54 protein-coding genes, 1 pseudogene and 2 riboswitches (1 of these 57 only partly in view) are annotated in these 55,428 nt (G+C 68.0%); of the genes and pseudogenes, 19 read left to right on the top strand and 36 right to left on the bottom strand.

Going from position 1 to position 55,428, the window contains the following annotated elements:
* On the bottom strand, positions 1–36 hold the 5' portion of the coding sequence (locus tag IEY21_RS04705) for a CynX/NimT family MFS transporter (protein WP_188901889.1). The gene continues 1,158 nt to the left of window position 1, outside the view; only the first 36 of its 1,194 coding nucleotides appear in the window; its start codon is at positions 34–36; its stop codon lies off the left edge, out of view.
* 114 nt (positions 37–150) lie between these two features.
* A riboswitch (TPP riboswitch) is annotated at positions 151–249 on the top strand.
* Positions 250–326: 77 nt separating this feature from the next.
* Between IEY21_RS04705 and IEY21_RS04700 the strand changes: the two genes are divergently transcribed.
* Entirely contained in the window at positions 327–1,337 is a 1,011-nt protein-coding gene (locus IEY21_RS04700) for a thiamine ABC transporter substrate-binding protein (protein ID WP_229752885.1), read from the top strand.
* Positions 1,338–1,467: 130 nt separating this feature from the next.
* Here the strand turns inward: IEY21_RS04700 and IEY21_RS04695 are convergent, their stop codons facing one another.
* From IEY21_RS04695 to gltX, 6 genes are all read right to left on the bottom strand, one after another.
* Complete coding sequence (locus tag IEY21_RS04695; protein ID WP_229752884.1) at positions 1,468–1,875, bottom strand: YbaN family protein; 408 nt, start codon at positions 1,873–1,875, stop codon at positions 1,468–1,470.
* 68 nt (positions 1,876–1,943) lie between these two features.
* Positions 1,944–2,417: a ribonuclease E activity regulator RraA gene (rraA, locus tag IEY21_RS04690; protein ID WP_188901885.1), complete on the bottom strand. Its 474-nt coding sequence runs from the start codon at positions 2,415–2,417 to the stop codon at positions 1,944–1,946.
* A gap of 35 nt (positions 2,418–2,452) precedes the next feature.
* The gene (locus tag IEY21_RS04685; RefSeq protein ID WP_188901883.1) at positions 2,453–3,586 is read right to left on the bottom strand and encodes an XdhC family protein; all 1,134 of its coding nucleotides are present in this window, start codon (positions 3,584–3,586) and stop codon (positions 2,453–2,455) included.
* The gene (locus IEY21_RS04680; protein ID WP_188901881.1) at positions 3,583–4,779 is read right to left on the bottom strand and encodes an MFS transporter; all 1,197 of its coding nucleotides are present in this window, start codon (positions 4,777–4,779) and stop codon (positions 3,583–3,585) included. Before IEY21_RS04680 ends, IEY21_RS04685 begins: the two co-directional genes overlap by 4 nt.
* A gap of 76 nt (positions 4,780–4,855) precedes the next feature.
* Complete coding sequence (locus tag IEY21_RS04675; RefSeq protein ID WP_188901879.1) at positions 4,856–5,278, bottom strand: cobalamin B12-binding domain-containing protein; 423 nt, start codon at positions 5,276–5,278, stop codon at positions 4,856–4,858.
* 117 nt (positions 5,279–5,395) lie between these two features.
* Positions 5,396–6,817 (bottom strand): glutamate--tRNA ligase, encoded by a 1,422-nt coding sequence (gene gltX / locus IEY21_RS04670; RefSeq protein WP_188901877.1) that lies wholly within the window; start codon positions 6,815–6,817, stop codon positions 5,396–5,398.
* A gap of 91 nt (positions 6,818–6,908) precedes the next feature.
* On the opposite strand from gltX, the gene IEY21_RS04665 reads away from it, so the two are divergent.
* A complete protein-coding gene (locus IEY21_RS04665) occupies positions 6,909–7,505 on the top strand; it encodes a flavin reductase family protein (protein ID WP_188901875.1) in 597 nt (198 codons plus the stop codon).
* A gap of 6 nt (positions 7,506–7,511) precedes the next feature.
* Here the strand turns inward: IEY21_RS04665 and IEY21_RS04660 are convergent, their stop codons facing one another.
* The 5 genes from IEY21_RS04660 to IEY21_RS04640 form a co-directional block, all read right to left on the bottom strand.
* Positions 7,512–8,600, bottom strand: a complete 1,089-nt coding sequence (locus IEY21_RS04660; protein WP_188901873.1) for a glycosyltransferase family 4 protein — start codon at positions 8,598–8,600, stop codon at positions 7,512–7,514.
* A 69-nt stretch (positions 8,601–8,669) separates the two neighbouring features.
* On the bottom strand, positions 8,670–9,557 hold the full coding sequence (locus IEY21_RS04655; protein ID WP_188901871.1) for a bifunctional 5,10-methylenetetrahydrofolate dehydrogenase/5,10-methenyltetrahydrofolate cyclohydrolase: 888 nt from the start codon (positions 9,555–9,557) through the stop codon (positions 8,670–8,672).
* 10 nt (positions 9,558–9,567) lie between these two features.
* Positions 9,568–11,100 carry a bifunctional phosphoribosylaminoimidazolecarboxamide formyltransferase/IMP cyclohydrolase gene (gene purH / locus IEY21_RS04650; protein ID WP_188901869.1) on the bottom strand — a complete coding sequence of 511 codons (1,533 nt, stop codon included), beginning with the start codon at positions 11,098–11,100 and terminating at the stop codon, positions 9,568–9,570.
* Positions 11,101–11,149: 49 nt separating this feature from the next.
* A riboswitch (ZMP/ZTP riboswitch) is annotated at positions 11,150–11,238 on the bottom strand.
* 116 nt (positions 11,239–11,354) lie between these two features.
* Positions 11,355–11,930: a hypothetical protein gene (locus IEY21_RS04645; protein ID WP_188901868.1), complete on the bottom strand. Its 576-nt coding sequence runs from the start codon at positions 11,928–11,930 to the stop codon at positions 11,355–11,357.
* Between the two features lie 71 nt (positions 11,931–12,001).
* A complete protein-coding gene (locus IEY21_RS04640) occupies positions 12,002–12,364 on the bottom strand; it encodes a winged helix-turn-helix transcriptional regulator (protein WP_188901866.1) in 363 nt (120 codons plus the stop codon).
* A gap of 88 nt (positions 12,365–12,452) precedes the next feature.
* Between IEY21_RS04640 and IEY21_RS04635 the strand changes: the two genes are divergently transcribed.
* The 3 genes from IEY21_RS04635 to IEY21_RS04625 all read left to right on the top strand — a co-directional run bounded on the left by IEY21_RS04635 (position 12,453) and on the right by IEY21_RS04625 (position 14,817).
* Positions 12,453–13,073, top strand: coding sequence for a nitroreductase family protein (locus IEY21_RS04635; RefSeq protein WP_188901864.1), 621 nt, complete (start codon positions 12,453–12,455; stop codon positions 13,071–13,073).
* 236 nt (positions 13,074–13,309) lie between these two features.
* On the top strand, positions 13,310–14,548 hold the full coding sequence (locus IEY21_RS04630; RefSeq protein WP_188901862.1) for a TCR/Tet family MFS transporter: 1,239 nt from the start codon (positions 13,310–13,312) through the stop codon (positions 14,546–14,548).
* A 59-nt stretch (positions 14,549–14,607) separates the two neighbouring features.
* Positions 14,608–14,817, top strand: coding sequence for an HNH endonuclease (locus IEY21_RS04625; protein WP_188901860.1), 210 nt, complete (start codon positions 14,608–14,610; stop codon positions 14,815–14,817).
* Between the two features lie 3 nt (positions 14,818–14,820).
* Here IEY21_RS04625 and IEY21_RS04620 read toward each other — a convergent pair whose 3' ends face one another.
* The 3 genes from IEY21_RS04620 to mntA form a co-directional block, all read right to left on the bottom strand.
* The gene (locus IEY21_RS04620) at positions 14,821–16,431 is read right to left on the bottom strand and encodes an ABC-F family ATP-binding cassette domain-containing protein (protein WP_229752882.1); all 1,611 of its coding nucleotides are present in this window, start codon (positions 16,429–16,431) and stop codon (positions 14,821–14,823) included.
* 293 nt (positions 16,432–16,724) lie between these two features.
* Positions 16,725–17,534, bottom strand: a complete 810-nt coding sequence (mntB, locus tag IEY21_RS04615) for a manganese ABC transporter permease MntB (protein WP_188901859.1) — start codon at positions 17,532–17,534, stop codon at positions 16,725–16,727.
* 75 nt (positions 17,535–17,609) lie between these two features.
* On the bottom strand, positions 17,610–18,332 hold the full coding sequence (mntA, locus tag IEY21_RS04610; RefSeq protein WP_188901857.1) for a manganese ABC transporter ATP-binding protein MntA: 723 nt from the start codon (positions 18,330–18,332) through the stop codon (positions 17,610–17,612).
* 81 nt (positions 18,333–18,413) lie between these two features.
* On the opposite strand from mntA, the gene IEY21_RS04605 reads away from it, so the two are divergent.
* Positions 18,414–19,226 carry a GNAT family N-acetyltransferase gene (locus IEY21_RS04605; protein ID WP_188901855.1) on the top strand — a complete coding sequence of 271 codons (813 nt, stop codon included), beginning with the start codon at positions 18,414–18,416 and terminating at the stop codon, positions 19,224–19,226.
* 27 nt (positions 19,227–19,253) lie between these two features.
* Here the strand turns inward: IEY21_RS04605 and mntC are convergent, their stop codons facing one another.
* A complete protein-coding gene (gene mntC, locus IEY21_RS04600) occupies positions 19,254–20,111 on the bottom strand; it encodes a manganese ABC transporter substrate-binding protein MntC (protein ID WP_188901853.1) in 858 nt (285 codons plus the stop codon).
* A gap of 129 nt (positions 20,112–20,240) precedes the next feature.
* On the opposite strand from mntC, the gene trxB reads away from it, so the two are divergent.
* Positions 20,241–21,215, top strand: a complete 975-nt coding sequence (gene trxB / locus IEY21_RS04595; RefSeq protein ID WP_188901851.1) for a thioredoxin-disulfide reductase — start codon at positions 20,241–20,243, stop codon at positions 21,213–21,215.
* Positions 21,216–21,452: 237 nt separating this feature from the next.
* On the opposite strand, the gene IEY21_RS04590 is transcribed toward trxB, so the two are convergent.
* Complete coding sequence (locus tag IEY21_RS04590; RefSeq protein WP_188901849.1) at positions 21,453–21,686, bottom strand: WGxxGxxG family protein; 234 nt, start codon at positions 21,684–21,686, stop codon at positions 21,453–21,455.
* A gap of 279 nt (positions 21,687–21,965) precedes the next feature.
* Between IEY21_RS04590 and IEY21_RS04585 the strand changes: the two genes are divergently transcribed.
* Entirely contained in the window at positions 21,966–22,481 is a 516-nt protein-coding gene (locus IEY21_RS04585; RefSeq protein ID WP_188901847.1) for an HD domain-containing protein, read from the top strand.
* 94 nt (positions 22,482–22,575) lie between these two features.
* Here IEY21_RS04585 and IEY21_RS04580 read toward each other — a convergent pair whose 3' ends face one another.
* Complete coding sequence (locus IEY21_RS04580) at positions 22,576–23,049, bottom strand: hypothetical protein (RefSeq protein WP_229752880.1); 474 nt, start codon at positions 23,047–23,049, stop codon at positions 22,576–22,578.
* A 143-nt stretch (positions 23,050–23,192) separates the two neighbouring features.
* Positions 23,193–25,172: a hypothetical protein gene (locus tag IEY21_RS04575; RefSeq protein ID WP_188901845.1), complete on the bottom strand. Its 1,980-nt coding sequence runs from the start codon at positions 25,170–25,172 to the stop codon at positions 23,193–23,195.
* 85 nt (positions 25,173–25,257) lie between these two features.
* On the opposite strand from IEY21_RS04575, the gene alr reads away from it, so the two are divergent.
* Entirely contained in the window at positions 25,258–26,319 is a 1,062-nt protein-coding gene (gene alr / locus IEY21_RS04570) for an alanine racemase (protein ID WP_373290475.1), read from the top strand.
* 260 nt (positions 26,320–26,579) lie between these two features.
* On the top strand, positions 26,580–28,160 hold the full coding sequence (locus tag IEY21_RS04565; RefSeq protein ID WP_188901841.1) for a DEAD/DEAH box helicase: 1,581 nt from the start codon (positions 26,580–26,582) through the stop codon (positions 28,158–28,160).
* Positions 28,161–28,320: 160 nt separating this feature from the next.
* Here IEY21_RS04565 and IEY21_RS04560 read toward each other — a convergent pair whose 3' ends face one another.
* The 5 genes from IEY21_RS04560 to IEY21_RS04540 form a co-directional block, all read right to left on the bottom strand.
* Positions 28,321–28,908: a YcjF family protein gene (locus IEY21_RS04560; RefSeq protein WP_188901839.1), complete on the bottom strand. Its 588-nt coding sequence runs from the start codon at positions 28,906–28,908 to the stop codon at positions 28,321–28,323.
* A 120-nt stretch (positions 28,909–29,028) separates the two neighbouring features.
* A complete protein-coding gene (cysS, locus tag IEY21_RS04555) occupies positions 29,029–30,510 on the bottom strand; it encodes a cysteine--tRNA ligase (RefSeq protein ID WP_268237775.1) in 1,482 nt (493 codons plus the stop codon).
* A 343-nt stretch (positions 30,511–30,853) separates the two neighbouring features.
* On the bottom strand, positions 30,854–31,513 hold the full coding sequence (locus IEY21_RS04550) for an HD-GYP domain-containing protein (protein ID WP_188901838.1): 660 nt from the start codon (positions 31,511–31,513) through the stop codon (positions 30,854–30,856).
* An 8-nt stretch (positions 31,514–31,521) separates the two neighbouring features.
* Positions 31,522–31,707: a hypothetical protein gene (locus IEY21_RS04545; protein ID WP_188901836.1), complete on the bottom strand. Its 186-nt coding sequence runs from the start codon at positions 31,705–31,707 to the stop codon at positions 31,522–31,524.
* A gap of 10 nt (positions 31,708–31,717) precedes the next feature.
* Entirely contained in the window at positions 31,718–31,858 is a 141-nt protein-coding gene (locus IEY21_RS04540) for a hypothetical protein (protein WP_188901834.1), read from the bottom strand.
* 23 nt (positions 31,859–31,881) lie between these two features.
* On the opposite strand from IEY21_RS04540, the gene IEY21_RS04535 reads away from it, so the two are divergent.
* Positions 31,882–33,792 carry an AfsR/SARP family transcriptional regulator gene (locus IEY21_RS04535; protein ID WP_188901832.1) on the top strand — a complete coding sequence of 637 codons (1,911 nt, stop codon included), beginning with the start codon at positions 31,882–31,884 and terminating at the stop codon, positions 33,790–33,792.
* 68 nt (positions 33,793–33,860) lie between these two features.
* Here IEY21_RS04535 and IEY21_RS04530 read toward each other — a convergent pair whose 3' ends face one another.
* The 3 genes from IEY21_RS04530 to IEY21_RS04520 form a co-directional block, all read right to left on the bottom strand.
* The gene (locus tag IEY21_RS04530; RefSeq protein WP_188901830.1) at positions 33,861–34,700 is read right to left on the bottom strand and encodes a metallophosphoesterase; all 840 of its coding nucleotides are present in this window, start codon (positions 34,698–34,700) and stop codon (positions 33,861–33,863) included.
* A gap of 66 nt (positions 34,701–34,766) precedes the next feature.
* The gene (gene hspR, locus IEY21_RS04525) at positions 34,767–35,471 is read right to left on the bottom strand and encodes a heat shock protein transcriptional repressor HspR, fused homodimer type (protein WP_188901828.1); all 705 of its coding nucleotides are present in this window, start codon (positions 35,469–35,471) and stop codon (positions 34,767–34,769) included.
* A gap of 159 nt (positions 35,472–35,630) precedes the next feature.
* Complete coding sequence (locus IEY21_RS04520; RefSeq protein ID WP_188901826.1) at positions 35,631–36,803, bottom strand: S-layer homology domain-containing protein; 1,173 nt, start codon at positions 36,801–36,803, stop codon at positions 35,631–35,633.
* Positions 36,804–37,366: 563 nt separating this feature from the next.
* Between IEY21_RS04520 and IEY21_RS04515 the strand changes: the two genes are divergently transcribed.
* Positions 37,367–38,164: an enoyl-CoA hydratase-related protein gene (locus IEY21_RS04515; protein ID WP_188901824.1), complete on the top strand. Its 798-nt coding sequence runs from the start codon at positions 37,367–37,369 to the stop codon at positions 38,162–38,164.
* Positions 38,165–38,166: 2 nt separating this feature from the next.
* Positions 38,167–39,303: a phosphohydrolase gene (locus IEY21_RS04510; RefSeq protein WP_188901822.1), complete on the top strand. Its 1,137-nt coding sequence runs from the start codon at positions 38,167–38,169 to the stop codon at positions 39,301–39,303.
* A gap of 52 nt (positions 39,304–39,355) precedes the next feature.
* On the opposite strand, the gene IEY21_RS04505 is transcribed toward IEY21_RS04510, so the two are convergent.
* Positions 39,356–39,679, bottom strand: coding sequence for a hypothetical protein (locus tag IEY21_RS04505; protein ID WP_188901820.1), 324 nt, complete (start codon positions 39,677–39,679; stop codon positions 39,356–39,358).
* A 138-nt stretch (positions 39,680–39,817) separates the two neighbouring features.
* Between IEY21_RS04505 and IEY21_RS04500 the strand changes: the two genes are divergently transcribed.
* Complete coding sequence (locus IEY21_RS04500) at positions 39,818–40,288, top strand: transcription elongation factor GreA (protein ID WP_188901818.1); 471 nt, start codon at positions 39,818–39,820, stop codon at positions 40,286–40,288.
* 34 nt (positions 40,289–40,322) lie between these two features.
* Here IEY21_RS04500 and IEY21_RS04495 read toward each other — a convergent pair whose 3' ends face one another.
* Genes IEY21_RS04495 through prfA form a run of 3 tightly spaced genes read right to left on the bottom strand, consistent with a single transcriptional unit; the run spans position 40,323 to position 42,608 of the window.
* Positions 40,323–40,997 carry a Dph6-related ATP pyrophosphatase gene (locus tag IEY21_RS04495; RefSeq protein WP_188901816.1) on the bottom strand — a complete coding sequence of 225 codons (675 nt, stop codon included), beginning with the start codon at positions 40,995–40,997 and terminating at the stop codon, positions 40,323–40,325.
* On the bottom strand, positions 40,994–41,488 hold the full coding sequence (locus IEY21_RS04490) for an NUDIX hydrolase (RefSeq protein WP_188901814.1): 495 nt from the start codon (positions 41,486–41,488) through the stop codon (positions 40,994–40,996). The genes IEY21_RS04495 and IEY21_RS04490 overlap by 4 nt, the downstream gene beginning before the upstream one ends.
* Positions 41,475–42,608: a peptide chain release factor 1 gene (prfA, locus tag IEY21_RS04485; protein WP_188901812.1), complete on the bottom strand. Its 1,134-nt coding sequence runs from the start codon at positions 42,606–42,608 to the stop codon at positions 41,475–41,477. The genes IEY21_RS04490 and prfA overlap by 14 nt, the downstream gene beginning before the upstream one ends.
* A 208-nt stretch (positions 42,609–42,816) precedes the next feature.
* Here prfA and IEY21_RS04480 point away from each other — a divergent pair, with 208 nt between their 5' ends.
* Positions 42,817–43,779: a homoserine dehydrogenase gene (locus IEY21_RS04480; protein WP_188901810.1), complete on the top strand. Its 963-nt coding sequence runs from the start codon at positions 42,817–42,819 to the stop codon at positions 43,777–43,779.
* Between the two features lie 65 nt (positions 43,780–43,844).
* Positions 43,845–45,380 (top strand): TniQ family protein, encoded by a 1,536-nt coding sequence (locus IEY21_RS04475; RefSeq protein WP_188901808.1) that lies wholly within the window; start codon positions 43,845–43,847, stop codon positions 45,378–45,380.
* On the opposite strand, the gene IEY21_RS04470 is transcribed toward IEY21_RS04475, so the two are convergent.
* The 3 genes from IEY21_RS04470 to IEY21_RS04460 form a co-directional block, all read right to left on the bottom strand.
* Positions 45,304–45,696 (bottom strand): hypothetical protein, encoded by a 393-nt coding sequence (locus IEY21_RS04470; RefSeq protein ID WP_188901806.1) that lies wholly within the window; start codon positions 45,694–45,696, stop codon positions 45,304–45,306. The two genes, IEY21_RS04475 and IEY21_RS04470, sit on opposite strands and share 77 nt — an antisense overlap.
* A 105-nt stretch (positions 45,697–45,801) precedes the next feature.
* Positions 45,802–47,778 (bottom strand): AIPR family protein, encoded by a 1,977-nt coding sequence (locus tag IEY21_RS04465; protein ID WP_188901804.1) that lies wholly within the window; start codon positions 47,776–47,778, stop codon positions 45,802–45,804.
* Positions 47,775–48,767 (bottom strand): PD-(D/E)XK motif protein, encoded by a 993-nt coding sequence (locus tag IEY21_RS04460; RefSeq protein ID WP_188901802.1) that lies wholly within the window; start codon positions 48,765–48,767, stop codon positions 47,775–47,777. Before IEY21_RS04460 ends, IEY21_RS04465 begins: the two co-directional genes overlap by 4 nt.
* 44 nt (positions 48,768–48,811) lie before the next feature.
* Here IEY21_RS04460 and IEY21_RS04455 point away from each other — a divergent pair, with 44 nt between their 5' ends.
* The 3 genes and pseudogenes from IEY21_RS04455 to IEY21_RS04445 form a co-directional block, all read left to right on the top strand.
* Complete coding sequence (locus tag IEY21_RS04455) at positions 48,812–49,234, top strand: DNA cytosine methyltransferase (protein ID WP_229752879.1); 423 nt, start codon at positions 48,812–48,814, stop codon at positions 49,232–49,234.
* A complete protein-coding gene (locus IEY21_RS04450; protein WP_188901800.1) occupies positions 49,218–50,378 on the top strand; it encodes an ATP-binding protein in 1,161 nt (386 codons plus the stop codon). Before IEY21_RS04455 ends, IEY21_RS04450 begins: the two co-directional genes overlap by 17 nt.
* Positions 50,371–52,269, top strand: a pseudogene (locus tag IEY21_RS04445) (Z1 domain-containing protein); the annotation flags it as partial. The gene IEY21_RS04450 and the pseudogene IEY21_RS04445, both read left to right, overlap by 8 nt.
* Positions 52,270–52,537: 268 nt before the next feature.
* On the opposite strand, the gene dcm reads toward IEY21_RS04445, so the two are convergent.
* The gene (gene dcm / locus IEY21_RS17085; RefSeq protein ID WP_308424817.1) at positions 52,538–54,202 is read right to left on the bottom strand and encodes a DNA (cytosine-5-)-methyltransferase; all 1,665 of its coding nucleotides are present in this window, start codon (positions 54,200–54,202) and stop codon (positions 52,538–52,540) included.
* Positions 54,203–54,305: 103 nt separating this feature from the next.
* Positions 54,306–54,989: an endonuclease III domain-containing protein gene (locus IEY21_RS04440; RefSeq protein WP_188901796.1), complete on the bottom strand. Its 684-nt coding sequence runs from the start codon at positions 54,987–54,989 to the stop codon at positions 54,306–54,308.
* Positions 54,990–55,428 lie beyond the last annotated feature (439 nt).

Below are 55,428 nucleotides of genomic sequence, written 5' to 3'. Positions count from 1 at the left end.
TGGTCGCGGGGCGCTCTGGGCTTCAGGAAGGCTCACCCATCCACGCTACTGCGGCCACCCACCCGCCGGGCTGGTTGTTCTGATCCGCCGGACACCCGCGAAACGGGCGCGCGGCACGCTTCTGCGGCCGCCGGCTTTGCTATCCTGCGGCCGCGTCACCGGGGGTGCCTGCTTACGGGCGGGCTGAGAGATACCCCAACGAACCTGATCCGGGTCATACCGGCGGAGGGAGCGTGACCGGCAACCCGGAAGCCGTGCTTCCAGCGTTGCCCCCGCTTCCCCTCGTGACGCGAGGGGGCTTTTTTATGCGTAGATCCGTAGTTTTCATGGCATTTCTTCTGACCGGGCTGGCGGGGGCCCAGACCACCCTGACCGTGATCACCCACGACTCCTTCGACGTGGACAAGAAACTGGTGGCCGGCTTCGAGGCGGCCAACAACGCCCGGGTGCGCTTTGTGAAGGGCGGCGACGCCGGGGAACTCCTGAACCGCCTGATTCTGACCCGCCGCGCCCCGGTCGCCGACGTGGTGTACGGCCTGGACAACAGCCTGCTGGCCCGCGCCCGCAGCGCCGACCTGCTGTTGCCGTACAAATCGCCCGCCCTGGCCGGGGTGCCGGCCACTTACCGTTTGGACGACGCGGGCCTGCTGAACACGGTGGACTACGGCCACGTCGCGCTCAACTACGACCGCGCGTGGTTTCAGAAAGCGGGCCTGGCCCTGCCCAGAACGCTCGACGACCTGAAATCCCCCACCTACGCCCGGTTGACCGTGGTGGAAAGTCCGGCCACGAGCAGCCCCGGCCTGGCCTTCTTGCTTGCCACCGTGAACCATTACGGCGAGGCGGACGCCTGGAGCTGGTGGAAGACGGCCCGGCAGAACGGCCTGAAGGTCACGCGCGGCTGGAACGACGCGTATTACAAGGAGTTCTCCCGCAACGGAGGCCGCTACCCCATCGTGCTGTCGTATGCCAGCAGCCCGGCGGCCGAGGTCTACTACGCCGACGGCTACGATCCGAAAAAGCTGCCCGCCCAGGCCCCCACCGCCAACCTGTTCCTGCCGGGCAGCACGTGGCTGCAACTCGAAGGCGTGGGCATTCTGAAGGGAACCAAACAGCCCGTCCTGGCCCGCAAGTTCGTGGATTTCATGCTGGGCCGGGACGTGCAGGCCGACATCCCCACACGCATGTGGATCTATCCCGCCGTGGGCGGCACGCCGCTGGACGCGGTGTTCAAGTTCGCGGCCCAGCCGGAGCTGTCTCCGGTCAAGCCCGGCCTGAGTGCCAACCCCCAGCGGCTGGTGGACGCCTGGGTAACGAACGTGTTGCGGGCGCGCTAAGCACCCTCCCCACCGATCTTGCCGAACCTCTCTCCACACGGGGAGAGGTCTTTCTTCTGGCTTCCGCCGTGACTCTGGCTTCCCCCGTGACAGGGCGTCCTGGCCCCGCGCTCAGAGGTGGGTGGTCAGGTCAGCGGTCGGCCGGAAGGCCCTGGCGTTTGGTGGGGACCCGCAGGGTGATGTACAGAATGCCCACCAGACCGGCCGCCACCCAGCCCACCTGACCCACCAGCACGGGAATGCGCCCCAGGCTGAGGGCCACGGCGGCCACGATGCACGCGCAGGCGATCCACTTGGCGCGCAGCGGCATTCCCTGTCCGGTGCGGTAATCCCGCACCAGACCGCCGACCACGGGCCGCGACAGCAGCCACGCTTCCCAGCGCGGATCGCCCCGCGAAAAGCAGGCGGCGGCGAGCACGAACCACACCGTTCCCGGAAAGCCCGGCAGGATCAGGCCCACCACCCCCATGCCGCACAGCACAACCCCCAGCGCCACCCACAGCGGTTTGACGGGACGGGAGGGGGGCGGCGGGGTCACGGGGTCCAGGGTAATGCACACTGACCCCGAACACGGAGAACACAGAGACGGCCCGCCCTCCGGGTCCTTTATAAGAGCAGAACACCATCCTCGTCGGCATGAACGGTATCGCCGGGCCGCACGGTCACGCCCGCGAAGGTCAGCGGCACGTCGCGCTCGCCGTCCTGGGCCTTGCCGCTGCGCCGGGGGTGGGCAGCGAGCGCCCGGATGCCGATGGGCATGGTGGCAATCTGCGCCGTGTCGCGCACACAGCCGTAGACGATGATGCCGGCCCAGCCGTTTTGCACGCCCAGCCCCGCCAGCTGGTCGCCCACCAGGGCGCAGCTCAGGCTGCCGCCGCCGTCCACCACGAGCACGCGGCCCTCTCCGGGTGTTTCCAGGGTGGAGCGCACCAGGGCGTTGTTCTCAAAGACCCGCAGGGTCACGGCGGGCCCAGAAAACCGCGCCCGTCCTCCGAAGTCGCGGAAGACGGGCGCGAAGACCTGGGCCTGGGGATGCGCGTCGCTGAGGTCGCTGGTGGGCGTGAAGTGGAGGGCGCTCATGCCCCATTGAACAGGCTGGGCCGCCCGGCGGGGGGTTACTGGTCCGGGGACGGTGCGTGCGGCAGGGGGCTGGCCGCGTGCGTCTGGGCGTCGTGGATGCGCCCGGCGTGCCCGCTGAGAAAGCTGCCGTCGTAGCCGCGCCGCCACGCCATCAGTTCGGCGAGGATGCTCAGGGCCACCTCCTCGGGAGCCTCGGCGCCCAGACGCAGGCCCACCGGCGCGCGCAGGCGGCCCAGTTCGGCGGCGCTGAAGGTCACGCCGCCGGCCACCAGTTCTTCCAGCAGGCCCTGGGCGCGGCTCAGCGGTCCCAGCACGCCCACGTAGGCGGCCCCGGACTTCAGCGCGTGGTGCAGGCAGGTGCGGTCGCGGTCCAGGTGGTGGTTCATGATCATGAGGTGCGCCCGCGCGGGCGGCGTGAAGCGGTCCAGTTCCTCGGGGGCGAGGTCGTGCAGTGTCGCCCCCGGAAAGCGTCCCGGCGTGAGGTAGGCGGCGCGCGGATCAATCACGTGAACCTCGTAACCCAGGTCGTGCGCGCCCCGGGCCAGCGGCAGGGCGTCGTGCCCGGCGCCGTACAGGACGAGCACGGGCGGGGGCGTGTTCACGTCGATAAAGACCGGCGTTCCATCGGGCGCGGTCACGGTCACGGCGCGCGGCTCCAGGCTGGTCAGCCGCTCGCGGGCGACCGTTACGGCAAACTCCTGAAGCGCGGCGGGGGAGAGCCCGCCCGTTACCGCTCCGCCGGGTGGGATGAACATCCGGCCCTCTCCGGTCAGCGGCACGGCCAGGGCAGCCGGTTCGCCGCCGCGCAGCGCCGAGAGCCACGCCGCCGTGACCGGGTCTTGCGGGTTCACCCGCTCCACGCGCACGTCCACGCTGCCGCCGCAGCCGATGCCCAGGCCCCAGGTGGCGTCCTCCGAGAGGTCGTAGTGGGTCACGGTGGGCGTGCCGGTGCGGATGACCTCCAGCGCGACCTCCACCACCTCGGCCTCCAGGCAGCCGCCCGAGAGCATGCACACCTGCGCGCCGTCGTCCAGGACCAGCATGCGGGTGCCCTCGCGGCGGTAGGCGCTGCCCTGCACGCCCACCACGGTGGCGAAGGCGGCGCGCTGCCCCCGGTCCAGGGCCGCGTTCAGGGCCGTGAGCAGCGCGCGCGTCTCGGCGGCGTTCATGGGGCCCCTGCCGGCCGTCCGGCCCGCCACGCGCTCAGCAGCGGCAGCAGCGCAACGGCGGCGCAGACGTGCGCGAGCAGCGGAAAGCCGGCGCGGGCGATCACAAAGCCGCCGGCCAGCGTGCCCACGCCCGCCGCCACATACCCCAGGCCATCGGTCACGCCCTGCGCCGCCGGAAAGCGGGTCAGGGACTTGCTGCCGCTCACGAAGGCCAGGTTCCACCCCAGACCCAGCAGAAACATGCTGATGCCCAGCGCCGCCGTGCCGGGCAGCGGAGCGCTCAGGGCCGCCGCCGCGAGCAGTGCGGCCCCGCCCACATAACCCACGCGCACGCCCAGCCGGTCAATCAGCGGGCCGGTCAGCCAGCCGAAGCCGAACATGCCCAGCACGTGTCCGCTGATCAGCGCGGCGATGCCCGTGTGGTCTATGCCCATGTGGTGCGCCCGCAGCGGCGTGAGGCTCATCAGCGTGACCATCAGGCCCTGGGCGGTCGCGAGCGCCAGCGCGGTGCTGCGCACGCCGGGAATCTGGAAGGTCTGGGCAAAGCTCAGACTTCGGCGCACGGTGGCTTTGGCCGCCACGGGATCACGCAGCGGGGTCCAGACCAGCATCAGCAGCGCGGCCACCCCCAGCAGTCCGCCGCCGACCAGCCAGCCGACGACCTCGGGTGTGGTGCCCAGGGTCACGGCCAGCCGCTCGATGGGCCGGGAGGCCCCGGTCATCAGGAACGAGCCCAGCACGCTCATCAGCATCAGGGCGCCCAGGGCCGTGCCCCGGCGCGCCTCGGGCACGCTCTCGGCGACCGCGTAGCGGGCCTGCTGGTAGCCGCCCTGCGCCGCGCCCATCATGCACGCCCCCAGCAGAAACACGGACGTCAGGCCCGTCTTTCCACCCACAAAGCCCAGCACCGCGCCCAGTGCCCCCAGCGAGAAGGCCAGCCCCAGCCCCAGCCGGCGTCCCGAGCGCAGCATCAGTGCCCCGAAGGCCCCGGCCGATACCGCTGCCGACGCGCTGATCAGCGTGCTGGGCAACCCGGAGAGGCTCTCGCGGCCCAGGCTGCCCATGATGATGCTGGCGAGCACGGTGCTGACCGTGGTCGCCCCGGTGGCGAGCGCCTGCGCCGAGTACAGCGGCAATAGCCGCCCCGGCTCCAGCCGGGGGGCGGCGGCGGGAGCCGGGGCGGCCTCACTCATGGCTCATGTGAAAGGGAACGGACGTCGGGGACCGGGCCGCCCACCAAAGCACACCTCCAGACGCCGGGGGAAATCTTCACCCCTCGCCCTGCGCCTGCCAGCGCTGGGTGACCGCTTCGCGCAGGTAACCGGCGGCGTCCTCGGTGCTCGCTCCCGGCGTGAATACCCGGCCCACACCCAGTTCCTCGAGCTGGGGCAGGTCCTGATCGGGAATGATGCCGCCGCCGAACACGATGATGTCCTGCGCTCCCTTGTCCTTGAGCAGCGCCATCACCTCGCGGAAGTAGTGCATGTGCGCGCCCGACAGCACGCTCAGGCCGATGGCGTCCACGTCCTCCTGCACGGCGGCGTTCACGATCATCTCGGCGGTCTGACGCAGCCCGGTGTACACCACTTCCATGCCTGCGTCGCGCAGTGCCCGCGCCACCACCTTCGCGCCCCGGTCGTGTCCATCCATTCCGGGTTTGGCGATCAGGACCCTGATCCGACGGTCTTCCATAGCCATTCTTCCTCCTAACGAGCGTTTGGCTGCATTCTACCCACTGGCCAGCCCTGCTGTCCGGGACTGGCCGTGCAGCGGGGCCACGGAACAGGTGCCGTTCCGCAATTCCGGCCCTCAGCCGGCGGCCCGCGATACCCGCGCCACCACCCGGTCCCGGCCCAGCGCTTCAAGCATCTGTGGCAGGTCGGGACTTTCCAGCGTTCCGGCAACGGCGGCGCGCACCGGGGGCATCACCTTGCCCAGCTTCAGGCCCTTTTCCTCGGCAAAGGCGTGGAACATCGCGCTCAGGCCCGCGGCGTCGAAGGTGGGGAGGTTCTTGAGGCGGTCGGCGAGTTCGGGCAGCAGGTCCCGGGCGCCGTCCATGGCCTTCTGCGCCTTCTCGTTCACCGGGTAGTCCTCGGACCAGAAGTAGGGGGTTTTGTCCAGAAATTCGCTGAAGACCTCGATGCGCGGAATCATCAGTCGGGTCACGGCGCGGAAGTACCCGTCCAGCGGAAGTTCGGATTTGTGGGCCTGCAGGAAGTCATGCAGCTTCCGGACCACCTCTTCCTCACTCAGCACCTCGCGCAGGTACTTGCCGTTGTACCAGCGCAGCTTGTCCTGATCGAAGACCGGACCGCCCAGCGTGACGTCCTCCAGCCGGAAGACCCGCTGGAACTCGGCCAGATCGAAGATCTCCTGCCCGTCCGGATGGGTCCAGCCCATGGTTGCCAGGAAGTTCAGCATGGCCTCGGGCAGGTAGCCCTGGTTCATGTACCACTCGACGCTGGTGGGGTTCTTGCGCTTGCTGATCTTGGATTTGTCGGCGTTGCGCAGCAGCGGCATGTGGGCAAAGACCGGCTCCGGCCAGCCAAAAGCGCGGTACAGCAGCACGTGAATGGGCGTGCTGGTAATCCATTCCTCGGCGCGCACCACATGGGTCACCCCCATCAGGCGGTCGTCCACCACGTTGGCGAGGTGGTAGGTGGGATACCCGTCGGCCTTGAGCAGCACCTTGTCGTCGATCTCGGCGTTCTGGAAATGAATCGGGTCGCGCAGCCGGTCATGCACGACCGTCTCGCCCTCGCGCGGCACCTTCAGGCGCACCACGGCGGCCTCTCCGGCCTCCACGCGCCGCCGCGCCTCTGCCGGGTCCAGATCGCGGCTGGGCACGGCGATCACGCCGCCGCCCGCTTGCGCCCGCTCGCGCAGCGCGCTGAGTTCCTCGGCCGTCTCGAAGGCGTAGTAGGCGTGGCCGCTCTCCACGAGTTGCCGGGCGTACTCGCCGTACAGGTCAAAGCGTTCGCTCTGGCGGTACGGGCCGTTCTCTCCGCCCTGCAGGGGCGATTCGTCGGGGGTCAGGTTCAGCCACTGCATCATCTGAAAGATGCGTTTCTCGCTGTCGGGCACGTAGCGGTTGCGGTCGGTGTCCTCGATGCGCAGGATGAACCTGCCGCCGCCCTGCCGCGCGAGCACGAGGTTGAACAGGCCGATATAGGCGGTTCCCACGTGGGGGTCGCCGGTGGGGCTGGGAGCAATCCGGGTCACGGTAGACATGGGGCACAGGATATGGGGAAGCCGGATGGGCAAGTCGTGTGGCGGCGCCCCAGGGCAGCCGGCCACGGTGCCCACCCCGTATGCTGCCGCCATGTTGAGCGAAGTAAGCACGCAGTTCTTCGGGTACTACCCCGGCACCGTGGCGCTGGTCACCGCCGAACACGCCGGGGTGCGCAACGTGATGGCGGCGGGCTGGCATACAGCCCTGAGCGCCCAGCCACCGCTGTACGGCGTGCTGATCGGACGGGAACGGGCGACCCACCCGCTGGTGGTGGGTTCGGGCACCTTTGGCATCAACTTTCTGCCCGCCGCGCAGGCCCGCGCGGTGCAGGGCACGGGCGCACTGTCCCTGCACGACCGGCCGCCCGGAGAGGCAGACAAGTTTGCCCGCCTGGGCCTGGACACCCTGCCGGACGCCCCGCTCGCCGTGGCGGGTGCCTACCTGCATTACCTGTGCCGGGTCACCCAGACCGTTCCCACCGGGGACCATGATCTGTTCGTGGGCGAGGTGCTGGAGGTGCGGCACGATCCCGAGGCCTATGACCGTCAGCGGCTGTTTACCGGTGAGGCCGCCGTGTACCTGGGCCGCAGTTCCTATGTCACGACCACGCAGGACCGGGCGCAGTTTCCTCCCGAGGACTACCGCTGGCCTGCCGCCGTGGGCACGCCCCCCCGCTCCGGGGTCTGAGGGAACTCAGCGGAAAAGGTCGGCGGTGTCCTGAAGCATGCGGGCCACCCCGGCGGCGGTGTGCTCCAGCGTGTGGTGGGCCAGCACGTGCTGGCGGCCAGCTTCGCCCAGAACGCGGGTACGCTCTGGATGCCGCGCCAGGGCGTTCAGGGCCAGGGCGAGCAGGGCCGGACGCGGCGGCACCAGCAGGCCGCCCCGCCCGTCCTGAATCAGCTCGGCCTGCGCAGGAATGGGCGTGGTGACCACCGGCAGCGCCGAGGCCATGGCCTCCAGCGTGACCAGCGACTGGTTCTCGGACCGGGTGGGCTGCAGCAGCGCGTCCGCCGCGCGGTACAGCTCGGGCATGTCCCAGCGGCGGCCCAGAAAGCGCACGTTGTTCAGCTGCAGCGTCTGGGCCAGGCGCCGCGCGAGCGTGCCCGTCCCGGAGTCCATATCGCCGACAAACACGAAGTCCAGCTTCCGGGCGTGCCGTGCGGCGAGGACCGCCGCCAGCTGGTTCTTTTCAGGAGCGAAGCGGCCCGGCACGAGCGCCGTAAAGCGGTCAAAGCCCAGTTCCGAGCGCAGGCGCAGGCGCTCCTCAGCGGTCGCCGGATGAAAACGCTGGGGGTCCACACCGTTGCGCAGCCCCACCACCTCACCTCCGCCCAGCCGCTGCAAAAAGTCGCGGGCCCAGTCCGACACCGTGACGATCCGCTCGGCATTGCGTTGCGGATGGGCCTTGGTGTAGCGGTAGATCTCGCGGTACAGGGCGCGCAAACCCAGGGGGTAGTGGTAATCCGGCTGGTCATGGACGATGACCACGCGCGGCGCAGCCAGGGCGGGCAGCAGCTTCGTGTACGTGCCTGGAGACCACGCCTGCACCACGCGCACGTCAAAGCCCGCGGTCTGAGCGGGCAACGTGCTGGGATGCGTGAACCGGTTCACGACCACGCCCGCCGCGGTCAGTCGGGCCGCCATTTCGTTCAGCGCCTCCGCATTCGGGAGGAAGACGCTGGACTGGATTCCGTAATGGGCCAGCCGGGGCAGCACTTCCAGCAGCCAGACCTCGCTGCCCGCCACACGCGGCGCGTCGGTCAGGAAAGCGGCCCTCAGCATGAACCGCGCCTGGATTCAACAGTCATTCGTTCCTGAGTGGTTCAGATGGCTGGAAGCGGGCATAGAGCCCTATTCTACCGCCTCGCCGCGTTGCAGCTTCACGGCCCGCACCAGATTCTGGTACATCAGGGCGCTGGTCAGCGGACCCACGCCGCCGGGCACCGGAGTCTGGGCGCGCACAGGCAGCCCCGCCTGGGCGTCGCCCACCACGGTGCCGTCCGCCTGAACATTGATCCCGGCGTCAATCACCACGTGATGGGCCTGGAGGTGTCCGGCATGCAGCAGTCCGGTGTGGCCCACGGCGACCACCACGGCGTCCTGGGGGGCAAGGGCCCCGGTCAGGTCACGGGTATGTTCGTTGCACAGCGTGACGGTCACGCCCCGGTTGTTCAGCATGAAGGTCAGCGGGCGGCCCACCGTGCGGCCCGGTCCGATCACCGCCACCCGCCGGCCACGCAGGTCGTCGCCCAGCGCGCGCCGCAGCAGAAAGCGCACGCTGCGTGGCGTGGGGGGCAGCAGGGCCTCGGTCTCCCGGCCTGCGGCGATCAGGGCAAGGTTGGCGGGCGTCAGCCCCTCGACGTCCTTGCGCGGGGCCACGCACAGCAGCGCCGCGTCTGCGTCCAGGCCGGCGGCCAGCGGCAGCTCCAGCACGACGCCGTGTACCGCCTCGTCCTGTGAGAGTTCCCGCAGGGCCGCTTCCAGCTGTTCCTGCGAGGTGGTGGCCCCCAGGTCCCGCACGCTGAAGTCCACGCCCAGCCGCCGCGCCCGCCGCGCCTTGCTGTCCACGTAGACCCGGGAGGCGTCGTCGTCGGAGGCCAGCACGCTGACGAGATGGGGCCGGAAGGGAGGCTCCATGCCGCTCCACTGTGTGAGCGCTTCGCGCACCCCCTGAAGCACCCCGTCGGCCAGGGGTTTGCCCAGCAGCGGCGAACCGGCGGAGGGGTGGGCGTCGGACATCGCTTCCACCCTAGTGCCGGAAGTGCCGTGAGCCGGTAAAGACCATGCTCAGGCCCAGTTCGTCGGCGGCGGCAACCACTTCGGGGTCACGCTTGGCGCCGCCGGGTTGCAGGATGGCCGTGACCCCCGCGCCCGCGGCCAGCCGCACCACATCATCGAAGGGAAAGAAGGCCTCCGAGGCCAGCGACGCGCCGTGTGCGCGCCCGCCCGCGTTCGCCACGGCGCGTTCGGCGGCCCAGATGCGGCTGACCGCCCCCGCACCCAGGCCCACCGTCACGCCGCCGCGGGCCAGCACCACCGCGTTGCTGCGGGCATGCTTGACCACGCCCCACGCGAAGCGCAGATCGTTCCATTCTTCCTCGCGCGGCTGACGCCGGGTGACCACCTCGGGACACAGGTCATCCCAGGGCCGGGCGTCGCGCTCCTGCACGGCGAACCCACCGGCCAGCGGGCGCAGGTCCAGCACGCTGATCCGGGCCGAGGGTCCGGCGATCAGAACGCGCAGGTCCGGCTTCTTGGCGGCGAACCACCCGACCGCCTCGGGCGTCACGTCGGGCGCGATCAGAACTTCCAGAAAGGTGCCGCGCATCGCCTGGGCCGCCGTGAGGTCCACCGTGCCGTTCAGGGCCACGACCCCGCCGAAGACGCTCAGGGTGTCGGCGTCGCGCGCCAGTTCCCACGCGGCCCGCGCGTCGTCGGCCCGCGCCACACCGCAGGGATTGCCGTGCTTGACCGCCACACACACGACTCCTTCTTCCTGTGCGCCCAGTTCCTGGCACAGGGCCCAGGCCGCGTCGGCGTCGGCGTAATTGTTGAAGCTCATGGGCTTGCCCGCCACCACGCGGGCGTCGAGCACCGGACCGCTCGCTCCGCCCCAGCGGTAGACCGCGCCCGGCTGGTGCGGGTTCTCGCCGTAGCGTACCTCGGCAACCCGCGACAGGTGCAGGTCCAGCGTGGGCGGCAGCTGTGTGGGCAATTCGTCCGACTCTCCTGCCAGGTACGCGGTGATGGCCGCGTCGTACTCGGAGGTGTGGCGGTAGGCCTTGGCGGCCAGGCGGCGGCGCTCGCTGGCGGGCACCTCCTCCTGCAGGGCCACGCCGTAGTCGGCCGGGTCCACGAGCACCAGCACGCCCGCATGGTTCTTGGCCGCCGAGCGGATCATGGCCGGGCCGCCAATATCGATGTTCTCGATGGCCTCGGCATCGGGGGCGCCGCGCGCCACCGTCTCGCGGAAGGGGTACAGGTTGACACACACCAGGTCAATGGTGTCCAGCCCCTGCGCCTCCAGCTCGGCGAGGTGTCCGGCCTCGCGCCGGGCCAGAATGCCGCCGTGGATCGCCGGATGCAGCGTCTTGACCCGGCCGCCCAGCATCTCGGGAAAGCCGGTCACGTCGCTGACCGCCGTGACCGGCACCCCGGCCTGCGAGAGCGCCGTGAAGGTGCCGCCGGTGCTGAGCAGTTCCCAGCCCCGCTGCGAAAGGGACCGCGCGAACTCCACCACGCCGGTCTTGTCACTCACTGAAATCAAAGCCCGTCTGCTCATGCCCCGCCTCCTGTCATAGAGAACTGCGGACGCGCCGCGTGTGCGGCGGCCGTCCGACCCAGGCGCGCGATCCATCTTGGTGTTCCGAACGGCTCCCCCGTGGTGGTCCCACGTTCAGCGCCAGTTGCCGTCCGCCGTGGAAGCAGCATAGCAGGCGGCCCAGCGGCGGAGTACGGGACTGCGGGCTGTGGGCACACAGAAAGAACCCTCCCCGGGACAGGGGAGGGGAATGGCCGGCGGGCCTCTGGTACGCCTCAGTTGCTGTTGCCCGAACCGTCGGGGGCGGGTTCGGGAAGCGTCTCCGGGGGTGTTTCGTGGGTCACCACCGCCCGCCTGGGCTCCTGCTCCGGGCCGCCGATCACCGAACGGAGTTCGTCCAGAACGGCGCGTTCCCTGTCATTGACCCGCTCACCGCCGAAGCCCAGAAAGCCGCCTTCCTTGGCCGCCTCGGCGGTGCGCTGGGCCACGCTCAGGAGCATGTCCCGGTACGCGGCGGCGTCCTGTGCGCTGGTCTTGGCATCCACCAGCCACATCGCCTGCCGCACCGCTTCCAGGCTCTGGGCGCGGACCTCATCGAGGTTGCGGGCGGGGTCGGCCTCGGGCGCTTTGGCAGCGGGCTGTCCCAGCAGGTCGGCGGCCATGGCCTCCATGAGGGGGGTACGTCCCTCGCGGCTCACGCTCTCGCGCACGGCAGCCGCAATGGCCTGGGCCTCGGCGAGCAGGCCGGTCAGGCCGCTGGGACTGGCAGCCACCACTGCCGCGCCTGCCCGTCCGGGGCCGGCCATGATCTTGAACCATTCGTCGGGCGTGAAGTTGTCCTTGAGACTCATGCCCCAGCGTAAACCGGCCGGGTCGGGGCCGGGCTTGCGGGTTCATTCACGCCGGGCCACAGGGTCCAAGTTCAGGCCGGCTGGAGCTGGGGCTTCTCCTCTTGCAGGTTGGCACGCCCCCAGGTGTCGATGGCGTCGATCACGCCCTGCAACTCACGGCCGGCGGAGGTCAGGGTATACACGCTGCGGGCAAGCTTGCCGTGGGTGTCCTCGGTGCGCTTGCTGATGATTCTGAGCGCTTCCAGGTGTTCCAGGCGCTGGGTCAGCGTGGCGCTGTTGCACCCGCCCACCGCACGCGCCAGCTCGTTAAAGCCCTTCTCGCCGTCCAGCAGAGAGCGGACGATGTGCAACACCCACTTCTCCTGCAACACGCCGATGGCCCGGTAGACCGGGCAGAAGTTGCCATGTCCAGAGGCGGTGTGTTCGGGATTCATGTCCGGATTCTACACCTAAACGCCAACTAAACTGGGGTGAACGTTACACCGCTTGACATTTCAAAGTGGTGAGGGTAGCGTTGCGGACATGACCGCGACCACTTCCCGTCCCCTGAGTGTCACCGAAGCCATCGAGAGCCGCCGCAGCATTCGCAAGTATCTGCCCGAGCCCATGAACCAGGATGACCTGCGCGAAATCCTGCGCCTGGCCAGCCTGGCCCCCAGCGCCTGGAATGCCCAGACGTGGCGCTTTGCCGTGATCCAGAACCCTGAACTCCAGGCCGAGCTGCAGGCCGCCGCCTATGGCCAGGGCCAGGTCACAAACGCGCCCGCCGTGATCGTCGTTTACAGCGATATGGAAGACACCCTGAACACGGTGGAGGAAACCGCGCACCCCGGCATGGGTGAAGAGGGCCGCAGCGGCCAGCGCAAGACTTTTGAAGGTGCCTTTGGAGCCCAGGACGTGGCCCAGCGCGGTCAGTGGGGCCTGAGCCAGGCGAACATCGCCTTCGGCTTCCTGATGGTGGCCGCGCGCAGCCTGGGCTATGACACCGTTCCCATGCTGGGCTTCCAGCCCGACAAGGTGCGCGGGCTGCTGGGCCTGCCCGAGCACGTTCAGTTCGCCGGCATGCTGCCCATCGGCAAGCGCGCCGAGGACGGCTTTCCCCACCATCGCCACAGCGTGGAGCGCATCACCACCTTTTACTGAGCCCCCAGCCCACTGAGCCCTTCGGCCCGGTTTTTGCGGCAGGCCGCTTCCCCCAGGAGGCGGCCTGCCGTGGTCACGGCCTTCCCGCCGGGCCCGCAACACACCCCAGAAACGTTTAGGCCAGTTCAGTTATTGACGGAATTCGTGCGGGTAATTACATTACGGCGCGGTGTGCCAGCGGTCTGGCGTCGTGCTGTTTCCTCACCTGTTTTCCCCTTCTCGCGCCCGAGGTTGCCATGTCACGACGCCCCGCCGCCCTGATCTTCATTCTGATCACTGCCCTGATCGACATCATGGGCATCGGACTGATCATTCCGGTGCTGCCGGGGCTGGTCAAGGACCTTGCCGGCTCGGAGGTGGCGGGCGCGCGCGACATCGGGCTGCTCACCGCCGCCTACGCGGTGATGCAGTTTGTTTTCGCGCCGATTCTGGGTACCCTCAGCGACCGCTACGGCCGGCGGCCGGTGCTGCTGCTGAGCCTGCTGGGGGTCACGCTGGACTACCTGCTGCTGTACTTTGCGCCCAGCCTGTGGTGGCTGCTCGTGGGCCGCCTGATCGCCGGGATCACCGGGGCCAGCCTGACGGTGGCGAACGCCTACATCGCAGACGTGACCGCGCCGCAGGACCGCGCAAAGAACTTTGGCCTGCTCGGCGCGACCTTCGGGGTGGGCTTTATCCTGGGTCCGGCGCTGGGCGGGGTGCTGGGCGAATATGGCCTGCGGGTGCCGTTCCTGGCGGCGGCGGCCCTGAGCGGCCTGAATCTGCTGTATGGCTTTTTCGTGCTGCCCGAATCGCTGCCGGCCTCTGCCCGCGGCAAGCGGCTGCAGCGGCGCAACCTCAATCCGTTCACGCCGCTGCGGGCGCTTACCGAGTACCCGCTGCTGCGCAACCTGGCCCTGACCTTCGTGCTGCTGGGCCTGGCCGGGCAGGTCATTTTCAGCACCTGGGTGCTGTACACCGAGGGGGTGCTGCGCTGGACCCCGCTGCAAAACGGCGCGGCCCTGGCCGTCTTCGGCCTGCTGACGGCGGTGGTGCAGGGCGGTCTGATCGGCCCGGCGATCCGCGCCCTGGGCGAGCGGCGCACCATTCTGCTCGGGCTGATCCTGTCCACCGCCGAGTTTCTGGTGCTCAGCGTGGCGCGCAGCGCGCCGGTGCTGTACGCCTCGCTGGTCGTGGGGGCGGGCGGCGGCCTCGCCAATCCGGCCATCCAGGGCCTGATCAGCCGTCAGGTGGACGAAACCGAGCAGGGGCGGGTGCAGGGCGCGATCACCAGCTTGAACAGCCTGGTCGGGGTGGTCGGGCCGCTGATCGCCACCGCCGTGTTCGCGTACTTCAACGGTGGGGGAGCGGAGGTGCGCGTGCCGGGCGCGGCCTTCCTGATGGGCGCGGCCTTCTCGGTGGCGGGCACGCTGCTGATCTGGTCGGTGTTGCGCCGCACGCCGCCGGCCGTGGCCGTGCAGGGAGCCACCGACTGAGTTTATCCAGCGCCGACGGGACCGTGCTTTTCTGCGAGGGGCACGACGCCCCGCGCGACATGACCGCAAGACGGTGGACCATTCCCGCCCACGTCAAGGTGGAGGTCTGGAAGTGCGACGGCGGGGCGTGCGTACAGTGCGGGGCCACCGACGAGCTGCACTTTGACCATATCCTGCCGTACGCCTGGGGAGGCACGTCGCTCACGGCACACAACGTTCAGCTGCTGTGTGCGCGCCACAATCTGGCCAAGAGCGACCGCCTCCAGTAACCCTCACACCTCCTGAACCTCGCCCCTGCCCACCTCCCAGATGCGTGTCGCCACCCGCCCGGTCAGTGCGCGGTCGTGGCTGGCCAGCAGCACGGTGCCGGGAAAGCCCAGCAGCAACGTTTCCAGGGCCTCGATCGCGCGGAGGTCCAGGTGGTTGGTCGGCTCGTCCAGCACGAGCACCTGCGCCCGGGTCACGCTCAGGCGGGCCAGACTCAGGCGGGTGCGCTGCCCGCCCGACAGATCCGCGAGCGCAAAGGCCGGGCCACCGGGCAGTTCCAGCCCCGCCGCGACCTCGTGCAGCTGGTGTGGGGTGAGGTCCGGGTTGGCGTCCAGCAGCGCGTCCGCCACGGTCCGTAGGCCGGATAGCTCCTCGGCGTGCTGGCCCGCCGCGTACACGCTCAGGCCCGGTCCCCAGCGCACGGCGCCGCTGCACGGCAGGGTGCCGAGCACAGCGCCCAGCAGCGTGGACTTGCCGCCGCCGTTCGGCCCGGTCAGGGCGATGCGTTCTCCCCGCCGCACGCCGAGCCGCACGCCGCACAGCACGGGCCGGTCGCCGCGCCGGACCCCGAGATCACGAACGGTGAGCACCTCGGCGGGGCCGGGTGGGGCCGGCGGCAGGTTCAGGCGCACCGTGCGGCGATCTTGGTGTGGCCGGGCGGTGGCCTGGGCGTCCAGCCGCTCGATCTGTCTTTGCATGGCCCGGGCCCGGGCCGAGAAGATCTGCTGCGCGCGCCCGGCCTTGTGGCTCGACAGGAACTTGTCGTTGTCGCGGGCCCGGCGCCGGTTTTCTTCCACGGCCCCCTTGCTTGCCTGCCGCCGCTGGTCCTCGTCGAGCGCCGCCCGTTTGCGCTGGTACGCCGCGTGGTCCCGCGTCTGCGCCTCCCGCAACGACGCCTTGAGGGTCATGGCCGCCGTGTACGCGCCGGGATAAATGCTCAGCGTGCCGCGTTGCAGCTCGGCCGTGCGGGTGGCCACGGTGTCCAGAAACGCGCGGTCGTGGCTCGCGAGCACAAAGGCCGCGTCCGACGCCTGAATCCAGCCCTCCAGCCACGCCGCGCCGTCGGCGTCGAGGTGGTTGGTCGGCTCGTCGAGCAGGTACACGTCGGCGGGCGCAAGCAGCAGCCGCGCGAGCATCACCCGCCGCAGCTGTCCGCCCGACAGCGCTCCTCCATCCGCGTCCGGGCACAGGGGCAGGCCCAGACCGCTCAGGACGCCCGCCGCCCGCGCCTCAAAGTCGTAACCGCCCGCCTGCCGGTACGTTTCCTCGGCCTCCGCGAAGGCGTGCAGGGCCGGCTCGTCGGCGCGGGCCAGACCACCGGACGCCACCGCAAAGGCCCGCCGCGCCTCCCGCAGTTCCGGGGGGGTCACGGCGTCCAGCAAGGTGCACGCCTCCACGTCGGCGTGCTGGGTCAGCAGGGCCACCCGGCCCGTGCGCGTCAGCGTGCCCGCGTCCGGCGCGTCCAGCCCGGCGAGCAGCCGCAGCAGCGTGCTCTTGCCGCTGCCGTTTTCTCCGATGAGGGCGAGGCGTTCTCCTGCCCCCACCTCCAGATGGATGCCTGCAAAGATGGTCTGGTCGCCGTAGATCCGGGCGACTTCTGTAGCGCGCAACAGCACGTTGTACCCCCTGCGGGCGAGGCCCCGTCCCGACACATGTGGGCGGAAGCAGCTTCAAGCCCTGGTTACAGGGAGGTGCGGCGCAATGGAGAACAATCCTTTGAATGGACGGAGGGCGAACGTTTCCAGAATCCGGGGAACGTTACTCGCAGTGTACGGCGGTCCGGCGCCGTTAGGCCGGAGTGCTTACCCGCTTGACCCTGACGCGGCGTGAGGTTCTGCGGTGTGGTCCACTTGAAAACCCATGCGGCGGGGCCGGGCTGTTCCACGGTTCGCCCCGCCCTCTGCGCCCCTCACTCCCGGCGGCGCAAAGCGAGCACCAGCAGAAAGACCGCCGTGTTGACCAGCACGATGGTCGCGCCCGGCGCCGTGTTCAGGTAATAGCTGAGGTACAGGCCCACCACGCCGCCCACGCTGCCCAGGGCGGCGGCCAGCGCGATCATGCGCGGCAAGCTGCGCGCGAGCAGCCGGGCGGCGGCGCTGGAGGTGATCAGCAGGCTCACGCTCAGGGTCGTGCCCACCAGCTGCACGGTCAGGACCACCACCAGCCCGATCAGGATCAACAGCAGGCTTTCCAGCCGGCGCACCGGCAGGCCCACCGCCCGCGCCTCGGTGGGGTCGAAGGAGGCGAGCAGCAGTTCCTTCTGGACCGCGCCCAGCACGGCCCCCACCACCGCCGTTACCGCCAGCGCGCCCCACAGGTCCCCTACCGTCACGCCCAGCGGATTGCCGATCAGGAAGTGGCTGAGGTCCGAGGTGAAGGTGGGCACGCGCGACAGCATCACGATGCCCAGCGCGAACATGCCCACGAACACGATGCCGATGGCGCTGTCCTGTTTCAGGCCGCTGCGCTGGCCGACCGCGCCGATGCCCAGCGCGGTGAGGATGGCGGCCACCAGCGCCCCGAGCAGCAGGTTTCCGCCCGACAGAAAGGCGCCCACGATGCCCGGCAGGACGGCGTGGCTCATGGCGTCGCCGATGTAGCTCAGGCCGCGCAGCACCACCCACGCCCCCACCAGCGCACACAGCACGCTGACGAGCACCACGGCGAGCAGGGCGCGCACGAAGAAATCAAACTGCAGGGGATCGGTCAGGAAGTCCATGGGGTCCGGGGGCGGCGCTCAGGCGTGCATGAAACCACACAACACCGGGAACGGAGGGGCGAGGGCCGCGCTGTTTCACGCCTCGGCATGTGTATGCCCCAGGTGGGAGGTGCTGAAGGTCGCCTCAATGTTGTGGGGGGTGTAGATCTCCTCGGGCGTGCCGTCGGCAACGATCCGTTTGTTGATCAGAATCAGGTGGTCGCACCAGCGCCGGGCCTGTTCCAGATCGTGGGTGACCATCACCACCGCGCGGCCCCGGTCGGCCTGGGCGCGCAGCAGCGCCATCAGCTGTTCCTGGGTGGTCGCGTCCACGCCGGTCAGCGGTTCGTCGAGCAGCAGCAGGTGGCCGTCGCGGGCGAGCATGCGGGCGAGCAGCACGCGCTGGCGCTGGCCTCCGCTCAGCGCTCCGATGTGGCGGTGGCGCAAGTCATAGACGCCGGTTTCTTTCAGGGCGGCCGTGACCCGCTCGCGATCGGCGCGGCCCGGCCAGCGCAGCCAGCCCAGGCGACCGGTGCGGCCCATCATCGCCACGTCCCACACGGTCACCGGAAAGCCCCAGTCCAGCGTCTGCTGCTGCGGCACGTACGAGATGCAGTTCTGCGCGGTGTGGCCCGCATCAAAGCGCACGGCGTCCCCATGGTCGGGCAGCAGGCCCACCAGCGTCCGCAGCAGCGTGGACTTGCCCGCTCCGTTTGGCCCGATGATCGCTGAGAACGTCCCGGCCTCGAACCGGACGGTGGCGTCTTCCAGGGCCACCTGGGACCCGTAACGCACGGTGAGATGTTCTACGCCCAGCACCGCGTCAGCTTACTCCAGTCGGAGAGTTGTTGCGAGAGCCGTATCAAGAAGGTCGGGCAGCCTGTCGGATACGCTGAGCGCATGTCCACCGCTTCTCTGTCCCCCGAGATCCAGACCCTGCGGGCCGTTTACGACGCCCAGTTGCGTGAGGAGGCCGAGATGATGTCGGCCGATGCCTTTGACCGGGCAGGTCCATTGTGGCGCGGCACATTCGGCAACCGGGGCTTCGTGTCCTACCGTTCGCTGGACGGGCTGGCAGGCCAGGCCCTGGAGGGTCTGATTGCGCAGACCATTGCCCACTACGCGGCCGATCCGCAGATCGCGTTCTTCGAGTGGAAGACACGCGGACATGACGCACCCGCTGATCTGACCCAGCGTCTGCGCGCCCACGGCCTGCACGCGGACGACCCCGAAACGGTCATGCTGGGCGAGGCCCGGCGGCTGGACCAGCCGGTTCACCTTCCGGCCGGGGTGACGCTGCGCCGCATTGATGATCAGGCCCAGCCCTATCCGGATGTGGTCCGTGCGGTGAGGGCGCAGGAACTGGCGTTCGGACGGCCCTTTGAGGCGGACAACTTTATGCGTCACATGGAACAGAGCGCCGGTCGGGCAGAATTGTGGGTGGCCGAAACCTCCGAGGAGGTGGTCTGCGTGGGCCGCCTGGAAGTCATTCCGAACACCGAATGTGCGGGCCTGTGGGGGGGCGGCACCCTGCCCGGATGGCGTGGCCGCGGCATTTACCGCGCCTTGACGGCGGCCCGCGCCCGGTCGGCCCTGCAGCGGGGGGTGCGCTACCTGCACAGCGACTGTACCGAGTTCTCCCGCCCCATCCTGGAGCGCAGCGGTCTGATCCCGGTCACGACGAGCACTCCCTACCTGTGGCGGCGTGCGTAACCGGCCTGGGCCGGGGCAGCACAGGCGTCAGCGCAGGGCCTTCACCATGGTGTCCACATTGGTCCGGAACGCTTTGAGAAAGGTTTCGCCCGCGCTGCCCTTTGGCCCCAGCGCGTCGGTGTACAGCGGCGGCGCGATGCGGATGCCCGTTTCCTGGGCCAGGGTTTTGGCGAGGCGGATGTCCAGCGTGTCCTCGGTGAAGATGACCCGCGCGCCACTTTTCTTGACCGCCACGATCAGGGTGGCCAGTTCCCGAGCACTCGGCTCACGCTCGGTGCTGAGGCCAGGAATGACCGCGCCGATCACCTTCAGGCCGTAACGGTTGGCCAGGTAGTTCAGGGCATCGTGGTTGGTCACGATCTGACGCTTGCGCGCCGGCAGCGCGGCAAATTGCTTTCGGGCGTCGGCGTCGGCGGCGCTCAACTGCTTCAGATAAGCCGCCGTGTTCCGGGCGTAGGTCGCCTTTCCCGCCGGGTCCAGCGCCGTCAGGCCCGCCTGGACGTTCTTCACGTACCCGGCCGCCAGCCCCAGATCCCACCATGCGTGCGGGTCGGTGCCGCCGTCGGCGGCCGTCAGCTTCAGGCCCGCCGTCAGCGCCCTGACCGGTACGCCCGGCGCGGACTTCTGAAGCTGGGGCAGCCACGGCTCCAGGCCCGCGCCGTTGGCGAACAGCACGCGGCTGCCGGCCAGTCCCCGGATCACGGCCGTGGTGGGCTGAAAGGTGTGCGCGTCGGTTCCGGCAGGAACGATGGTGGTGACGGCCACCCGCGTTCCCCCCACGTTCTTCACGAGGTCGGCGATGATGGAGGTGGTGGCGCTGACGGGAAGGGCAGACGCCCCGGCCATTCCGGCACACAGGACAGCGGACAGAACGAGAAACCTCATAACCGAAAATGATAGAGCTTTATCAATAAAGATGCAAGGAGGCGTGGGCAGCGGTGGACATCCATGCTTTAGAAAATAAACTGTGCGTGCTTAACCAACACTGCGGGTGGGCGGTGGTACGCTTTTTTCATGACAGCCACCCCTCCGCAAATCCAGGACTACGACGTTGTAATTGTCGGCGGCGGCCCCGCCGGACTGACCGCCGCCATTTACACGGGCCGCGCCAGCCTCAGCACGCTGATTCTGGAAAAGGGGCTGCCCGGCGGCCAGATTGCCCAGACCGAGGAAGTCGAGAATTACCCGGGCTTTCCCGAGCCCATCAGCGGCATGGAACTGGCGGGGCGGATGCAGCAGCAGGCCGAGAAATTTGGCGGCAAGATCGAGATGGACGAGGTAGAGGCCATTGAACAGACCGGCGACCCCCACCATCCCTTCCTGGTGCGGGGCTACGGCGGCCAGTACCGTGCCCGCAGCGTCATCTTGGCGACCGGCGCGAACCCCAAGCGGCTGAACGTGCCCGGCGAGGAAGAATTCTGGGGCCGGGGCGTGAGCACCTGCGCCACCTGTGACGGCTTTTTCTACCGTGGCAAGAAGGTCGTCGTGGTGGGCGGGGGAGACGCCGCCGTCGAGGAGGGCCTGTTCCTGACCAAGTTCGCCGACGAGGTCACCCTGATTCACCGCCGCGACGCCCTGCGCGCCAACAAGGTGGCCCAGGCCCGCGCCTTTGCCAACCCCAAGATGAAGTTCGTCTGGGACACCGCCGTGGAACGGATCACGGGCGACGGCTCGGTGGGCAGCGTGAGCCTGAAGAACCTCAAGACCGGCGAGACCAGCGAGATGGCAACCGACGGCGTATTTATCTTTATCGGCCACGTGCCCAACACGGAATTCGTCAAGGACACGGTGAACCTGCGTGAGGACGGCTACGTGGACGTGACGGATGAGATCTACACCAGCGTGCCCCTGCTGTTCGCGGCCGGAGACGTCAGCGATTACATCTACCGTCAGCTGGGCACCAGCGTCGGGGCAGGAACGCGGGCGGCCATGAGCGCCGAGCGTGCGCTGGCTGCGCTGGAAGTGGCCGGGGAAGTCGCCGCCGACTGAGGCCGGACATCCCGTTCGATACGGGCACAGCCGGGGGCATGTCGCAGGACGTGCCCCCCTTCCTGGATGGAATCCCCGGTCCATGGTGAGACAGGGCAACAGCCCACCAGAGCTGAAGTTGCCGGAAGGTGTAGGCACGCTGCGCACTGTGGGTCGATAAAAAGCCTTGAGTCGAAAAAAAAGGAAAAAGCAAAAGGGGCAGCGTGAAGCTGCCCCATCCACCACGGCAAGACCTGCTCAGCGGGGGGTGGTTCCGGTGGTGTTGGTGTAGGGCCGGTCGTCGCGGCGGCGCAGGCCAGCCAGACCCGCCAGCCCGAGGAGGCCCAGCCAGCCCCAGTCGAACCCGTCGTTGTCGTCAATCATGGGGGCGGTGGTGGTCGTGTTGGTCGTGGTCGTGTCGGTCTGGGCCAGGGCCGAGAAAGGGGCGCACAGGACAGAGAACAGCACGGCGGTCTTGATCGTATTTTTCATGGTGGATCCTCCTGGTCGTGGTCGCCTGGAACATGTGTTCCGTGGGGCGACTGAAGATTGACATGCCGGCCCGCCGGTGTGCCTATACCTGACATTGGGTGAAGTTGCACACAATCTTTAACTTTGGCGCGGGGGCCATGCAGCGTGTGCGGCGCTGTGGGGCCATGTGATTCAGGACAAGACGGGACGCGGCCTTGTCCTGTGCTGGACCCTCATGGCGGCAGCAAATCCGGGCCTGACAACCCCTCTCCTCAGGTCCCTTTCCCGTATGCTCAGGGGGTGAATACCCTGCGCCTCTCCGACCGCATCGGGCGCAAGGTCCTGGGGTACGCGGCCAAGGGCAGGCGGCTGGCCCGCAGCGTGAAACCGGACCACGCCCACCCGGACGACGCCTGGGCGCTGGCGCACCTGACTGCCGGAGAGGCCCGCGTGTACCGGGGCATGGACCCGCGCGACCGCGAACATGCCTGCCGCGTCACGCTGCATCTGCTGCGCGACCACCCGGCGGCGGCCCCGGAACTGGTGGCGGCCGCCCTGCTGCACGACTGCGGCAAGAGCGTTCGCCCGTACCGCGTGACCGAGCGCGTGCTCGTCGGGCTGATTCCCAACCGGCTGGCGCGGCTGCTGCCCCCCATCGGAGCACTCGGCATCCGGGCGCATCATCCCGAACTGGGCGCACGGCTGCTCGCCCACGCCGGGGCCAGACCGCGCGTGGCCCGGCTGGTGGCCCGCCACCACCACCCGGACGGCGACCCCGAAGCCGCCCTGCTGCACCACTACGACGATCAGGAATAGCCGGGACCAGAAGTCACCGGGGAGAAGCAGGGGCGCGGCCCACACCGGGTCGGTGGGCCGCGCCCCTGCCGGAGTGCTGGCCTTCGCCGCCGGGCTACTTCACGGCCCGGGTCCGGGCGTCGCGCAGCCAGTAGGTGCGGCCGTGGCTGTCCTGCAGCTCGGTGACGATCTGGGTGCGTTCTCCGGACTGCAGGTCGCCCGCACCGCCGCTGCCGCGTGCGCACAGCTGGGCGGCGCAGCCTGAGGTCAGCGCTGTCATCCGCGGCGCTTTCCAGACCCCCGAATCGGTGATCGCGTACATGCCCATGACCTTCAGGGAGGACACGTTGGGCGCGGCGCTTCCGGCGGCAACGCGCACGCGGACGCTGAATACGGCCCCGCTGAGCTGGGGCTGGGCCGCCACCTTCAGCACCTGACCGTTCAGGTTCAGGGTGGTGGGAGCGCTCAGCAGGTCACCGGCCAGCGGAGCGGGCGCGGCGTTCAGCGATCCGCACCCGGCCAAGCCCAGGGCCGCCGCGGCCAGCACGATACGGACCGGCAGCGAACGGGGAAAGGGCATGGACTTCATGAAGACAGCATACCTCAGGGATGTTGAGGGGCGCTGCGACACAGCCTCCAAACTCCTGGATGAACCGTGCTGGTCGGCCTTGACGGTTGTGGTGTCCTTCTCATGTGGCTCAGGGGCCGCCCGACTTGGGCCGGTCGGGGCGCTTACCAGCCCAGGTCGGGCGACGTGACCACCCGGTCGGCCGGCTGGTCGCTGAACAGCGCATAGGTCAGCGTGTAGGTGCCGGGAATCACCCGGCTCAGGACAATGGCGTCTCCGTCGACACGCGGCTGGACGTTCGCGAGGCTGGACCCCTGCAGCTGCAGCGGACCGCGGACGGCGGGCGGATTCCCGGCAGGCAGGGGGTCGATCAGACGCACGTTTTCCAGGGTGCTGTCCACCGTGAAGACCAGTGTGACGGTGTAGCCCTGCGCGGCGGCCTCCACGCTCTTGCTCAGGCTGGCCCGTGCGCCGTTCTGCACGCTGCGGGTCACATTGGCGCTGCCGGGGCTGCGCACCTTTGCCGCCCCGGTGGTCCGAAGCCCGACCGGGTTCAGCACCGCCTCGGCGGTGTCGCTGCGGCACACCCGCACCGGCACCTTCAGACGCAGCGGTTGTCCGCCGCTGAACTCACCGGAGGTTTCCAGCGGGTAGTCGCTGCTCCAGCCGGTCGGCAGGTTCAGCGCCAGCGTGGCGGGCAGCCGGTACGGAAAGTCGGTGCGGGCGCTGGCAACGAGCTGGGTAACGTCGCAGGCATTCAGAATGTCCGGCGCGGTAATCAGCGTGACGGTGGACAGCACGCGGTACTCGATGGTGACGCGGCCGGCAACTTCATCGGCGACCCGGCCCGGCAGCGGCGGCGTGAGCGTGCTGCCGGGAATGGGGGTGGGGGTGACCGGATAGTCGCCGGGGGCAAGCGGCACGGTGGCGGGGGTGGTCAGGGTACGTCCAGCGACCTCAAACGGCACGCCACTCAGTGCAATGCGCTGGTCGCCGTACAGCGCCACGGCGTCCACCGCCAGCTGGCCCTCGGGCGCGCGGGCCACAAAACGGATCTTGTTGTAGCCTGGCTGGTAACGCACCTCGGTCGGCGAGACGATGTTGCCGGTGCCCTGTACCAGCGTCGAACTGACCGGCACGTAGCCGGAGGGCAGCTGCGGGCGCACGCTGCTGTCTCCGATCAGGGTGTACGACGCGCCGGGAATCGGGCGGCCCCGCGGATCGACCACCTCGACGAACAGCTGGTTGGCGATCCGGGTCGCGGTGGGCGGATCGAAACCGCCGATGCGTGCGGAGACGGGCTTGTCGTTCAGCCGGAACGAGTAGCGCACTGCGTTGCTGTACTGCCGGGTCGTGGGCAGCACTCGGATGAAAATCTGCCACTCGCCCACCAGCTCCGGCGTGATCTTGAAGCGGTCGGTGGCGGTCTTGCCGTTGTCGCTGGGGGTCAGGTTGACGCGCGTGCCGCCCGGCTGCACCACGAAGGTCTCGGCCTCCTGAGGGCCGTCGATGTCGTAGTTCAGCAGGCCCACGGTCTGGCCCACCCAGTCGGCGGTGACGTTCAGGCGGGCAGCCAGCAGCGGCTCGGGCGTGGTCGCGCGGGCGTTCACGGTGAAGTCGCTGGTCTCCAGCGCAAAGGGCGCGGCCACCCGCAGCGCAAACGAGTTCTTCCCGTCGCCCCGGCTGTTCACCTTCAGGGTATAGGTGCCCGCTCCCAAGCCCCCCGAGAACAGGCTTTCCCAGGTGTGTTCCCGGTTCTGTCCAAACCGGCGGTCCAGCACCGTGCCGCCCGGGCCGCTCAGGGTGAAGGTGGTGTCAAAGGGTTCGTTCTTCTTGTACAGCTCATCCCCGAAATACCCTTCGTCGCGCCGCCCGTCCACGTAATCCTTGAGGTTGAAGCCCGGGGAGTACACTTCCAGGCCCAGCGGCTTGCCGGCGTCCTGCGGTGAGATGCGGATGGTATATGACTCCACGTCCTGCGGCCATTTCTCGCCCACCGACACCAGGGGCAGAATGCCGCCGATGGACGTGCCTGCGGGCGGCGCGGTCTGGGCCAGGGACGTGCCGCCCAGCGTCAGGGCGGCGGACACGGCGCTGAGAAGGGAAAATCGGGCGGGGGACCAGCGGGAAAAAGCGCTCAGCATGACTGCCCGCAGCATACTGTCTTGCCCCTGGGCCTCCGGGTTGCTCCCTGGACCTGCGCCGCCACGCGCTAGCATGCCGGGCGAGATGTTGTTTGCCCGCGCCCATGCCCGCACTTCCGCCGCCGCTCTGGAACAGAACCTGAGCCTGCTTGCCCGCCGCGCAGAGGTTCCCCTGCTGCTGCCGGTCAAGGCCAATGCCTACGGACACGGTCTGGAGGCCATCTCCCGTGTGGCTGCCCGCCATCCCGACGTGTGGGGGCTGGCGGTGGCCACCCCGCAGGAGGCCGGGGCGGTGGCCGCCCTGGAGCTGGGCAAGCCGGTGGTGCTGCTCACGCCGCCGCGCCCCGCCGAACTGGAGGAACTCGCCGATCTGGGCGTGCGGTTGCCGGTGGCCTCGCTGGAAGAGGCCGAGGCGCTGCCCGCCCACGCCCGCGCGCACCTGAAGGTGGACACCGGCATGAACCGGCTGGGCGCGCGGCCCGAAGACGCGGTCCGGGTGGGGCAACGGCTGCACGAGCGCGGTGTGCTGGAGGGGGCCTATACCCACTTCGCCACCGCTGACGAGCCGGACCTGAGTTTTGCCCACGAACAGTTCCGGCGCTTTCAGGGGGTGTTGCAGGAGTTGCCGCCGCTGCTCGCCCACGCGTCCAACGGAGGCGGCATCCTGAGTCTGGGGGCGCTGCCGGGCATGCGGCTGGCGCGGCCTGGCCTGGCATCCTACGGCTTTGCGCCGCCGCACCTGCGCGGCGTGCTGCCGCTGACCCCCGTGATGACCCTGGAGGCCGAGGTCACGTACGTGCATACCGTCCGGGCCGGCGAGAGCGTCAGCTACGGCGGGCTGTGGCATGCCCCGCAGGACACCGTGCTGGCCACCGTGGGACTGGGCTATGCCGATGGGTACCCGCGCAATGCCACCGGAAAGGCGTTCGTGACGGTGGCGGGCGAGCGCCGTCCCATGGTGGGCCGCATCTGCATGGACCAGTGCCTGGTGGATGTGAGTGGATTGAACGTGCAGGTGGGAGACGTGGTGCGCTTCTGGGGTCCACAGGACATCACGGTGAGCGACGTGGCGGCGTGGGCAGACACCATTGAATACGAGGTGTTGACTGGGCTAGGAACGCGCATAGAACGGCAGACCGACCGGTAAAGGACAGGGCCTGGGCAACCGGTCACGGCGCCCTGAGGCCCGATAAGTGTGCTGACTCGGCGTTCGGGGAGCCCGGATGCGGCATGATGGAGAACGAACGCGAACTGGCAACGGTTTGCAGGTACCTCTTTGCCCCAGGTGCCCGGACGGCCTGAGTGTGCTCAGGCGGCAGTCTGACGCGGCCCTTCAGCTTCATTCCCTGACGCTTCTTCCCAGCCGGCCTCCGGCGCGTTCCCTTGTGGACGCCATACAGGATTTTCATGACCCGAACCCGTACCTCCGATCGTCCCCGCCCGCAGTCCGACGCCCAGACTTCCCCCCGCGACCGCAGCCTGCACGACAGCCCGCGCGCCGCGCGCCCTGAAGCGTCTGGTCGCCCGGCCCCGTTGGCCGACTGGCACACGCTGCTCGGCGACCGCACGCCCACGCCGGTGCAGGCCGGGGCCATTCCAGCGCTGCTCTCCGGACGCGACGTGATCACCACCGCGCGCACCGGCAGCGGCAAGACCCTGGCCTTCCTGATTCCCGCCGCCGCCCGCGGCATCGGCATGTCGGCCGTGCGCGGCATGCGCCCGGAAGTGCTGGTCGTCACGCCGACCCGGGAACTGGCCGTGCAGATCCGCGACGTGGCCCGCGAACTGGGCATGACCGCCGGGCGCATCACCGGGGGCATCACGCCCGGGCAGACCCGCAGCGAGGCCACGGGCAAGGGCCTGATTTCCGGCACGCCGGGCCGTCTCAAGGACCTGATTGCCCGCCGGGAACTCAGCCTCGCCGGACTGCGCTACGTGGTGCTCGATGAAGCCGACGAGCTGCTGTCGCTGGGCTTTCTGAGGGACGTGGGCGACATTCTGCGCTCGGCCCAGAGTCAGGTGGGCCAGAAGATCCAGATTGCCATGGCCTCGGCCACCTTTCCAGCCGAGATCCGCAGCGTGGCCCAGCAGTTCATGGTCAATCCCGAGCGCATCGACATCGCCCCCGCTTCACGCGCCGAGAACACCAACCCCGACGACATCCTGGGCGGCGCGACCGGCGCGACCCACCTGCTGGTCCACACCACCCGCGAGGACGTGCTGGACGTGGCTGCCGAGCAGACCCGCGAGGCACTGCGCGAGCCGGGCGGCTGCGTGGTGATCTTCTCGCGCACCAAATCGCTGGTCAAGCGGCGTGCCGAGCGTCTGGAAACCCTGCTGCCCGGCGAGATCATCAGCCCCCTGCAAGGCAACATGGACCAGAAAAAGCGCGAGCGGACCATGGCCCTGCTGCGCGACGGCAAATCGCGGATTCTGGTCGCCACCGACATCGCTGGGCGCGGCATTGACCTGCCCGAGGTGCGCCTCGTGATCCACATGGACGTGGCGCAGACCGCCGAGGACCACGTTCACCGTTCGGGCCGTACCGCGCGCGCAGGCCGTCCGGGCGTGAACCTGGTGCTGCTGATTCCCGAGCAGCGCGGCCTGTGGCAGACCGTGCGCCGCAACCTGCCGCCCGCGCTGCATCCGCCGCTGACGACCCAGGAGGGTCAGGTGGACCGGGCCATCCAGGAAAAACAGGGCCGGGGCTCCGGCAACGGCCTGATGCCGGGTGAGGGTGCGGGTCGCGGGCAGGGAACCCGGGGCCAGGGCCGCGCTCAGGGGCAGGGCCGGGGCCAGCAGCCCCGCGGCGCCCACGGTTCGTCCGGACAGGGCGGGCACTCGGACCGGGGAGGCAATGGGAGCCGGGGTACGTCGGGCCAGGGCGGTCAGAACAGCTCCGGCCAGCGCCGTTCGGAATCTGGGGCGGGCACGGGTGCCGGGCGCGTCGGTCCCCAGCGGGCGCGGGGCCGGGGCGGGCGCAGCTGAGCGGCGGACCCGAGAGTTGAGGGGGGCGGACCTGAAGGTGGGTCCGTCTCCTCTCTTTTGTGGGTCGTGGTCGGTGCGGCGGCGCACTGAGCTGTGCCGCTGAGCTGTGAGCTGTGCCGCCCGCGGCCCGGCTGACGCCCTGGGGCCGCTGCCCCCCGGCTTAGTTCGGGCGGTCCGGTCCCTGTCCCGTGTTCTTGCCCTTTTCTTCGGCACGCCGGCGCAGTTCGCTGGCGAGGTCGGTGAAATCCTGCGCGCTGGGCAGGACCCGCCGGGACTGCTGCTTGGCCTCCTGAATCACCTTGACGCGCTCCTGGCGGGTGTCGGGCAGTCCCAGCTGCTTGCGCTCGAAATAGTTCTGCGCCACCCGGCCCAGCGCAAACGTCCAGCCGTACACGGCGGGCGCGGTGATGATTCCGCCGATGAGCGGCAGCGCCATCTTGGCCAGGCCGCGCATCACCTGCCGCGCCGCCAGACCGTAGGCCACGGTCACGCCGAGCTCCTGCACGATCTCGCGGGCGCGCTCGGGGGTGATGTCAAAGCCGTAGATCTTGCCGATGTGCAGCACCATCTTGGCCTGCAGCGGGGTGATCACCAGGATGTCGGCGAAGGGGATGGGCTCTACCGCCACTGCGCCGCAGAGCAGGGCGGCACCCTTGACCACCTCATCGACATTTTCCTGGGGCGTGAGCTCCGCATCAACATCGAAATTGAAATTGTCCAGCACCTGCTTGACGAGCGGAGGCAACATGGGGCGAGTTTACCCTGAGCCCCCACCCCTGCGTGAGGTGCGCGGTGCCCAAGTATTCACCGAAGACTTCAGCGGGTCTGGTTCAGCGGGGCCTGGGTGCGCCTCGCCCCGGCCGGGCGCTCAGCGCCGCCAGCGCGGGCCGTCCTTGGTGTCCTCCACGGTCACGCCCACCCCACCCAGGGTGTCGCGCAGTTCATCGGCCTCGGCGTACTGCTTGTTCAGGCGGTAGTTCTGCCGGGCCTTCAGGACCAGGTCCATCAGCGCGGCGATCACCTGGGTCTCGTCCTGCTGTTCGGCGGCGCCGCCCTCGAACAGGCCGAGCACATTTCCGCCCAGCTCGCGGTAGGCGTCCCGTGCGCGCTGCAGCGTGGTCCGGCCCACCGTGCCCGCCGCCAGCGCCGTGTTCAGGTCACCGGTCAGCCCGAACAGTGCGGCCAGCGCCCGGGGGGTGTTGAAGTCGTCGCGCATGGCGTCCTCGAAAGTCTGGACATGCGCCCCGATCTTGCCCTCCAGCGCGTCGTCGTGCCCGACGGGTGCGTCGTTCAGGCGGCGCTCGACCTCGTGCAGCGCCTCGCTGAGCCGGCGGTAGCCGCTGCGGGCGCTCTCGAAGGCCGCCTCGCTGAATTCGGTGATCGAGCGGTAATGACTCGACACCAGCAGGAAGCGCACCACCATCGGGTCATGCTCGGCCAGCACGTCCGCGATGGTCGTGAAGTTGCCCTTGCTCTTGCTCATCTTCTCGCCGCCGATGGTCAGCATGTTGTTGTGCATCCAGTACCGCGCAAAGGCGTGGCCCGCCGCCTCGGCCTGCGCGATCTCGGCCTCGTGGTGGGGAAACTGAAGGTCCAGGCCGCCGCCGTGGATGTCGAAGCCCTCGCCCAGGTACTTCAGGCTCATGGCGCTGCATTCGATGTGCCACCCCGGAAAGCCCACCCCCCACGGAGACGGCCAGCGCATGATGTGGCCGTGCTCCGCGCGTTTCCACAGCGCAAAATCACGCGGATCGCGCTTGTCGCCGCGCACCGCCTCGCGGGTGCCCTCCTCCTGGTCGTCAAGGTTGCGGCCCGAGAGCTTGCCGTAGCCGGGCCAGCTGCGCACATCGAAATAGACATTCCCGCCGACCTCGTAGGCGTGGCCGCGCTCGATCAGTTCCTCGATCAGGGCGATCTGCTCGGTGATGTGCCCGGTGGCGCGAGGGTTGATGCTGGGTTTCAGGACGTTCAGCGCGCCCATGTCGGCCATGAACGACCAGAAATACTTGTCGGCCACCTCCATGGGCTCCAGGCGTTCCAGCGCCGCCCGCCGGGCGATCTTGTCCTCGCCGTCGTCGCTGTCGTCTTGCAGGTGGCCCACATCGGTGATGTTCGCCACGTAGCGCACCGCGTAGCCAAAGTGCATGAAGGTGCGCCGGATCACGTCGAAGGCCACCTCCTTCTTGGCGTGGCCCAGGTGGGCGTCGCTGTAGACCGTCGGCCCGCACAGATACATGCCCACATGCCCCGGCGTTCCGGGCACAAACGGCACCTTGCCGCGCTGCATGGTGTCGTACAGGACGATGTTCTGGTCGGGCTGGGCATGCTGGAAGGGGGAGGAAACGGTCACGGCGGCTCCTTGCGGCACCTGGGGTGCGGGGTCAGCGGGTGGGGGAGGGCAAACCATAAAAAAATCCGCGCCACATCACGGGGGCGCGGACGGCAGACGGCGGGCGCTGCTTTACCGCAGGGAAAGGCAACACGGCGTCTTCATGGCTTCACTGTAGCAGATGTGCTGTGGAGAGCAGATGTGCTGTGGGGCGCTGGCGCAGTGCAGGCCGCGGGCGGCAAACAAAAAAAGGCAACGTCCCATTCCGGAGTTGCTGGTCCATCCCGTCTGAATTTTCAAACCCCATGTTCTTCCGCACGCCGGTCTTCGGTACACCATCCTTCTCAGCGCGGGGGGACGGCGCTCAGGCTGGCCCGTAGGGGGGTTGGGAAGGTCCGGAGAGCACACGCTCAATGAACACCCGGATCAGGTGCGGTTCAAAGGCCGTCCCGGCATGTTGCCGCAGGTAGTCGGCGGCTTCTTCCATGGACCAGGCAGGCCGGTAGGGGCGATCTGACACCAGGGCGTCGTAAACATCAACCACCTTCAGCACGCGCGCCAGCAGGGGGATGGATTCTCCCATCAGGCCCATCGGGTAGCCTTCGCCGTCCCAGCGCTCGTGGTGGTGCATGATGCCGCCCAGAATCTCCGCGTCTACCTGTGGCGCGCTGTATGCCAGCCGGTAACCGATGGCCGGGTGCTGCTGGATGATCAGCATTTCCTGAACGTTCAGGGTGCCGGGCTTCTCCAGAATCTTCTGGTCAAGGGCCGATTTGCCGATGTCGTGCAGCAGGCCTGCCCACACCACCTGACGCCTCTCGTAGGGGGTCTGTGCGTGTCCCGCCTCGTGGGCGAGTCGCAAGGCGAGCAGCATAACCCGGTGCTCATGTCCACCAGGAGAGCGGCCGAGCAGACTCGTGAACCACGCCTCCGCCTCTTCAATAAAGTCCTGAATTTCCGGCGTGACAATCTGCCCGAGGTCTTCGGTGTCTGGCAGGAGATTCAGACCGAGTTGCCAGGGCATCTGGGGCATCATTCCAGGCCGGAGCAGGACAGGCGGCCCATCTGAAAGGACAGGGAGTCCATGCGGTTGGTGACCAGGGAGGTGCTGGCCGGACGCACGTTGGAGGTGCTCACGTGGCGCTGGGTCTGGGCGGTGTCCACCAGATGGGTGGAGGCGCTGGCCTGCCGGGCTTTGCGTGGGTAAGATGCAGTCATGATAATCGCCTTACTGGCCCGTCATGCTGGACTGGGCAGCGGGGGACTGAGGCGCACGCTCCAGACCGGGGCAGCCGATTTGGACGGCGCTGGCGGACGTGACCACCAGAGCGAAGAGGATGCTGATCAGGGCGCGCAGGTTCTTTTGCATGAAGCCATCTTAAGCAGGCGGGTGTGAAAAAGCGTGCGGGACGTGCAGCACAGCTTGAAGCAGATTTCGGGGCCGGAAATTACGAGGCCGTTTTAACAGCCCTGCAGGCCCAACCGGACCTCACTGCGGAGGAGATGACCTGGCTGGGCGTCTCGTTGCTGCGGACCAGCCAGTTTGCAAAGGCCGAGGAGCCGCTGGAACTGGCCATGGCCCTGGGCAACGATGAGGCAGCGGTGGAATACGGAAACCTGCTGCGGGCCACCGGGGAGAACAGGAAGGCGGCCGCGCATTTCCGTGACCTGCTGCCCACGCTCAAGGGTGAATTGTTGTTCCGTGCCCAGCGCTGGTACGGCGTGACTCTTCATCAGATGGGTGAGGAAGGGGCAATCAAGGCCATTGAAGAGGCGCGGCGCGGGTACCTTTCGCTGGGCAACAAGGTTGTGGCGGCACGTATTGCCCATACGCTGGCCTCGACCCATGCCCTGATGGGCGACATTTCTGCGGCAGTCAAGTTGCTGAACAGCGCCATTCCCACGCTGGAGCAGGACCGCAATCAGCGCCCGCTGCTGGCGGCCATCTATACGCTGGTTGATATTCATGTGGAGACTGGTCAGTTCGACGCAGCCACAGAGTCTCTTGAAAGGGCGAGTCTGGTGGCGCAGGAGATCAACGACGCCTATACCTCCTTGCATCTGGATGCCAGGAAAATCAACCTGATGCTCCTGAGCGGCAATTACGCGGGATTCTGTGAGCAGCTGCATGATCTGGCCGACCGCGGTGAACGTCTGCGGGAGTTCTATGTAACCGACTACGCCCTGAACCACCTCGCCAACCACTACAGCCGGGTGGGCGAACACGCCGAGGCGGTCCGGACGATGGGGCGGCTGCGGGCCCTGAATCCCGAACTGTCGCTGTACGGGCGCACCGTGCTGGCCATGATGGCCCTGCGGCGCGGTGACAGTGTGTCGGCGCTGCGGTTGCATCTGGAAGTCCGGGCCGAGGCCCTGCGGCGCGGGGCGTCCATAGACGCCACCCGCTCGCTGCTGCTGGCCGCGTACAGCGCGTACCGCATGAACGACCTGCCGCGCTGCACCGAGCTGCTCTCGGAGGCGCTTCAGGAGCTCGCCGGACAGCCGCGCTCCCAGTCGCAGGCCACCATTGCCCCGGATCTGCAGGAAATCGAGGAAATGCTCGCTTTTGCCCGCCTGAGCCCGGCGCTGGCGCCCCTGCTGGAAGCGGCGCTGGAAGACGCCTCCTTCCTGAGCGGCAGCGTGCGTGATGACCTGTTCACCACCGGCATGCGGCTGGAGATCATGACGCTGGGACAGGAGCTGGTGCTGCGTGACGGCATTCCCTGCACCATGCGCGCGCGCGGCAGCGTGGCCGTGATGGCCTGTCTGGCCCTGCACCCGCGCAGCACCCGTCAGGAGGTCATCAACCAGCTGTGGCCCGACCGCGATCCCAAGAAGGCCGCCGGCTATTTTCGCCAGTGCATCACCGATATTCGTGAGGCCATCGGCGCGGACGTGGTGCTGGTGGAGGGTGCCCATCAGGCTCCCGAATACCGGCTGAGCAGCAAGGCCAGCGTGATTCTGGACAGTCAGCGGGTCCTGCAACTGATTGCCAACGGGCAACTGCCCGCCGCTGTCGCGGCCTACAAGGGCGAATTTCTGCCCAGCATCCAGGACAGCGAATGGGTCGAGGAACACCGCATGATCCTGCAGCGCGCCCTGATCGGGTCACTGCGGGCCGAACTGCGCGCCTCGCAACTCGAGGGTCAGGGGCGGCGGGTGGTGCTGCTCGCCACGGCCATTCTGGGCATCGACCCCAGCGACACCGAGACCGAGGACCTGCGGCTGTCGGTGGCGCGGGAGGTGTCCAGTCCCTCAGAGATTGCCCGCTTCGAGGCCGAGCGGCACCGGCGCATGAACTGAGGAACGGCCGGGTCCACACGCCGGACCTTCAAGACACGCAAGACACGGCGACTCGGAACACTGCGCTCTCAGTACGCCGGCTCTCCGTCTGGAAAACACACCACCTCGGCGACGCCGCCCCCGTCCAGCCGGGCGATGAACCCCGCGTTGGGGCGGTAGGCCATGCCGCTGTCCATCGCCACGCACAGCCGGCCGGCATACGGCAGGGGCGCCCCCGCTCCGCGCACCCGACCGTGGCGCTGTTCGTCGATCAGCACGTGTACCGGGGTGTGGCCGTGGGCCAGATGGTCCCCGCCGAAGGTCCCGAGCATCCGGCGCACCGCCGTTTCCCCGCCGGCCAGACTGAAGGCCATGCGGGCGGCAAAGGCATTGAGAAAGTGCCCCCAGCTTTCGCTGTCGCGGCCTGCGAGCATGGCCCGGACCCGCGTGTTGACGGCTCCGACCGTATCTCCCAGCTTGAGATACATCAGGCTGTCGGCGTGGATCATCAGCCAGCTGTCCAGCACGGCCATCATGGGCAGACCGGTCATCCAGGCCAGGTCATCCGGGGACAGCAGGTGCAGGTCGCGCTCCTGCCCGCCGTTGCGCTGCCAGTACTGGCGAAATCCCAGACGGTCCTGAGGATCGTCGTGGCGAAACAGCAGCGTCGCGAGAAACATGACCTCGTGGTTGCCCAGCAGCGCCGTTACCTCACCGCCGCTGCGCCGCGCCTGTGCCTCCAGGCGGCGGATCAGGCCGATGACCTCCACCCCCTTCGTTCCCCGGTCCAGGTAATCGCCCAGAAACACCATCCGGGCGTCCCCCGCCGTCCAGTTGCCCTCAAAGTCAATCAGGCCCGCGCGCAGCAGGATGGCCCGCAGTTTGTCGTGCGCGCCGTGAATGTCGCCGACCACCCACAGGTCCCTCAAGAAACTGCTCCAGGACCCGCTGAAAGGGGAGGCTCCGGGTGGGCCAGGGAGAGTGCGCCCACGGGTCTACTCGTTTCCATCCTGTCCGGAGGTGGGCAGCGTCCGCAGTTTGGTCATGCGTTCGCTGAGGTCGTCCTGAATGCGGCGCACATTGCCCTCCAGGTTCGACCGGGCACCGTCGAGTTCATGACGCAGGCGCATGATCTCCTCGACCCCGGCCAGATTGACCCCGAGTTCCTGGGTCAGACGGCGGATCTCGCGCAGGTGCTCGATGTCCCGCTCGCTGTACAGCCGGGTCTTACCGCTGCTGCGTCCCGGATGAATCAGCTGCTTGCGCTCGTACAGCCGCAGGGTCTGCGGATGCATGTCCACCAACTCTGCCGCGATGGAGATCACGTACACCGGGCGGTCCTTGGGGTCGAGCTGTCCGCTGGAAGACGGCAGGGCGCGCGGCCGGGCCTGATCCCTCAGTTCGCCCTCAATGCGCTCGATCTCGGCCTCGAACTCGCCCTGCAGGTCATCGAGCTCATGCTGCAGGCGCATGACCTCCTCGACTCCGGCCAGATTGACCCCGAGTTCCTGGGTCAGGCGGCGGATCTCGCGCAGGTGCTCGATGTCCCGTTCGCTGTACAGGCGGGTCTTGCCGCTGCTGCGTCCCGGACGGATCAGCCCCTTGCGTTCATACAGCCGCAGGGTCTGCGGATGCATGTCCACCAGTTCTGCCGCCACCGAGATCACATACACGGGACGATGTTTAGAGTCGGAGGCCATAACTTAGCCTGAGTATACCGTAAGCAAGGTTGATGAGAAAGGTCATCTGTAGGCGTTGTGGGCCAGTCCTCCGGAAAGGTCCGGGCCGTGCGTCCTGTACGGCCGGACCGGGCATAAAAAAATGACCCCCCAAACGGAGGGTCACCCAACCAGGAAGGTTTAGAAGTAGAACTTCAGGCCGGCCTTGGCGGCGACGTTGAAGCCCTTGGCATTCGCGGCGGCGGTGTTGCTCAGGCCCGTGCCATACCCCTTGTTGCTCAGGTAGTAGCGGCCGTTGCCTTCCACGTAGGCGGCGATGCTGTCGGTGATGCGGAAGTCCAGACCCACCAGGCCGTTGACGTAGGTGTCCGTGGCGTTGGTGGTCGCGGTGCGCGACTTGCTGCTCGTCAGACCCAGACCCACGCCCACGTAGGGGTGCAGGTTGCCGGCCGAGATGTTGTAGGTGGCGTTCACATCGGCGTGAATCGCGTTATAGCCGGGCTGGTACTCGGCGGCCACACGGGCACCCACCGGACCAATCACGCTGGTCGAGCCGATCATGGCGCCGCCGGCGACGCAGTAGTTCACGTCCTTGGTGTTCTTGCTGGTCGTGCAGGGGCTGCTCTGGTCGGTGGTCTTGGCGCCGACGCTCACGCCGGCGTACAGGGTGCTGTTGTTCGCCATGGTCACGTCGGCCACGTTGGGCTCGCCGATGACCACGGTGGTTGCCGGAGCGGGGGTGGGGGCGGGGGTGGTCACGGTGGCGCTCGTTCCGGCGGGGCCGGCAGGGCCAGCGGGGCCGGCAGGACCAGCGGGGCCGGCAGGACCAGCGGGGCCGGCAGGACCAGCGGGGATGTTCTGCACGGCGGCTTCCAGCGCGTCGATGCGGGCGGTCAGCGCAGCGGTATCAGCGCCGGCAGTGTTGTCGCCCATCTCGTTGATCTTGGCTTCCAGCGCGTCGATGCGGGCCTGCTGCTCGGCGCTGAGCTTCTCGAGGTCGGTCACGCGGCCGGCGATGGCCGCCAGCTCGGTGCTGACTTCCTGCATGCCGTTGGCGATCACGGTCATGTCTTCCTGGCTCAGGTTGCAGGTGCTCAGCGCGCTGGTTTCCAGAAGACGGTAGAAAATCAGGGCAGCTTGGTAGCGCGTCAGGTTCTCGTTGCCACGGAAGGTGCCGTCGGGGAAGCCCTGGATCAGGCCGCACTGAACGATGCGGTCAACGGCGTCCTTGGCCCAGTGTCCGGCGGGCACGTCGCTCAGGGTGACCTGGGCGGGGGTGGTGGTCGAGGTCTGGGCGCCGGCGACGCCGAGGCTCAGGGCAAGGGTGGAAACGAGAATAAGTGATTTGCGCATGGGTTCTCCTTGGTCTGACAGGCCGGAAAAAATAGATTTCCTCCTGTTTCCTAACGTCACCGTAGGCACAAGCAGTGAGCGCTTTATGAAATTCGACCTCTGGGCCTTTGGGATTTTCATCTTGATTCGTTGCTCATCTTGCATTTGGTCTTGAAATGTGCTTGAAGTGAGAAATAATAGAGATTCGCATAATGCTGGTTTTCCGGGTGTGGCAAACATCAAATGGGTCGTATCATTCCTGTTTTCCCGCTGGAGCTGTCATGCTCCCTTCATGAGAGTTGTTTGACAGCAGAGTCGGGCGCGGAGCGGCGCAGCGTCCAGTCACCTGCTCGCACCACCCTCCGACCTGTTCCTGATCCATGGCCGTCCTTAGCCGGGCGAGGCCAAGCCGTATTTCCGCAAAGCAGGCGTACCCGTGCTTGCTTTCTGTCGCCACTGCACTGGCGTCCCGCAGGCCCCAGGAACGTGCTGGGTACGGCGGGGACGGCGCCGGAAGCAGGCCACCTCCGGGAAACGGGCAAGAACTCCGAACCCGGTGGCCGCGCCGTGTCAGAGTAGGGGGCATGACGCAGCTGGACGAAATGGAATTCGAGAACGTGCAGATTGACCGCCACGGCCCCATCGCCGTGCTCACCATCAACCGCCCCCGCGCGCTGAACGCCCTGAACGCCGAGACGCTGGGAGAAATCAGCGCGGCCGTGGACCTGATCATCGAGGACGCCGAGGTGGGCGCGCTGATCATCACCGGGAGCGGCGACCGCGCCTTCGTGGCCGGAGCGGACATTGCCGAGTTCAAGACGCTCGACGGCGTGTATGCGGGCCGCGAACTGTCGCTGGCCGGGCAGGACGTGATGCACCAGATTGCCACCTTGCCCATTCCGGTGATCGCCGCCGTGAATGGATTTGCGCTGGGCGGCGGCCTGGAACTCGCGCTGGCCTGCGACATCCGCGTGGCGTCCTCGCGCGCGAAGCTGGGGTTGCCCGAGGTCACGCTGGGGCTGCTGCCGGGCTTCGGCGGCACGCAGCGCCTCTCGCGCCTGATCGGGGCCGGGCGCGCACTGGACCTGATGCTGACCGCCCGGCAGGTCGGGGCCGAGGAAGCGCTGGGCATGGGACTGGTGAACTACGTCGCCGACGATGCCCTGAGCCGGGCGCGCGAGGTGGCCGAGCAGATCCTGAAGAACGCACCCATCGCGCTGTCGCTGGTCAAGGAAGCGGTGCGCCGGGGAATGGACACCAGCTTGGACGCCGGACTGGAGGTCGAGGCCGACCTGTTCGGTCTGCTCGTCGCGACCAAGGACTTCTCCGAGGGGGTGGACGCCTTCCTGAACAAGCGCCCCGCGGAGTTTCAGGGTGAGTAGGAATGGCTGAGGACGCCTACGATCCCCGCGACCCGGCGCGCCCGAAGCAGGCGGACAAGAAGTTTAAGCTCAGCGTGCAGGCGGGCAACGTGGAGGACGTGGAGGACTCGCGCGCCGAGCCGATGCTCTCGGCCGACCGGGTCGCCGCGCAGCAGCCGGCCGCGGCCACGTCCGTGCCGGGCAATGGCCGGGTCGTCGAGTTCACCACCCCCCGCTCCAAACTGATTCAGGAGGCCGACGCCGCCATCCGCGCAGATCTGGAGGGCTTTCCGCGGGCACTGGCCGCCTACACCGCCCTGAGCAGCGACCCCGAAGCGCTGGCCCACTGGGACATGGCGAACTACATCACCATGCGCAAGCTGGGCTACAACGACCACGGGCGGGTGCATTCCTTCATCACCGGGGCGGCCAGTCTGGCGATCACGGAACTGCTGCTGGAGGCCGGCATCAAGCCCGACCTGATGGAGTCGGGCATTGGTGACGCCGACGACGTGTACCTCACGGTGATCCTGGGAACCATGCTGCACGACATCGGCAACCAGATTCACCGCGTCTCGCACGAACAGCACGGCGTGACGCTGGCCCTGCCTATTCTGGACCGCATCATGGGACCGCTGTATTCGGACCCCTTCAAACGGGTCAAGGTCCGCTCTTTCATCCTGAGTTCCATCAACTGCCACGACCTGAATCCACCGCCGCTGACGCTGGAGGGCGGCATCACGGCGGTGGCCGACGGCACCGACATCACCAAGGGGAGGGGGCGCAAGGCCTTTTCGCTGGGCAGCGTGGACATCCACTCCATCAGCGCCCTGGCGGTCGATCAGGTGGTCATCGAGCGGGGACGCAACACCCCGGTGCTGATCAGCGTGACCATGAACAACTCAGGCGGCATCTTTCAGGTGGAGGAGGTGCTGGCTCCCAAGGTCATCCGCACTCCCATGCAGCCTTATGTGGAACTGCGCGCCGCCACCCGTCCGCACGGCGAGGAACAGATCCTCTCGCGCGTGCGGCTCTCGGGTGACCATTTCGTGATGGATCTGGAGAGTGGCGAACAGGTCGAGGTGGAGGTCGAGGACCGCCAGAAACAGGCGCAGGAGGCCGTGGCCGCCGCGCTGGATATTGGGGTGGAGCGCCGCTGAGCGGGCTTCCCTGACCCATTCCCGAACCCACTTCCGGGGTGCCCCCGCCCGACTACTTCTTGTTGCCGGGCAGGGGCGTGGTGCGCGCCGGGCCGCCGTCTACGCCCCCGCTGCGGGACGTGCCCTGGCCTCCTTGTTCCTCGCCGCTGAGGTCGCCTCCCGTCTCGCTGTTGGGTTCGCCCTGGCGGTCCTCGCCGTCCCAGTCGCCCCGAATGCCGTCCATGAACCCGGGCTGGTCGTTGGGGTTCGTGCGGTCGGCGCGGGTGTCCTGGCGCAGCACGTCCTCGGCCACCATCTTGTCCTGCAAGATCTCCGGGCTCGTGCCCTCGTCCTGCACCTCACCTTCGATTTCGCGGTCATCGTCATAACGGGTCATGTCGGGCAGCCTAGTCGCGTGCCGGGCGGCGGCGCTGAAGGGGCCCTTCACCAAACCCTGAGGGCCTGACCCGACAGCGGGGCAGGCGGCAGATATCGGACGATTTCTGAGGGCGGGCGACTCTATACTGGAATGTCTATGACTCAGGAACCCATCCCCATGACCCAGCGCGGCTACGACAAGCTGGCCGAGACCCTGCACCACCTCAAGACGGTGCGCCGCGAACAGATTTCGGACTACATGGGCACTGCCATCGCCGACGGTGACCTGCGGGAAAGCGCGGCCTACGACGAGGCCCGCATGCAGCAAAGCGAGAACGAGGCCCGCATTGTCGAGATTGAGAACCAACTGGAACGCGCCGTGATCGTGGAGGCCGATGCGAGCAAGGGTGCGGGGCTGGGCGCGAAGATCCGGGTCCGTGACGAGAAGGGAAACGAGCGCCAGTTTGAACTCGTCGGCACCTATGAGGTGGATGTTCCCAAGGGAAGGGTCAGCGACGCCAGCCCCATCGGTCAGGCCCTGGCCGGCAAGCGTGCGGGAGACACGGTCACCGTGCAGCTGCCCAAGGGCACGGCCAAGTTCGAGGTTCTGGCCGTCGACTACGACTGAGGCCTGAGGGGGACCGGACGATCGGGCAGGAACCTCAGCCCAGAATGAGGTCCAGGGTCGCCACCCGCAGCGTCCCTTCGCCGGTGTGGTGAACGCCCGCCGGCCCCGCCACCAGCCGGAGCGGACGCGCAAAGTCCGGACCATCGACCAGTACGGTGTGGTACTCGCCGTTCTCACCGCAGGCATCGGCCCCCAGCCGCTCGATCTCCCGGATCAACGGAGCGTCCAGCGTCCGGCCCAGCAGGTCGGGGGGCAGGACGTCCTGGCGCACGGCGACCACACGGGCCTGCAGGCCCAGGCTCAGCATCTCGTCCACCAGGGCGCGGCGGGGTTCGAGCCACAGCGGCAGACGGGCGCGCAGCCCCGCCGCCGCGCACACCTGTTCTTCCCACTCGCGGTGGGCGGCCAGATCGATGTCGCCGAACACGGCCTCGGCCGCGCCGTTTGCCGCTGCCTGCCGCAGCAGCGCCGTGAACTGCGCCTCGTACCCCGCCCAGGAGGCCCGTGCGCTCCACAGCGGCACGCCCAACGCCGCCGCCTGCGCCGCGATGACTTCCGGGCGCAGGCCGTGGGAGCGTGACCGTTCACCGGTCTCGTCAAGCATGTTCACCACGGCCAGGGGCACCCCCCCGGCCTGCCGGACGCGGTGGAAGGCCAGGGCGCTGTCCTTGCCGCCGCTCCAGGAGCTGACAAAGGGCGTGCCGGTCACGACCGCGGTTTCAGGGCCGGAATCCGCAGCCCACCCCGGCCGTCCCAGCCCTTGAAGGCATAGAAGCGTCCCGGCTCGCCGGTTTTGAGAAAGTCGCTGAGGGGTTCGCGCATGGGGGGGGATTCCAGCTTCTCCAGCGCTTCTTCGGGGGTGCAAAACCGCGCCTCCACGATGAAGCCGTCGGGGTCGGCGGGGTTGAGCAGGCCTTCCCAGGTGGCCTCGAAGGCCACGGCGATGGCGCGCTCTCCCCGGCGCTCGTCCTCAATATGCACGGTGTAGGCCATGTGCCGGATGCCGGTCAGCTTGAGGCCGGTTTCCTCGAAGATCTCGCGGTACAGGGCCTCGGGCAGCGTCTCACCGTTTTCTACAACGCCGCCGGGCAGGGTGTGGCGCACCCGGCCGTGCCCCTGCCAGTCGTTGCCGACGAGCAGCACCCGCCCGAAACGGTCGCGCAGAATGCCCGCTGCGACCAGCAGATCACGCCGCGCCATGCTGTCCACGGCGGCCCGGGCCGTCCTGAGGCCCGGCCCCGTCCTGTGCGGCCATCTCGACGAGTTGCCGTTCCTTCTCGGTGCGGGCCAGGGCCGCGACCACCGGAGTCAGGGCCCCCTCGATCACGCTGTCGAGCGGGTGGTTCTTGTCGTCGCCCTCCAGGCGGTGGTCGGTCACGCGGTTCTGGGGGTAGTTGTAGGTCCGGATCTTCTCGCTGCGGTCCCCGCTGCCCACCTGTGAGGCCCGTTCGTGGCGCTCCTGTTCGTCTCGGGCGGCGCGTTCACGTTCGGCGAGGCGCGAGGCCAGCACGACCAGCGCCTTCTCTCGGTTTTTGATCTGCGAGCGTCCGTCCTGACACACCACCATGATCTCGTCGGGCGTGCCCGCACGGTAGACCGCCCGCACCGCGCTGTCGGTGGTGTTCACGCCCTGCCCGCCCGCGCCCTGCGAGCGGAACACGTCAATGCGGACTTCCGAGAGGTCCAGCTGCACCTCGCCCTGCTCGGCCTCGGGCAGCACGGCCACGGTGACGGTGCTCGTGTGGATGCGGCCCTGGGATTCGGTGGCCGGCACGCGCTGAACACGGTGAACCCCGCGCTCCCACTTGAAGGCCCGGAAGGCGTGGTCCCCCGTGACCTCGGCCACGACCTTGCTCGCCCCACCCAGGTCACTCTCGTTGGCGTCCAGTACGTTGACCCGCAGGTTCAGCCCCTCGGCATAGCGGGTGTACATCCGCAGCAGGTCCATCACGAACAGCCCCGCCTCCGCGCCGCCCGCGCCGGCCCGCAGCTCCAGGATCACATCCTTGGCATCGTTCGGGTCGGTGGGCAGCAGGAGCACCTCCAGCTCGCCCTCGATCTCGGCGAGACGGGCGGTGAGGGCCGCCACCTCTCCCGCTGCCAGCTCCTGCATGTCGGGGTCGGTGAGCAGTTCGCGCGCTCCGGCGAGATCGCCTTCCAGGCCCTCGCGTTCGCGCAGCAGGGTGACCAGCGGCAACAGTTCGCGGTGGCGGCGGGTCAGGCGGGCGTATTCGCGGCCGTCGGCCAGCGCAGCCGGATCACCCAGCCGGCGCTCGACCAGACCGAACTCCGATTGCAGCTCCTGAAGACGGGCACTCACGGGTGCGGCACAGCCCGCACGGCCGGGCGGCACGGCGGACTCTCGGCCGACGGGAATTCCGCCAGCAGACAGATTCTTGACACAGGCAACATGCCGGCAGTCTAGCGTCCGGCTGTCACGCCGACCTGAAGGGAAATCACACGCGGGTGCCGCGCACACCTAACCCGGCTGGCCGGGGCGGGGGAGCGGGCGCGTTACAGTCGGCCCCATGAGAACTGTGACGGTGGGTGTCCTGGGCAGCGGTACGGTGGGGCAGGACGTCCTGAACCTGATTCGGCGGCGTGAGAGCGTCTTCGCCGACCTGGGGGTGCGGGTCGAGATTGCGGGCGTCCTCGTGCGCGATGTCCACAAGGTTCGCAACGTGCCGGACGGCACCCGCGTGACCACCGACCCCGGCTTTTTGCAGGAATGCGGCGTGGTGATCGAGGCCATGGGGGGCGTCGAGCGTCCGCTGGAAATTCTGGCTCCGTACCTGAGGTCGGGCCGGCCGGTGATCACCGCGAACAAGGCGCTGCTTGCCGAGCGCTGGGACGTGCTGCGGGACTATGCCCTGGCCGGCAGCCTGTACTACGAGGCCAGTGTGATGGCCGGGACCCCGGTGATTGGTCCCATGAGCACCGTGCTGCGGGCCAGCACCTTCACGCGCCTGCAGGCGGTGCTGAACGGCACCTGCCTGTACATCCTGAGCCAGATGGAGGCGGGGCGCGACTACGCCCAGGCCCTGGCCGAGGCGCAGGCCCTGGGCTACGCCGAGACGCCCCCCACGCTGGACGTCGGGGGCTTCGATACCGCCCACAAGCTGACTGTGCTTGCCCGCTTCTGTGCAGATGGGCGTTTTCCCTACAGCGCGGTGCAGGTGCGCGGCATCGAGGACATCACCCTGCAGGACGTGCAGGACGCGCGCGCGGCGGGCGAACGCATCAAGCTGGTCGCGGAGTTGCGGCGCAGCGGCGGTGCGTGGCAGGCCACCGTCGCGCCGCAGCGTCTGCCGCTGGACCATCCGCTGTGCAACGCCGGGGCCAGCCGCAACGCCCTGGTCTACGAGGGCGAGGAATGCGGCACCCTGATCTTTGCCGGTGGCGGCGCGGGCGGCATGATCACGGCCAGCGCGATGGTCGGCGACCTGCTCGACTGGGTGATCGGGTTTCCGGGGCACGTACCGCTGCACTGAAGCGGCCGGGCAAACAGTGTGTGACGTTCAGCCCAGAACTGAACTGGAGTTCACTTTCAGGGGTTTTGCAGTTCAAAACTGCACTGCGGCCCGAACCAAAAAATGAGTTAAAGATGAATTCAAACACAACCGCTGGATTTCGTCGCCTGAGAATCCGTCCTTCGCCGCGGCGCGACGAGTGGATCGGTTCCTGGGTTGCTCGGCTGGCGATGGGCAACGAGCATACGTTGCAGTGGATGCTGGAGAACTGCGATTTTGATCTCAAGGCGTTGCGGTATCGCTCGTTGACCACTGCTGAAACAGATGTGCTGGCCGTGGCAGCCGGCAAGTCGTCCAGTTCATTGCAGTCACTTCAGTTGCAGCAGGGGTTGGAAGCGGGCCTGACCCTGGTGGTCAACAGCAACGCCACTCCATTCCTGGGCGTGACCACCTTTCAGGTGTGTCCCGCGTGTCTGGGGGAGGACCACGTGCCTTACGTGAGAAGGGCCTGGCTGTACCGCGCCAGCGTGGTCTGCAAGCTTCATCAGATCCGTCTCGTCGGTGTCTGTCCCGGCTGTCGCAGCTCACTGTCCTTGCCCGGGGTGCGGACCAAGAGGCTGCCCAATGTGCGCAGGCCAGATCGCCAGGGCCGGCTTGAAAACGACCTGCGGCGCTGTGCCATGTGCAGCTTCGATCTTGCCCAGGCGCCCCATGAAACACTCGCTATGCCGGGCCTTCTCACTCTGATCCACGAAGCGCGGTCATCGGGACATGCCCCCGAGGCATGGACAGCTTTCGTGGACGCATTCTTCCGGGCGTCCATCACCTATGGCTCTCATCTTCCAGCCGCGGCCAGCCGGCCAGCGCCAACGGTGCCCGGCGGACGCCGGCGTCCCATGAAAGTTCAGGCCGAGACCCGCGTCTCGGCCTGGGAATACACCTCATCGGTGTTGCGGTCACCTGCAGGCCCCATCGCTGGGCTGCGCCAGGCTGGGCAACACGTCTTGCTTCGCTCAGCAGGGCAAAAAAAATTGCCCAGGGGGGGGCAACTCTACGAACTATGGCTCGCGCAGCGGCTCGTGGAAGATGACCCACCTACCCTGCTGAACGGCTGGCCGGGCCTGGTCGAGGCGCTGGACAGGTTGCTGGTGGACGATCCTCGTGTGTTCGTGCCGGGGGAGGTCTTCCGGCTCACGGACCACCAGTGGCAACTGGTCTGGGACGATCTGCTTCAGGTCACCGCAGCCCACAGCGCGGCCGCACTCCGGCGCAGCTTCGAGGGCACGCTCTCGTACATCGCGGGGATGGACTGGAAGTCCATGTCAGTCCCGCAGGGGGGGTCCAACCAGAGGCGGCGCCTCTGGCGAGAGAAAGGGGTGCTCGGCCCCTTGCTACAAGCCCTGCACGACGATTTGACGCAGGGCCTTCGGGGGCGCGTGGCGGCCCCGGGCTACGCGCTGTTCAACCCCTCGCCGCAAGCGCCGTGGCGCCACGTCACCGCACGCATGCTCTACAGCAACGGCATTATCGAGGAGGCCCGATTGATTAACCCTGCTCTGCATCATCGGCTGGTGATGGAGCTGGCGGCAGCGATTCAGGCCCAACAGGCCGTGTCGCGCTGAACACCTGCATTTCACGGCGCAGTTCCATGTGCTGACGCAGCAGCGTCTGGTGATTCTGGCGCAACTGCCGCTCGCGGTCGGCGGCGACGTCCAGCGTCTGCTGCAAGTCCTCGCGGGCCTGGATCATGCCCTCAAGGCGCGCGCGCCTTTCCAGCAGGGTCAGCGCCTTGCGGCGCTCGGGGGTCCGGGCCTCCCCGGCGAAGAGCAGGGTGTGTTTGGCGGCCTGCACCCTGGGTTTGAGAGCGGATTTCTCTTCCCACAGCCGCGCGACGGTGGCGCGGTTGTGGTCGGCGGCTGGTTTGGTGGTTCTGGCCATGACATCTCCTTGGTCATGACCTTCTGACCCGGCAAAGCCGGGCTTACACCTTCCGGGGCTTCCTTCTTCTTGCCGGGGAACCCGGTGTCGGGGTCTCTTTTCTGGTTAAACGGCCACCTTGCTGAGGTCGATCTTGAACCCCCCGTCGATGGCCTCCTGCATCACGCTGACCAGAAATTCCCGCTTCTGCGACGACTGCCCGGTCTGCACGATCTTCCTGGCCCGCATGATCTTTTCCCGCAAGACCTTGTTGCGCTTACCCTGCGCCCAGACCAGCGCCGCCTGCCAGTCCTGACGGGTGAAGTCGCGGCGCCCATGGACGTTCTGAGCCAGACCCTCCAGAGTAATCTTACTGACCTCTTTCCAGCAGTCGGACCTTTTGGGACGCTCTCCCTCGTGCGGCACGCTCGCCGGTTCCGAGCGCATCACCCTGGAGATCAGCGGCGTGACCTGCTGAATGACGCCCAGCAGCCGCTCGGGCAGCACGCCCGTACGGGCGATCTGGTTCAGGTCGATCTCGTCTCCCAGATGCTCCGCAAGCCAGGCCAGCAGATAGAACCCCAGCGGGGGCTTCAGGGTTCCCTCGGCCGCGATGGGGCCGTCGGCCTCGCGCCGGATGATGGCGAGGGCCACCAGATGATCAAAGTCCTGTTCGCTGGCCTCTGGAAGGGCCCGGTTACCCGACTTCCGTTTCAACTCTTTCTTGTAGACGCCCAAGGCCTTCTCCCCGCCCAGGGAGGACAGGTAGGGTTCGCGGTCCCAGGCCATGGCGAGTTGCGCTCCGTAGGTCTTGGTGATCACCTGATCCGCGGGATAGCTCTTTGCGTCCCTGTCCTCCGCCGCCAGCATGCCTGCGTACTGACCACGGATGCGTTCATAGAACCAGCCAGTTTCCACGCCCTGGCTGACGTAGCGCCGCTCGCGGGAAATGCGTTGCAGGCTGCGCTCATGAGGATCGCCAGACAGCAGATCGCTCGCCGTGATCTTGTTCTGGCTGTTCGCGGCGAGCGCGATGCTCTGGGCCAGCTCGTCGCTTGCGTCGGTGTCCGGGGGAATGATGGTGATCTTGGCCTGCACGCTGAGCCCTGCCAGATCGCTGGGCTGGCGCCGGTCACTCCAGACCTCGTGCAGGGTGGCGGTGGTCTGGCCACCGTTGACGATCTGCAGATCATTCATGGTCTCGATGCGGCTGCCGTCGGCGCTAAGACTCACGCTGGCCGCCACCGCCGAGATGCCGTTGTTCAGCGCCACGAAGCGGCGCGGGTCGGTGCGCGCCGATAGCGCCATCTCGCGGTTGACCTTGCGGGTCTGACGCAGGTAGATGCGGACGTTGCGCCGCAGCAACTCGTCGCGCCGGGCGTCATAGAGTTCGGCCAGCAGTGTGCCTGGCATGACGGTGAGCAGCACGTTGGGTTCCCCATCCACGTCCTGGCTGGCCACCAGACAGGGCAGGCCGCCGCCGGGCAACTGTCGGAAGTCAAGCTGCTCGCTGGGTTCGTCGCGCGTGATCTTCCAGAACCACGCGATGTCGTGCACGCGGGGGGTCACGATCAGACCGGGCAGGCTGACCCGCGGCAGAGTGCTGCGGTAGTGCCCCGGGGTGATCAGGTGCAGCACGATCTCAGGAGAGTCATCGTCAAGAATCCGCCGGCCCTGCCGCGCGAACTCCGCGACATCGGGATGGGTTTCGTCAGTCAACGTCTTCCCGTCTCGCAGATGGCTGGCCAGGTTGAGCATTCTCTGCAGGACGTCGTCCACTTCCTTCTTGCTGAAGACGTAGGGCAGGTTCTGATCCGGGACCCCGTCACGCGTCAGCACGCCGGCCAGGTGCAGGCGGTCGAGCTCGTCCACCGCCCAGGCGTGGGCGAGGAGGCCGGGCTGGGTCCGGCTTCCCGCGACGCGGACATCCACCCAGAGCAGCTCGGGGGCCTGGGACAGCTCCTGCAGGCTCTCGCTGCAGGACTGAACGAGTGCCCGTTCGATGGAGTAACCGTCCTGGTCGGCCTGCCGCTCGAGCGAGTCGAGCAGACCTCTGGTGTATTCGTTGAGATTTCCGGGACTGTCTGTGGGAATCGCGGTCATGAAGCTTCACCTGAATGGGTCCGCCCGAGCAGGTCAGGCAGTTCGCTGAGCTCTGCTGGCTGCGCTGTCGAGCGCGAGAGGTCGATGCGGTAGGTGGCGCCCACGACGCCGGCAGGCAGTGCGGCGCGCCGCAGGGCGGGAAAGCCAGGATCGTCGGCGCGGTGCAGCGTCCAGTTCTGGACCTGCATCGGCTGTTCAGGAAGGTCGTCAAGCGCCTGTGTGGTCACGCCCACCTGGGTCAGGCGCGCGGCCAGCATGGTGTCCGCCCCGCTGGCTGCGGCCAGGGTTTGCAGGCGGCTGACCAGGGCCTGCAGGCTCTCGCCTGAACCCTCGCTGAGCTGGGCTTGAAGCAGCCGCACCACCCGTGTCCCAGGTGGGTCAAGCTGTTCAACACTGCTGATCGTCACCACGTGGTCATGCACCTGGGTGGCCTTGACGTCCAGGGCCAGGTGATCGGTCATGACGTCCTGTGCGGTGCCGGCCGGCCCGGTCCAGACGCCCAGTGAGGTCTCCCAGCCCAGCGCAGGCACCAGGAAGCGCTCCAGGACACACAGCTCGGCGAACAGACCTCGAACCGTCCGCCCATCCAGCAGCGCGGAGCTGCGCTTCAGAAAGCCGCTCCAGAGCCGCAGGCGTGCCAGGACGACGCGCACGGCATCTCCTGCACTGCTGGCCCCTTGCAGGTGGTCGTGCAGGTCATCGGCCAGGTGGATGTACAGGTCACGGTAGCCGGCGTCGGCGGGGGCGATGCGAATCATCTGCTGCCCTGGAAAGGCGTCTCCCACGCTGCGGGTGAGAATCAAACCGTCCCAGGGATCCAGCAGACGCTGGACGCCAGTGTCGAGCGGCAGCCGCAGCGCAAGTTCGCCGTCGCCGCAGTCACCGCCACGCAGGCACAGCAGCGTGGCATCGTCACTGATCCTGGTGGCTGCCCGCATCACGGGCACCGCTCCACGCTCCATGCGGGACCACAGTTCGCCGGGTCTCATGCGCGCATCTCCTCGGCCTGGGCCACCGGGTTCAGCGTGTAGTTGTGACGGCGCATCTCAGCGTCCCCGGGGAACGACAGCGCGAAGCCGCTGGTGCACACATCGGTTCCGATGGTGGTGATTGGGTAGATGATCAGGAGCCCCTCGTCCCGGGTGCGGGTGGCCTTCACGGCCTGGCGCGTCTTGCCCGCCGAGGCGCCGCGGGCCAGCTGTTCATCGCTGGGGTTGCTGATGGCCCCGAAATTCAGCACCCCGTCCTCCCTGATCCTGGCCCCGATCGGGCGCGGTCCATCACGCCCCGTGAAGCGGCGCGCCTGCAGAGCTTCGACGACGACTACCTGTTCACCGGACCCCTCACCCAGGTTTTCCGGCAGGTCGGCAACGCCGTGCCGCCCCTGCTGGCCGAGGCCATCGGCAGGCACATCAGAAACCACCTGGACGAACTGGACCGTGACGCGCGAGGTTGAGATAGCCCCCAGCCCTGCGGGCACGCTCGCGGCCCTGACGGGCGCGGGCTACACCGTTCAAAGCGCGGTTGCCGATCTGATCGACAACGCGATCAGCGCCGGCGCCCGGGAGATCAGCCTGAGCCTTGACCTGGGCGGCGGGGGCACGTTGACCCTCCAAGATGACGGCCATGGCATGGACGGGGAGGTGCTGGTCCAGGCCATGAAGATCGGCTACATGCACGGGGAGGTCAGGAACGCAAGTGACCTGGGAAGGTTCGGCACTGGCCTGAAGGCCGCGTCGCTTTACCTGTCGCAGTCCGGGCAATTCACGCTGAGCAGTGCCCGGGCCGGCGGGCGAGGGACCGTGGCCACACTGGACACGGAGCGCATGGCACAGACGGGGCGCTGGCTGATCGACGTGCAGGATGAGGTCGATCTGCTTGTGGGCACCACAGTCCGGATCGCCGCGCCGCTGCTCGCGCTGCGGCCGGAACTGGCCTCGGCTGAGATGAGAAAGCTGTCCGAACACCTGAGGTGCACCTTTGCCACCTACCTGGCCGACGGGCTGAGCATCTGCGTGCAGGGCACCCTGCTGCGCCCCTGGTCCCTGTGTAGCCCCGAGCTGCCAGAGGTCAGCAGCCTCAGCTCCGTGCGGCTTGACGACAAGCGGGTCCGGATCACGCCCTTTATCCTTCCAACCTACACCGACGATCCGGAGGTCGAGGGCCCACTGGGCCGGCATGAACACGCTGGATTTCACGTGCACCGTGCCGGGCGCGCGCTAACCCTGGGTGGCTGGCTGGGCCTGGGCATCGGCAGGCGACACCGCGCCGCCAGCGACCGCGTGCGTGTGCTGGTGGACATCGGCCCGGAGCTCGACCGCGATTGGCGGGTCAACCTGTCCAAATCGGGCTGCGCCATCCCTCCGCGCCTCAAACCGCGCCTGCGCGACATCCTGGACGATGTGATGGACCGGGCCGGGCGGCAACGCGGGCCGCGGGAGCGCAGTGGTGATACGCCGACAAATACAGGGGACCTGTGGAACGGCAAAGCCATTCGGCGCGATCACCCCCTCGTGCAGGATGTGATGGGGAACAGCCGCGCCCCCGGGGGTGTGGAGCACCTGCTGATCCGGCTCGAGGAGGAGCGACACCATGGCTGAAGACAACCGCCAGACCAGAATCGAGCGCGCTGCCGAGGTGGCGGGCGACATGCTGCTGGCCTTCCGCCAGACCGCCAGCCAGCCCGCCGGCCCGGCACTCGTTCGCCAGCAGGCCGCCCAGGTGCTGACTAGCCTGGAGTATGAGGACGAACTGCTGGACGAGGTGGTCCGCGAGATCGAGCGTCAGCAGGACATCTCCCTCGAGGGGTTCTTTCTGGTACCTGAAGGGACCGGGGGGGTGAATGACGTTGCCGTCTGGCAGCCCGCTGCGACCTCACCCCTGCTTCAGCGCTACCTCCAGCAGCTCGAGCGCGAGGCCTGGTCCGCAGAAGCGCGGGTGCGCCTGAAACGGGTCACCGGAAACATCCTGGGCCGGTGCGGCAACCCCGCCGTGATCGGACCCTGGAGCCGGCGGGGCATGGTGGTGGGGGACGTGCAGTCCGGCAAGACCACCAGCTACGTCAGCCTGATCTGCGCGGCCATCGACGCCGGCTACCGCAACATCGTGGTCCTGGGAGGGCGCACCAACGACCTGCGGCATCAGACCCAGGAACGCATCGACCTGGGCGTGACCGGGATCGAGAGCAGCGGTCTCAACGTCGCCAGAACACGCATCGGGGTGGGCCTGATCGGTCAGATCCCCGGGCTGACGATGCTTTCGCTGACCAGTCAGGATCATGTCGCTGGCAACGGAAACGGCAAGAAAGGCGGGGACTTCGACAAGCGCCGGGCCAATCACAACAACATCGCGGGCTCGGCGGTGCGGATCGCCGTGATCAAGAAGCACGCCACCATGATCGGCCACGTGGCCGACTGGTTGCAGGCTAACGGCGAGCTGGCCGCCGAGCCTCTTCTGCTCATCGACGACGAGGCCGACGACGCGTCCATCGACACCAACGAACCTGATGAGTCCCCCACATCCATCAACGGGGCGATCCGGCTGCTGCTTCAGCGTGCGGGCCGCAGCACCTACGTGGCTTACACCGCCACGCCGTACGCCAACGTGATGATCGACCCGGAGGCGCGCGGGGAGAAACACGGCGAGGACCTGTTCCCACGCGACTTCATCGCGCTGCTCAAGCCGCCCCCGAATTACTTCGGGGCCCGCCGTTTCCTGGAAGAGGAGGACGGCCTGGGCCACACCGTGAAGGTGGAGGACGCCGGGAACTGGATCGGCAAGGAAAGTGTCGTGGGCGACATGCCCCCCAGCCTGCGCCGGGCCATCCGCGAATTCGTGCTGGTCAGCGCAGTGCGCCGGGTGCGCCGCGCGCGGCTGGGCCTTGAACGCCAGCACGAGAGCATGCTGATCCACTCCAGCGTCCGCACTGGCGCGCACGGGAAGATCCACACGCAGGTGCAGCGCGAGGTTGATCGCCTGCAGGCCGGATGGGACTTTCCCGTGGCCGGACCAGGAGAGGTTCCCCAGGTGGAGGCCGAATTCAGCGAGACGTGGAACAGCCTCAGAGATCGGCAGGACCCGGCCCAGGCCGTGACCTGGGACGAACTGCGCCCCCTCATCACCGACGTGTTCGAGCGCCTGACCACCGAGACCATCAACGGGGTGACCAAGAAGGGCCTGGATTACCGCCGCGCCCGGAGTGGGCCGCTGACGGTGATCGCCATCGGCGGTACCAAGCTCAGCCGCGGCCTGACCCTGGAGGGGTTGACGACGAGCTACCACCTGCGCGCCAGCCTGCAGCACGACACCCTGATGCAGATGTGCCGCTGGTTCGGGTACCGCATGGGCTACGAGGACCTGTGCCGGCTGCACGCCCCGGGCGACCTCTTGCACGCCTTTACCGGGATCATGGAGTCCGACGAGGAGCTGCGGGCTGAACTCGAGGACATGGCAGGCATGGGTGCCACGCCGCTGGACTTCGGCATCCGCATTCGCACCTCGCCGGGCATGACCGTCACCGGACGCACCAAGCTCAGACACGCCGTGACGGTCCCCCTCTCCCTGGCGGGCCGGACCCTGGAAGTCACCCGCACCGCGCTGGTAGACGCGACTTTCAACGACGACCTGATGCAGGGGCTGGTGAGGGAGTTGGTGCAGGGACGGGGCCAGCAGCGGGCCGGCAACGCCCACGTCTGGGATGACGTGCCCTGGGAAACGCTGCAAGGCCCGCTGGAGGCATTCCGCGAGCTGTCTGGCACCCTTACCCTTGGGCTGAACGGCAAGCTCGCCCGCTCGCTGGCGTACGTGCGCTCGGCGCAGAACGCCAGCCCGCCCCGCCTGCGGCGATGGACGGTGGTGCTCGATGGATGTAGCCGTTGCCGTCGCGCTGCAGGTGGGCCACGATGGTGCGCGCCGGGCGGTCGGCACGCATTTTGTAGTACTTGTCAGGAAAGCTGTCCGCGCTGTAGCACTCAAGGAGTGGTTCCCGCTCGATCAGCTTGCGGTAGGACTCGCCGGGTTTGATCTTTTCAAACCGCTCAAGGTCGTCGGGGTTGTTGAAGCGGGCGATGTGTCCGGTGAGCAGTCTGCCGTTGAGTGCGCTGATGTTCTGGCCCTCGTTCGCGTTGAGCAGTGGAAGTCCGGCGAGCTGTTCGCCCAGGGTGACGGCCTGCTGCTCCAGTCCGTCTTTCAGGCTGTCCACCGCGTGCTGCGAGCTTGGCGCGTGATGGGTGGGTGGCGGCGGCCCATCGGGGGCACGCCCATCCCGGATGCCCACGATGATGCGTCGGATGCGGTCCTGGGCCACGCCGTAGGCCGCTGCGTTCAGCAGCCAGGTGGTGGTCTGGTACCCCGCCGACTCCATCGCGCTGCGCGCAGCATCAACGAAGGTGGTGCCGTCCTGGTATTTCACCTCACTCATGCCGGGAACGTTTTCCATGACCATGGCGCGGGGCTGGAGGACTTCGAGCAGATCGACCAGTTCGTGGAACAGGTGGTTACGCTCATCCTCGGTGGCGGGTCCTGCACCGTGCGCACTCTTGGCGCGCAGGCCGGCCCTGGAGAACCCCTGACAGGGCGGCCCGCCGACCAGCACGTCGATGGGGGTCTCACCGACGATCTCCCGGATGGCCTCGGCCTCTCCACGGAAATCGCGGATATCGCGGCACAGCATGGCACCCTCGTCGACCTCGGGGTGGTTGAGCCGGTAGGTGCGCATGGCGTGCTCGTCGGCGTCGACGGCCAGGACGGTGCGGTAGCCCGCGCGGCGAAACCCCTCTGAAAGTCCGCCCGCGCCGCAGAACATGTCCACCAGGGTCAGGCGTTCTTCCGCGTGGGCCTGCTGGTGCAGGTGCTCGCGCCCCGTGGCGCAGAGTAGCCGCAGCGGGCAGGTGGCGCAGAGCGGGACGGGTGCCTGGCAGACCGCCTCGCCGTGCAGGGCAGCGCCGATACGGAAAGCCTCCCGCAGCGAGGGCGGCAGGGCCGCCAGTGTCGTGGCCTCCATGGCCTGTGCGGCCACCTCATCAAGGCTGACCCCCAGTGGTTCGAGCAACCGGGTACGCCTCAGGACCCGTTCCAGGTGGGTCACGGCGAACAACGGCGGGGGGGGCGGCGCGCTTCCTGCTCCGGAAAGCCGATCTGCATACAGTGCGCCCAGCGCTGAGGTCAGGGTCTGGGCCTGTTCCTCCACCGCCTGCCGCACACCCCTCGCCTCAACGAGCGTGCCGCCGCGCTGTTTATGAAGCCTGCGGTCCATGACGCCCCGCCAGCGACGGTCAGCGCCCGAGACCACGCGGCCCTTTGGTCCATCGTGAAGTCCCCGTCCAGCTGCCCCGGTGGCCGCCGTGAACCCATCCTCAGTGGCCTGTGCCGGCAGGGCCTCGTGCGGCTGCGCGGGAGTCGAAGCGGGGAAAAGTGCGGCTGCCATTTCCTCTAGCATAGCGGGTCAGGTTCTTACGGCTTCCCCACATTCGGCAAATCTCTCGCGCGGCAGCAAGGGTGGAGGGCAAAACGGCCACATCTTCCCCGAATCAGGTGGGAAGGCTGGAAGTCCTGTTCACCTGGGTCTGCCTGGCCCGGTAAAAATCACACAGATGGTTCACCGCACACCCGCCACAGCGGGGCCGGGGCTGGCACACGTCGCGGCCGTGGAGTACCAGGCTGACATGCAGGGAGTGTCGCAGCTCCGGGGCGATCAGGTCTGCGAGGACGGCCTGACCCCGTTTGTGGTCGAGGTGCGTGAGGTCCAGCCCGGCCTCGTGGAAGACACCGGCGCGGGCGAGGACGCGCAGGTTGTGGGTGTCCACCGGGAATGCTGCGCGGCCCAGCGAGTACATCAGTACGCAGTAGGCCGTTTTGGGGCCGACGCCTGGTAGCGTGGTCAGAAAGCCCTCCACGCGATCATCGGTCCAGTCTTGGAGATCATCCAGGCTGTAGCGTCCAAACTGGTTGCCGATCAGGCGCATGGTCTGGCCCAGATCGGCAGCGCGCTGGACGCCCATACCGGCAGTTCCGGTAATGGCGTGGATCTCCCTGGCCTCCGCGCCCGCCATTTCCCCCCAGTCGGGGAAGCGGGTCTGCAGGCGGCGGAAGACGTCCTGATAGGCCCCCTCGCGTGTGCGCCGCGAGATCATGATGTAAATCAACTCATCGAGGGGGTCGCTGTGATTTCCCAGGTCCCGCTCCGTGTATGTCTCCTGCAAGACGCGGGTCAACGCCTGCTGCCTGTCGGTCTCCCTCGTGATCAGGCGACGGACCCTGGCAGGGACGCCTCCAGTGGACTGCCCCACAAGCGGAAAAAGGCCAGGATGCTCGAGCAGGTGGGTCACCATGCGGCGGCGCCAGCGGTTGTGCTGGGCAAGCAGTCCCTTTTCGAGGGTCTGAGATCGGGGGGCGGGAATGGCCGGGGGGCAGGCACTGATCGCTGCGGGCAGGAGAGGTGAGCGTGCGGCCATGGTGCTAGCCCGCTGACAGAGGACGGCCAGGCTCAGCGGTCATGCTGTCCGCAAAGGCAGGAGGGCTGCGCAGGACACATTCATCCGGCTCAGTATGCCCGGGTGATCAGCAGCTGACGCCTAGAGCCCGTTTTGGAAATGAAAAGACTGTCTCAGACAGTCTTTTCATATTGTGACCAGCCGGCGGAGCAGGAGACGG

It is taken from the genome of Deinococcus aerophilus (assembly GCF_014647075.1).
Taxonomy (GTDB): Bacteria; Deinococcota; Deinococci; order Deinococcales; family Deinococcaceae; genus Deinococcus; species Deinococcus aerophilus.
Note: the sequence above shows the minus strand (reverse complement) of the source record. Positions and strands in the feature narration are given on the sequence as shown.

What these genes read in the sequence shown, in the direction of transcription:
- IEY21_RS04480 (WP_188901810.1), top strand. Translation starts at nt 42,817, where the DNA reads ATGAGAACTGTGACGGTGGGTGTCCTGGGCAGCGGTACGGTGGGGCAG.
- hspR (WP_188901828.1), bottom strand. Translation starts at nt 35,471, where the DNA reads ATGGCCTCCGACTCTAAACATCGTCCCGTGTATGTGATCTCGGTGGCG.
- IEY21_RS04540 (WP_188901834.1), bottom strand. Translation starts at nt 31,858, where the DNA reads ATGCAAAAGAACCTGCGCGCCCTGATCAGCATCCTCTTCGCTCTGGTG.
- IEY21_RS04575 (WP_188901845.1), bottom strand. Translation starts at nt 25,172, where the DNA reads ATGCTGAGCGCTTTTTCCCGCTGGTCCCCCGCCCGATTTTCCCTTCTC.
- IEY21_RS04580 (WP_229752880.1), bottom strand. Translation starts at nt 23,049, where the DNA reads ATGAAGTCCATGCCCTTTCCCCGTTCGCTGCCGGTCCGTATCGTGCTG.
- IEY21_RS04565 (WP_188901841.1), top strand. Translation starts at nt 26,580, where the DNA reads ATGACCCGAACCCGTACCTCCGATCGTCCCCGCCCGCAGTCCGACGCC.
- IEY21_RS04505 (WP_188901820.1), bottom strand. Translation starts at nt 39,679, where the DNA reads ATGACCCGTTATGACGATGACCGCGAAATCGAAGGTGAGGTGCAGGAC.
- IEY21_RS04500 (WP_188901818.1), top strand. Translation starts at nt 39,818, where the DNA reads ATGACTCAGGAACCCATCCCCATGACCCAGCGCGGCTACGACAAGCTG.
- mntC (WP_188901853.1), bottom strand. Translation starts at nt 20,111, where the DNA reads ATGAGGTTTCTCGTTCTGTCCGCTGTCCTGTGTGCCGGAATGGCCGGG.
- IEY21_RS04675 (WP_188901879.1), bottom strand. Translation starts at nt 5,278, where the DNA reads ATGGAAGACCGTCGGATCAGGGTCCTGATCGCCAAACCCGGAATGGAT.
- purH (WP_188901869.1), bottom strand. Translation starts at nt 11,100, where the DNA reads ATGAGCAGACGGGCTTTGATTTCAGTGAGTGACAAGACCGGCGTGGTG.
- trxB (WP_188901851.1), top strand. Translation starts at nt 20,241, where the DNA reads ATGACAGCCACCCCTCCGCAAATCCAGGACTACGACGTTGTAATTGTC.
- IEY21_RS04470 (WP_188901806.1), bottom strand. Translation starts at nt 45,696, where the DNA reads ATGGCCAGAACCACCAAACCAGCCGCCGACCACAACCGCGCCACCGTC.
- dcm (WP_308424817.1), bottom strand. Translation starts at nt 54,202, where the DNA reads ATGGCAGCCGCACTTTTCCCCGCTTCGACTCCCGCGCAGCCGCACGAG.
- IEY21_RS04460 (WP_188901802.1), bottom strand. Translation starts at nt 48,767, where the DNA reads ATGAGACCCGGCGAACTGTGGTCCCGCATGGAGCGTGGAGCGGTGCCC.
- IEY21_RS04680 (WP_188901881.1), bottom strand. Translation starts at nt 4,779, where the DNA reads ATGAGTGAGGCCGCCCCGGCTCCCGCCGCCGCCCCCCGGCTGGAGCCG.
- IEY21_RS04655 (WP_188901871.1), bottom strand. Translation starts at nt 9,557, where the DNA reads ATGTCCGACGCCCACCCCTCCGCCGGTTCGCCGCTGCTGGGCAAACCC.
- IEY21_RS04640 (WP_188901866.1), bottom strand. Translation starts at nt 12,364, where the DNA reads ATGAATCCCGAACACACCGCCTCTGGACATGGCAACTTCTGCCCGGTC.
- IEY21_RS04545 (WP_188901836.1), bottom strand. Translation starts at nt 31,707, where the DNA reads ATGACTGCATCTTACCCACGCAAAGCCCGGCAGGCCAGCGCCTCCACC.
- IEY21_RS04605 (WP_188901855.1), top strand. Translation starts at nt 18,414, where the DNA reads ATGTCCACCGCTTCTCTGTCCCCCGAGATCCAGACCCTGCGGGCCGTT.
- rraA (WP_188901885.1), bottom strand. Translation starts at nt 2,417, where the DNA reads ATGAGCGCCCTCCACTTCACGCCCACCAGCGACCTCAGCGACGCGCAT.
- IEY21_RS04645 (WP_188901868.1), bottom strand. Translation starts at nt 11,930, where the DNA reads ATGAGTCTCAAGGACAACTTCACGCCCGACGAATGGTTCAAGATCATG.
- IEY21_RS04590 (WP_188901849.1), bottom strand. Translation starts at nt 21,686, where the DNA reads ATGAAAAATACGATCAAGACCGCCGTGCTGTTCTCTGTCCTGTGCGCC.
- IEY21_RS04700 (WP_229752885.1), top strand. Translation starts at nt 327, where the DNA reads ATGGCATTTCTTCTGACCGGGCTGGCGGGGGCCCAGACCACCCTGACC.
- IEY21_RS04685 (WP_188901883.1), bottom strand. Translation starts at nt 3,586, where the DNA reads ATGAACGCCGCCGAGACGCGCGCGCTGCTCACGGCCCTGAACGCGGCC.
- IEY21_RS04665 (WP_188901875.1), top strand. Translation starts at nt 6,909, where the DNA reads ATGTTGAGCGAAGTAAGCACGCAGTTCTTCGGGTACTACCCCGGCACC.
- alr (WP_373290475.1), top strand. Translation starts at nt 25,258, where the DNA reads ATGTTGTTTGCCCGCGCCCATGCCCGCACTTCCGCCGCCGCTCTGGAA.
- IEY21_RS04465 (WP_188901804.1), bottom strand. Translation starts at nt 47,778, where the DNA reads ATGACCGCGATTCCCACAGACAGTCCCGGAAATCTCAACGAATACACC.
- IEY21_RS04515 (WP_188901824.1), top strand. Translation starts at nt 37,367, where the DNA reads ATGACGCAGCTGGACGAAATGGAATTCGAGAACGTGCAGATTGACCGC.
- IEY21_RS04510 (WP_188901822.1), top strand. Translation starts at nt 38,167, where the DNA reads ATGGCTGAGGACGCCTACGATCCCCGCGACCCGGCGCGCCCGAAGCAG.
- IEY21_RS04560 (WP_188901839.1), bottom strand. Translation starts at nt 28,908, where the DNA reads ATGTTGCCTCCGCTCGTCAAGCAGGTGCTGGACAATTTCAATTTCGAT.
- IEY21_RS04490 (WP_188901814.1), bottom strand. Translation starts at nt 41,488, where the DNA reads ATGGCGCGGCGTGATCTGCTGGTCGCAGCGGGCATTCTGCGCGACCGT.
- IEY21_RS04660 (WP_188901873.1), bottom strand. Translation starts at nt 8,600, where the DNA reads ATGCTGAGGGCCGCTTTCCTGACCGACGCGCCGCGTGTGGCGGGCAGC.
- IEY21_RS04550 (WP_188901838.1), bottom strand. Translation starts at nt 31,513, where the DNA reads ATGCCCTGGCAACTCGGTCTGAATCTCCTGCCAGACACCGAAGACCTC.
- IEY21_RS04625 (WP_188901860.1), top strand. Translation starts at nt 14,608, where the DNA reads ATGACCGCAAGACGGTGGACCATTCCCGCCCACGTCAAGGTGGAGGTC.
- IEY21_RS04635 (WP_188901864.1), top strand. Translation starts at nt 12,453, where the DNA reads ATGACCGCGACCACTTCCCGTCCCCTGAGTGTCACCGAAGCCATCGAG.
- IEY21_RS04630 (WP_188901862.1), top strand. Translation starts at nt 13,310, where the DNA reads ATGTCACGACGCCCCGCCGCCCTGATCTTCATTCTGATCACTGCCCTG.
- gltX (WP_188901877.1), bottom strand. Translation starts at nt 6,817, where the DNA reads ATGTCTACCGTGACCCGGATTGCTCCCAGCCCCACCGGCGACCCCCAC.
- IEY21_RS04520 (WP_188901826.1), bottom strand. Translation starts at nt 36,803, where the DNA reads ATGCGCAAATCACTTATTCTCGTTTCCACCCTTGCCCTGAGCCTCGGC.
- mntB (WP_188901859.1), bottom strand. Translation starts at nt 17,534, where the DNA reads ATGGACTTCCTGACCGATCCCCTGCAGTTTGATTTCTTCGTGCGCGCC.